Source organism: Vibrio jasicida 090810c (assembly GCF_002887615.1).
Classification (GTDB): domain Bacteria; phylum Pseudomonadota; class Gammaproteobacteria; order Enterobacterales; family Vibrionaceae; genus Vibrio; species Vibrio jasicida.
Genome location: NZ_CP025792.1, coordinates 2,708,185 through 2,765,855, shown reverse-complemented (window position 1 = coordinate 2,765,855; position 57,671 = coordinate 2,708,185). Strand labels below are relative to the sequence as shown.

At 45.5% G+C, this 57,671-nt stretch carries 52 protein-coding genes, 17 tRNA genes and 4 rRNA genes (2 of these 73 only partly in view); 38 read left to right on the top strand and 35 right to left on the bottom strand.

Going from position 1 to position 57,671, the window contains the following annotated elements:
* A protein-coding gene (locus C1S73_RS13255) for a PilT/PilU family type 4a pilus ATPase (protein WP_038873178.1) crosses the window boundary here: on the bottom strand, positions 1-861 show its 5' portion. Its footprint begins 246 nt before the window's first position; the window shows 861 of its 1,107 coding nt (coding positions 1-861); it begins with the start codon at positions 859-861; the stop codon falls past the left edge of the window.
* Between the two features lie 30 nt (positions 862-891).
* Entirely contained in the window at positions 892-1,932 is a 1,041-nt protein-coding gene (locus tag C1S73_RS13250) for a type IV pilus twitching motility protein PilT (protein WP_038873181.1), read from the bottom strand.
* Positions 1,933-1,960: 28 nt separating this feature from the next.
* Here C1S73_RS13250 and C1S73_RS13245 point away from each other — a divergent pair, with 28 nt between their 5' ends.
* The 7 genes from C1S73_RS13245 to hemW all read left to right on the top strand — a co-directional run bounded on the left by C1S73_RS13245 (position 1,961) and on the right by hemW (position 7,182).
* Positions 1,961-2,671, top strand: a complete 711-nt coding sequence (locus C1S73_RS13245; RefSeq protein ID WP_038873183.1) for a YggS family pyridoxal phosphate-dependent enzyme — start codon at positions 1,961-1,963, stop codon at positions 2,669-2,671.
* Between the two features lie 130 nt (positions 2,672-2,801).
* Positions 2,802-3,620 (top strand): pyrroline-5-carboxylate reductase, encoded by an 819-nt coding sequence (gene proC / locus C1S73_RS13240; RefSeq protein WP_038873186.1) that lies wholly within the window; start codon positions 2,802-2,804, stop codon positions 3,618-3,620.
* A 54-nt stretch (positions 3,621-3,674) separates the two neighbouring features.
* A complete protein-coding gene (locus C1S73_RS13235) occupies positions 3,675-4,232 on the top strand; it encodes a YggT family protein (protein WP_038873187.1) in 558 nt (185 codons plus the stop codon).
* Positions 4,232-4,522 (top strand): DUF167 family protein YggU, encoded by a 291-nt coding sequence (gene yggU, locus C1S73_RS13230; protein WP_038873189.1) that lies wholly within the window; start codon positions 4,232-4,234, stop codon positions 4,520-4,522. The genes C1S73_RS13235 and yggU overlap by 1 nt, the downstream gene beginning before the upstream one ends.
* Before the next feature lie 63 nt (positions 4,523-4,585).
* On the top strand, positions 4,586-5,017 hold the full coding sequence (locus C1S73_RS13225) for a DUF4426 domain-containing protein (RefSeq protein WP_038873192.1): 432 nt from the start codon (positions 4,586-4,588) through the stop codon (positions 5,015-5,017).
* 371 nt (positions 5,018-5,388) lie between these two features.
* Positions 5,389-5,991 carry an XTP/dITP diphosphatase gene (locus C1S73_RS13215; RefSeq protein ID WP_038873193.1) on the top strand — a complete coding sequence of 201 codons (603 nt, stop codon included), beginning with the start codon at positions 5,389-5,391 and terminating at the stop codon, positions 5,989-5,991.
* Between the two features lie 18 nt (positions 5,992-6,009).
* Positions 6,010-7,182, top strand: a complete 1,173-nt coding sequence (gene hemW, locus C1S73_RS13210) for a radical SAM family heme chaperone HemW (RefSeq protein WP_038873196.1) — start codon at positions 6,010-6,012, stop codon at positions 7,180-7,182.
* Positions 7,183-7,428: 246 nt separating this feature from the next.
* Here the strand turns inward: hemW and glsB are convergent, their stop codons facing one another.
* From glsB to trmB, 3 genes are all read right to left on the bottom strand, one after another.
* Entirely contained in the window at positions 7,429-8,349 is a 921-nt protein-coding gene (gene glsB, locus C1S73_RS13205; RefSeq protein ID WP_038873199.1) for a glutaminase B, read from the bottom strand.
* Between the two features lie 102 nt (positions 8,350-8,451).
* Positions 8,452-9,480, bottom strand: coding sequence for a TRM11 family SAM-dependent methyltransferase (locus C1S73_RS13200; RefSeq protein WP_038873202.1), 1,029 nt, complete (start codon positions 9,478-9,480; stop codon positions 8,452-8,454).
* A 15-nt stretch (positions 9,481-9,495) separates the two neighbouring features.
* Positions 9,496-10,215 (bottom strand): tRNA (guanosine(46)-N7)-methyltransferase TrmB, encoded by a 720-nt coding sequence (gene trmB, locus C1S73_RS13195; RefSeq protein WP_038873204.1) that lies wholly within the window; start codon positions 10,213-10,215, stop codon positions 9,496-9,498.
* Between the two features lie 203 nt (positions 10,216-10,418).
* On the opposite strand from trmB, the gene mutY reads away from it, so the two are divergent.
* The 16 genes from mutY (at position 10,419) to C1S73_RS13115 (ending at position 16,527) form a co-directional block, all read left to right on the top strand.
* Positions 10,419-11,495 (top strand): A/G-specific adenine glycosylase, encoded by a 1,077-nt coding sequence (mutY, locus tag C1S73_RS13190; RefSeq protein ID WP_038873209.1) that lies wholly within the window; start codon positions 10,419-10,421, stop codon positions 11,493-11,495.
* Positions 11,496-11,514: 19 nt separating this feature from the next.
* On the top strand, positions 11,515-11,787 hold the full coding sequence (locus C1S73_RS13185) for an oxidative damage protection protein (protein ID WP_038873212.1): 273 nt from the start codon (positions 11,515-11,517) through the stop codon (positions 11,785-11,787).
* A gap of 86 nt (positions 11,788-11,873) precedes the next feature.
* On the top strand, positions 11,874-13,004 hold the full coding sequence (gene mltC / locus C1S73_RS13180) for a membrane-bound lytic murein transglycosylase MltC (RefSeq protein ID WP_038873214.1): 1,131 nt from the start codon (positions 11,874-11,876) through the stop codon (positions 13,002-13,004).
* A gap of 109 nt (positions 13,005-13,113) precedes the next feature.
* Positions 13,114-13,189 (top strand) — tRNA-Phe (locus tag C1S73_RS13175).
* 54 nt (positions 13,190-13,243) lie between these two features.
* Positions 13,244-13,319, top strand: a tRNA-Thr gene (locus C1S73_RS13170).
* A 7-nt stretch (positions 13,320-13,326) separates the two neighbouring features.
* Positions 13,327-13,402 (top strand) — tRNA-Phe (locus tag C1S73_RS13165).
* Positions 13,403-13,444: 42 nt separating this feature from the next.
* Positions 13,445-13,520: transfer RNA gene (locus C1S73_RS13160), tRNA-Asn, on the top strand.
* 70 nt (positions 13,521-13,590) lie between these two features.
* Positions 13,591-13,666 (top strand) — tRNA-Thr (locus C1S73_RS13155).
* A gap of 7 nt (positions 13,667-13,673) precedes the next feature.
* Positions 13,674-13,749: transfer RNA gene (locus C1S73_RS13150), tRNA-Phe, on the top strand.
* Between the two features lie 42 nt (positions 13,750-13,791).
* Positions 13,792-13,867 (top strand) — tRNA-Asn (locus C1S73_RS13145).
* A 294-nt stretch (positions 13,868-14,161) separates the two neighbouring features.
* Complete coding sequence (locus C1S73_RS13140; RefSeq protein WP_038870628.1) at positions 14,162-15,787, top strand: methyl-accepting chemotaxis protein; 1,626 nt, start codon at positions 14,162-14,164, stop codon at positions 15,785-15,787.
* A 233-nt stretch (positions 15,788-16,020) separates the two neighbouring features.
* Positions 16,021-16,096: transfer RNA gene (locus tag C1S73_RS13135), tRNA-Phe, on the top strand.
* A 51-nt stretch (positions 16,097-16,147) separates the two neighbouring features.
* A tRNA-Thr gene (locus tag C1S73_RS13130) sits at positions 16,148-16,223 on the top strand.
* Between the two features lie 21 nt (positions 16,224-16,244).
* Positions 16,245-16,320, top strand: a tRNA-Asn gene (locus C1S73_RS13125).
* Between the two features lie 40 nt (positions 16,321-16,360).
* Positions 16,361-16,436 (top strand) — tRNA-Thr (locus C1S73_RS13120).
* A gap of 15 nt (positions 16,437-16,451) precedes the next feature.
* A tRNA-Asn gene (locus tag C1S73_RS13115) sits at positions 16,452-16,527 on the top strand.
* 138 nt (positions 16,528-16,665) lie between these two features.
* Here C1S73_RS13115 and C1S73_RS13110 read toward each other — a convergent pair.
* The 16 genes from C1S73_RS13110 to C1S73_RS13030 form a co-directional block, all read right to left on the bottom strand.
* On the bottom strand, positions 16,666-18,102 hold the full coding sequence (locus C1S73_RS13110; RefSeq protein WP_081634782.1) for an NAD-dependent succinate-semialdehyde dehydrogenase: 1,437 nt from the start codon (positions 18,100-18,102) through the stop codon (positions 16,666-16,668).
* 670 nt (positions 18,103-18,772) lie between these two features.
* Positions 18,773-18,849 (bottom strand) — tRNA-Asp (locus C1S73_RS13105).
* 31 nt (positions 18,850-18,880) lie between these two features.
* A 5S ribosomal RNA gene (gene rrf, locus C1S73_RS13100) occupies positions 18,881-18,996 on the bottom strand.
* Positions 18,997-19,053: 57 nt separating this feature from the next.
* A tRNA-Thr gene (locus C1S73_RS13095) sits at positions 19,054-19,129 on the bottom strand.
* 101 nt (positions 19,130-19,230) lie between these two features.
* Positions 19,231-19,347: ribosomal RNA gene (gene rrf, locus C1S73_RS13090) — 5S ribosomal RNA — on the bottom strand.
* A 93-nt stretch (positions 19,348-19,440) separates the two neighbouring features.
* A 23S ribosomal RNA gene (locus tag C1S73_RS13085) occupies positions 19,441-22,331 on the bottom strand.
* A gap of 291 nt (positions 22,332-22,622) precedes the next feature.
* A tRNA-Ala gene (locus tag C1S73_RS13080) sits at positions 22,623-22,698 on the bottom strand.
* A 39-nt stretch (positions 22,699-22,737) separates the two neighbouring features.
* Positions 22,738-22,814 (bottom strand) — tRNA-Ile (locus C1S73_RS13075).
* Between the two features lie 65 nt (positions 22,815-22,879).
* A 16S ribosomal RNA gene (locus tag C1S73_RS13070) occupies positions 22,880-24,432 on the bottom strand.
* The 16S, 23S and 5S rRNA genes sit together here with 4 tRNA genes alongside, the layout of an rRNA operon.
* A gap of 537 nt (positions 24,433-24,969) precedes the next feature.
* Positions 24,970-26,220, bottom strand: a complete 1,251-nt coding sequence (locus C1S73_RS13060; RefSeq protein ID WP_038864451.1) for a cyclic di-GMP phosphodiesterase — start codon at positions 26,218-26,220, stop codon at positions 24,970-24,972.
* Between the two features lie 153 nt (positions 26,221-26,373).
* On the bottom strand, positions 26,374-27,372 hold the full coding sequence (locus tag C1S73_RS13055) for a LacI family DNA-binding transcriptional regulator (RefSeq protein ID WP_038864453.1): 999 nt from the start codon (positions 27,370-27,372) through the stop codon (positions 26,374-26,376).
* A 106-nt stretch (positions 27,373-27,478) separates the two neighbouring features.
* Positions 27,479-28,234: a chitin disaccharide deacetylase gene (chbG, locus tag C1S73_RS13050; protein WP_038864458.1), complete on the bottom strand. Its 756-nt coding sequence runs from the start codon at positions 28,232-28,234 to the stop codon at positions 27,479-27,481.
* Between the two features lie 15 nt (positions 28,235-28,249).
* Positions 28,250-29,572 (bottom strand): 6-phospho-beta-glucosidase, encoded by a 1,323-nt coding sequence (locus C1S73_RS13045; RefSeq protein WP_038864460.1) that lies wholly within the window; start codon positions 29,570-29,572, stop codon positions 28,250-28,252.
* Positions 29,573-29,582: 10 nt separating this feature from the next.
* Positions 29,583-29,894: a PTS lactose/cellobiose transporter subunit IIA gene (locus tag C1S73_RS13040; RefSeq protein ID WP_038864462.1), complete on the bottom strand. Its 312-nt coding sequence runs from the start codon at positions 29,892-29,894 to the stop codon at positions 29,583-29,585.
* A gap of 47 nt (positions 29,895-29,941) precedes the next feature.
* Positions 29,942-31,276, bottom strand: a complete 1,335-nt coding sequence (locus C1S73_RS13035) for a PTS sugar transporter subunit IIC (RefSeq protein WP_038864463.1) — start codon at positions 31,274-31,276, stop codon at positions 29,942-29,944.
* An 85-nt stretch (positions 31,277-31,361) separates the two neighbouring features.
* Entirely contained in the window at positions 31,362-31,667 is a 306-nt protein-coding gene (locus tag C1S73_RS13030) for a PTS sugar transporter subunit IIB (protein ID WP_063345294.1), read from the bottom strand.
* Between the two features lie 247 nt (positions 31,668-31,914).
* Here C1S73_RS13030 and cod point away from each other — a divergent pair, with 247 nt between their 5' ends.
* A complete protein-coding gene (gene cod, locus C1S73_RS13025; RefSeq protein ID WP_038864465.1) occupies positions 31,915-33,198 on the top strand; it encodes a chitin oligosaccharide deacetylase in 1,284 nt (427 codons plus the stop codon).
* Positions 33,199-33,565: 367 nt separating this feature from the next.
* Here cod and C1S73_RS13020 read toward each other — a convergent pair.
* A tRNA-Leu gene (locus C1S73_RS13020) sits at positions 33,566-33,650 on the bottom strand.
* A gap of 177 nt (positions 33,651-33,827) precedes the next feature.
* The gene (locus tag C1S73_RS13015; RefSeq protein ID WP_038864466.1) at positions 33,828-34,493 is read right to left on the bottom strand and encodes an SDR family NAD(P)-dependent oxidoreductase; all 666 of its coding nucleotides are present in this window, start codon (positions 34,491-34,493) and stop codon (positions 33,828-33,830) included.
* A gap of 245 nt (positions 34,494-34,738) precedes the next feature.
* On the opposite strand from C1S73_RS13015, the gene C1S73_RS13010 reads away from it, so the two are divergent.
* Positions 34,739-35,218 (top strand): RDD family protein, encoded by a 480-nt coding sequence (locus C1S73_RS13010; RefSeq protein WP_038864467.1) that lies wholly within the window; start codon positions 34,739-34,741, stop codon positions 35,216-35,218.
* A gap of 73 nt (positions 35,219-35,291) precedes the next feature.
* Here C1S73_RS13010 and lptG read toward each other — a convergent pair whose 3' ends face one another.
* Both lptG and lptF read right to left on the bottom strand, forming a co-directional pair.
* A complete protein-coding gene (gene lptG / locus C1S73_RS13005) occupies positions 35,292-36,362 on the bottom strand; it encodes an LPS export ABC transporter permease LptG (RefSeq protein ID WP_038864469.1) in 1,071 nt (356 codons plus the stop codon).
* A 3-nt stretch (positions 36,363-36,365) separates the two neighbouring features.
* Positions 36,366-37,466 carry an LPS export ABC transporter permease LptF gene (gene lptF, locus C1S73_RS13000; RefSeq protein WP_038864471.1) on the bottom strand — a complete coding sequence of 367 codons (1,101 nt, stop codon included), beginning with the start codon at positions 37,464-37,466 and terminating at the stop codon, positions 36,366-36,368.
* 200 nt (positions 37,467-37,666) lie between these two features.
* Here lptF and pepA point away from each other — a divergent pair, with 200 nt between their 5' ends.
* From pepA to C1S73_RS12975, 5 genes are all read left to right on the top strand, one after another.
* A complete protein-coding gene (pepA, locus tag C1S73_RS12995; RefSeq protein ID WP_010450385.1) occupies positions 37,667-39,175 on the top strand; it encodes a leucyl aminopeptidase in 1,509 nt (502 codons plus the stop codon).
* A 116-nt stretch (positions 39,176-39,291) separates the two neighbouring features.
* A complete protein-coding gene (locus tag C1S73_RS12990) occupies positions 39,292-39,741 on the top strand; it encodes a DNA polymerase III subunit chi (RefSeq protein ID WP_038864600.1) in 450 nt (149 codons plus the stop codon).
* A 96-nt stretch (positions 39,742-39,837) separates the two neighbouring features.
* On the top strand, positions 39,838-42,696 hold the full coding sequence (locus C1S73_RS12985; protein WP_038864474.1) for a valine--tRNA ligase: 2,859 nt from the start codon (positions 39,838-39,840) through the stop codon (positions 42,694-42,696).
* A 226-nt stretch (positions 42,697-42,922) separates the two neighbouring features.
* On the top strand, positions 42,923-43,321 hold the full coding sequence (locus tag C1S73_RS12980; RefSeq protein ID WP_038864477.1) for a DUF2061 domain-containing protein: 399 nt from the start codon (positions 42,923-42,925) through the stop codon (positions 43,319-43,321).
* A gap of 115 nt (positions 43,322-43,436) precedes the next feature.
* Complete coding sequence (locus C1S73_RS12975; RefSeq protein ID WP_081634729.1) at positions 43,437-44,342, top strand: bifunctional helix-turn-helix transcriptional regulator/GNAT family N-acetyltransferase; 906 nt, start codon at positions 43,437-43,439, stop codon at positions 44,340-44,342.
* Between the two features lie 16 nt (positions 44,343-44,358).
* Here C1S73_RS12975 and C1S73_RS12970 read toward each other — a convergent pair whose 3' ends face one another.
* Both C1S73_RS12970 and rraB read right to left on the bottom strand, forming a co-directional pair.
* Positions 44,359-45,159 (bottom strand): glycosyl hydrolase 2 galactose-binding domain-containing protein, encoded by an 801-nt coding sequence (locus tag C1S73_RS12970; protein WP_038864479.1) that lies wholly within the window; start codon positions 45,157-45,159, stop codon positions 44,359-44,361.
* Positions 45,160-45,330: 171 nt separating this feature from the next.
* Positions 45,331-45,747 (bottom strand): ribonuclease E inhibitor RraB, encoded by a 417-nt coding sequence (gene rraB / locus C1S73_RS12965; protein WP_038864481.1) that lies wholly within the window; start codon positions 45,745-45,747, stop codon positions 45,331-45,333.
* Positions 45,748-45,994: 247 nt separating this feature from the next.
* Here rraB and C1S73_RS27770 point away from each other — a divergent pair, with 247 nt between their 5' ends.
* From C1S73_RS27770 to C1S73_RS12935, 7 genes are all read left to right on the top strand, one after another.
* Positions 45,995-46,195 carry a hypothetical protein gene (locus tag C1S73_RS27770; protein ID WP_133152161.1) on the top strand — a complete coding sequence of 67 codons (201 nt, stop codon included), beginning with the start codon at positions 45,995-45,997 and terminating at the stop codon, positions 46,193-46,195.
* Positions 46,196-46,330: 135 nt separating this feature from the next.
* On the top strand, positions 46,331-47,551 hold the full coding sequence (arcA, locus tag C1S73_RS12960) for an arginine deiminase (RefSeq protein WP_038864483.1): 1,221 nt from the start codon (positions 46,331-46,333) through the stop codon (positions 47,549-47,551).
* A 157-nt stretch (positions 47,552-47,708) separates the two neighbouring features.
* Complete coding sequence (locus C1S73_RS12955; protein WP_038864486.1) at positions 47,709-48,713, top strand: ornithine carbamoyltransferase; 1,005 nt, start codon at positions 47,709-47,711, stop codon at positions 48,711-48,713.
* Positions 48,714-48,782: 69 nt separating this feature from the next.
* Entirely contained in the window at positions 48,783-48,908 is a 126-nt protein-coding gene (locus tag C1S73_RS28255) for an aspartate carbamoyltransferase (protein ID WP_081634730.1), read from the top strand.
* An 89-nt stretch (positions 48,909-48,997) separates the two neighbouring features.
* A complete protein-coding gene (pyrB, locus tag C1S73_RS12945) occupies positions 48,998-49,927 on the top strand; it encodes an aspartate carbamoyltransferase (protein WP_005441998.1) in 930 nt (309 codons plus the stop codon).
* 17 nt (positions 49,928-49,944) lie between these two features.
* On the top strand, positions 49,945-50,406 hold the full coding sequence (pyrI, locus tag C1S73_RS12940) for an aspartate carbamoyltransferase regulatory subunit (RefSeq protein WP_038864489.1): 462 nt from the start codon (positions 49,945-49,947) through the stop codon (positions 50,404-50,406).
* A gap of 165 nt (positions 50,407-50,571) precedes the next feature.
* Positions 50,572-50,961 (top strand): RidA family protein, encoded by a 390-nt coding sequence (locus C1S73_RS12935; protein ID WP_005432832.1) that lies wholly within the window; start codon positions 50,572-50,574, stop codon positions 50,959-50,961.
* An 85-nt stretch (positions 50,962-51,046) separates the two neighbouring features.
* Here C1S73_RS12935 and C1S73_RS12930 read toward each other — a convergent pair whose 3' ends face one another.
* The 8 genes from C1S73_RS12930 to mlaF form a co-directional block, all read right to left on the bottom strand.
* Positions 51,047-51,772 carry a 1-acylglycerol-3-phosphate O-acyltransferase gene (locus C1S73_RS12930; protein ID WP_038864490.1) on the bottom strand — a complete coding sequence of 242 codons (726 nt, stop codon included), beginning with the start codon at positions 51,770-51,772 and terminating at the stop codon, positions 51,047-51,049.
* Positions 51,773-51,919: 147 nt separating this feature from the next.
* Positions 51,920-53,185: a UDP-N-acetylglucosamine 1-carboxyvinyltransferase gene (gene murA, locus C1S73_RS12925; protein WP_038864493.1), complete on the bottom strand. Its 1,266-nt coding sequence runs from the start codon at positions 53,183-53,185 to the stop codon at positions 51,920-51,922.
* A gap of 9 nt (positions 53,186-53,194) precedes the next feature.
* Positions 53,195-53,449, bottom strand: a complete 255-nt coding sequence (gene ibaG, locus C1S73_RS12920; protein WP_005432865.1) for a BolA family iron metabolism protein IbaG — start codon at positions 53,447-53,449, stop codon at positions 53,195-53,197.
* Positions 53,450-53,452: 3 nt separating this feature from the next.
* Positions 53,453-53,773 carry an STAS domain-containing protein gene (locus tag C1S73_RS12915; RefSeq protein WP_038864494.1) on the bottom strand — a complete coding sequence of 107 codons (321 nt, stop codon included), beginning with the start codon at positions 53,771-53,773 and terminating at the stop codon, positions 53,453-53,455.
* Positions 53,773-54,411 (bottom strand): phospholipid-binding protein MlaC, encoded by a 639-nt coding sequence (gene mlaC / locus C1S73_RS12910; RefSeq protein WP_038864496.1) that lies wholly within the window; start codon positions 54,409-54,411, stop codon positions 53,773-53,775. The genes C1S73_RS12915 and mlaC overlap by 1 nt, the downstream gene beginning before the upstream one ends.
* Positions 54,412-54,414: 3 nt before the next feature.
* A complete protein-coding gene (gene mlaD / locus C1S73_RS12905; protein ID WP_038864498.1) occupies positions 54,415-54,912 on the bottom strand; it encodes an outer membrane lipid asymmetry maintenance protein MlaD in 498 nt (165 codons plus the stop codon).
* Positions 54,913-54,914: 2 nt separating this feature from the next.
* A complete protein-coding gene (mlaE, locus tag C1S73_RS12900) occupies positions 54,915-55,706 on the bottom strand; it encodes a lipid asymmetry maintenance ABC transporter permease subunit MlaE (RefSeq protein WP_038864499.1) in 792 nt (263 codons plus the stop codon).
* Positions 55,696-56,499, bottom strand: coding sequence for a phospholipid ABC transporter ATP-binding protein MlaF (gene mlaF, locus C1S73_RS12895; RefSeq protein WP_038864501.1), 804 nt, complete (start codon positions 56,497-56,499; stop codon positions 55,696-55,698). The genes mlaE and mlaF overlap by 11 nt, the downstream gene beginning before the upstream one ends.
* A gap of 400 nt (positions 56,500-56,899) precedes the next feature.
* Here mlaF and C1S73_RS12890 point away from each other — a divergent pair, with 400 nt between their 5' ends.
* Positions 56,900-57,671, top strand: partial view of a calcium/sodium antiporter gene (locus C1S73_RS12890; protein WP_038864502.1) — the 5' portion only. 194 nt of this gene lie beyond the right edge of the window; the window shows 772 of its 966 coding nt (coding positions 1-772); the start codon lies at positions 56,900-56,902; its stop codon lies beyond the right edge, outside the window.

Below are 57,671 nucleotides of genomic sequence, written 5' to 3'. Positions count from 1 at the left end.
TCGTGGACTATTTAGCAGAATCTCAAACACGCCATGACGTCCTTGACCGTTTTTATCACGGATCAGCTGTTGACCTACTACGCCTTTTAAGTTCATCGACAGATCAAACAGGAACTGATCTTTCTGATCTTTTGGCACTAGGTGCAAAATACGCTCAAGTGCTTGGTTTGCGTTATTCGCGTGCAATGTAGCCATACACAAGTGACCAGTCTCGGCAAAGGTCATCGCGTATTCCATCGTTTCGCGGCTACGGATCTCACCAATCAAAATCATGTCAGGCGCTTGGCGTAATGAGTTCTTTAACGCTACTTCATAGCTATCGGTATCCAATCCCACTTCACGCTGAGTCACGATACAACGCTTGTGCTCGTGCACAAATTCGATTGGGTCTTCAACTGTCAGAATGTGACCTGTTTTATTGCTGTTACGGTAACCCGTCATCGCCGCCATAGTGGTCGACTTACCGGAACCTGTAGCACCAACCACCAGCACTAAGCCACGTTTCGCTATCGCAAGATCTTGCAACACTAAAGGCAGCTTAAGCTGTTCAAACGTAGGAATGTTGGTTTCGATACGACGAATCACCGCACCAGGTAATTCTCGCTGAAAGAAAGCACTAACACGGAAGCGGCCACAATCTCGGACAATCGCAAAGTTTGATTCTCGACTTTTACGAAACTCCTGACGTCGCTCTGGATCCATTGCACTATCGAGCAGCATGGCTACGTCATTTTCACTCAACTTATCCCCTTGCGGACGCAGTTCGCCATCCACACGAAATAAGATCGGCGCACCAACCGTGATATAAAGATCCGACGCTTTTAACGCCAGCATGCCTTCGAGAAATTTATTCAGATCCATCTTCCGGGTTCGCTATTACCTATGTGATCGTTACGAGAATTGCTGCGCTTCGATTTCGACTTTCTTGTCGACTTCTTCACGCGATACCATACCTTGAGCCATCAACTGACGGGCATTTTGTTCCATGGTTTGCATGCCATGTGCCGCTCCGGTTTGAATGATCGAGTACATCTGCGCCACTTTATCTTCGCGGATCAAGTTACGGATTGCTGGCGTTGCCATCATGATCTCATGACAAGCAATACGGCCTCCACCATTTCGCTTAAGCAGCTTTTGCGCAATAACCGAACGCAACGACTCCGACAGCATCGAACGCACCATGTCTTTGTCACTACCTGGGAATACGTCGATAATACGGTCGATGGTTTTCGCTGCTGAGCTAGTATGCAGCGTACCGAAAACAAGGTGACCCGTTTCAGCAGCCGTCAGCGCCAAACTGATAGTTTCTTTGTCACGCATCTCACCAACTAGAATGACATCCGGGTCTTCACGTAGCGCGCTGCGAAGCGCATTTTGGAAGCTATGCGTATCACGGTGTACTTCACGCTGGTTGATCAAACACTTATTGTTGTTGTGAACAAATTCAATAGGATCTTCAATTGTAAGAATATGCTTGTTGTGATTACGGTTAATGTAGTCAACAATGGCAGCCAAGGTTGTCGATTTACCCGAACCTGTTGGACCGGTAACCAGTACTAAACCTTTTTCTGCGTTAGCAATCTTTTTGAAGATCTCTGGCGCTTCTAGCTCTTCCAGTGTTGGAATGCTACTTGGGATGGTACGGAACACCGCCGCACAGCCACGAGATTGGTTGAAGGCGTTGACACGAAAACGGCCAACATTGTGCAATTCAAATGAGAAATCGACTTCGAGTTTTTCTTCGAATTCACTGCGCTGCGCATCGTTCATGATTTCAAAAACCAAACGGTGCACTTCTTGGTGTGTAAACGCTGGAATGCCCAGTTTTCTCACATCACCATCAATACGAACCATTGGTGGTACACCTGCAGAAAGATGTAGATCCGAAGCATTATGTTTTACACTAAAATCCAGTAACTCAGTGATATCCATTTAAAATCCTTAAGTCTAAAGTACAGCTATGAGTAGTATTCAACAAAACATTGAACATATCACCTCTCAAATTCGACACGACGAACAAAAATGTGGCCGTTCTCCAGAGTCAGTGCAACTTTTAGCAGTAAGCAAAACTAAACCTGTCGAGGCGGTTCTCGAAGCCTACCAATCAGGCCAAGTGGCGTTTGGTGAAAACTACGTCCAAGAGGGCGTCAGTAAAGTTCAGCACTTTGCCGAGCATTATCCAGATTATCGAATCGAATGGCACTTCATTGGGCCAATTCAGTCCAATAAATCACGTCCTGTCGCTGAACATTTCGATTGGGTTCACACCATTGATCGCGCTAAGATCGCTCAACGTTTAAATGACCAGCGCCCAAGTGAGCTAAAACCGTTACAAGTGCTGATTCAAGTAAACACCAGTGGTGAAGATTCTAAATCTGGCGTCAACGATGCAGAAATATTCGAGCTGGCTGAGTTGATTTCTCGCCTTCCAAACCTCACGTTAAGAGGGTTGATGTCGATTCCTGCTAACGTGCCAGATTACGAATCACAACTGCGAGCGTTCAAACAATTATCTGAACTTAAGCACAAGCTAGCTCAGCAGTACCCAGATGTCGACACGCTCTCTATGGGCATGAGCGGTGACATGGATGCTGCTATAGAAGCGGGCAGTACTATGGTTCGCATCGGCACCGCTATTTTTGGCGCACGAGACTACGGCAAACAGCAATAAAAGCGCATTGTTGCCAGACACTGTGAACTTGAGTCTGACGGCCTTTCTTTGGACAGTCAGAGCAAAGTGGTGCGATTATACACCCGTGCGCACAACAAATTGTAAGAATTTATATTTGGAAATCAGACATATGGAACATAAAAAGATTGCCTTCATCGGCGCAGGGAACATGGTGAGAGCCATTGTCTCGGGTCTCGTCGCTAATGGCTACCCTGCTCAAAACATTGTCGCAACCGCGCCATCTGAGACGCGCCGCCAGCCTCTTGAGCAAGACTTTGGTATCCGTACCACCAGCGATAACATCGCAGCTGCAACGGAAGCGGACGTGGTGGTATTGTCTGTGAAGCCACAAATGATGGAGGAAGTGTGTACACCACTGCAATCTATCGACTTCAGCAACAAACTGGTTATCTCTATCGCAGCAGGTATCAACTGTTCACGTTTGGATGGCATGTTAGCGAATAAGCTCAACTTGGTTCGCGTGATGCCAAACACACCATCCCAACTTGGTCTGGGTATGAGTGGTCTATATGCGCCTGAATCTGTATCAGAACAAGACAAAGCCTTCGCAACAGAACTAATGCAAGCATGCGGTAAGGTGTGTTGGGTTGGGCAAGAATCGGGCATCAACAACGTTATTGCAGCAGCAGGCAGTGCACCGGCGTACTTCTTCCTATTTATAGAAGCGATGCAAGCTGAAGCGATTGCTCAAGGCTTCGATAAAGACACCGCACGCATGTTAGTTCAGCAAGCAGCACTTGGCGCTGCAAGCATGGTAGTGGAAAATCCAGAAACTGAACTTTCAACGCTACGCGAGAACGTGACATCAAAAGGTGGCACAACGGCAGAAGCGCTACGTACGTTCAACGAACATCAACTGTCTGATATTGTGGCGAAAGCAATGCAAGCTGCGGTTGCTCGTGCTGAAGAAATGGAAAAACTGTTTTAATTATCTGAACGGCACAACTAGGGCGTGTCGTTCTTTACTTGTTAAGGGTACCTTATGAATTCAATGAGTTTTCTCATCTCAACCCTATTTGACCTGTACATCATGGTCGTCATTTTGCGTATTTGGTTGCAAGCTGCCCGTGCAGATTTCTACAACCCATTCTCGCAGTTTATCGTTAAAGCAACACAGCCAGTTGTGGGGCCATTACGTCGAGTCATCCCTTCTGTCGGTGGTATCGATCTAGCGACAGTGCTTTTTGCTTACGTACTGTGCGTACTTAAGTTCGTTGCATTGATCCTGATTGCATCAAGTGGTTCGGTTTCTTTCAGTGCCGATTTCCTATTCCTAGGTTTGTTATCATTAGTTAAAGCCGCTGGAGGCTTGCTGTTCTGGGTTCTATTGATCCGTGCCATTCTAAGCTGGGTAAGCCAAGGTCGCAGCCCAATCGAGTACGTATTCCATCAATTAACAGAACCAATGCTCGCACCAATTCGCCGTATCCTACCTGCGATGGGTGGTTTTGATTTAAGCGTACTCGTATTGTTTATCGGTCTGCAATTCGCGAACTTCCTAATGGGTGACGTGATTGGTCCAATCTGGTACCAACTATAATGTCAGCCGCCGTTTGGCTCGATGGCGAGGATGTCATTCTCAAACTCTATATTCAACCAAAAGCGAGCCGCGACAAGGTCGTCGGCTTGCATGGTGAAGAGCTTAAAATTGCCATCACCGCACCGCCTGTCGATGGTAAAGCGAATGCACACCTCACTAAGTTTTTGGCGAAACAATTCAAAGTTGCTAAGGGCTTGGTTCACATAGAAAAAGGTGAACTGGGACGTCATAAGCAAATTCGGATAGAATCTCCAATACAAATACCAAGCGAAATTAAAGCCATCATTTGATGGCTTTTTATTTACGATTTTCGTATCAAATTAAATAACGAATATCGATTCGAGGAAGTAATAATGAGCAAATGGATTACCGCCCTATTGATCAGCCTTTTATCTTTACCAAGCATGGCAGGTCAGTTCAAAACCATGAAAGACATCGAAGTTCACTATGTTGCGTTTAACTCTACCTTTCTGACGTCAAAGATCGCTCGTAGCTACGACATCAAGCGTAATGGCTATAATGCAGTAGTGAACATCAGCGTATTAGACAGCGCCTCACTAGGTAAACCAGCAGTTGACGCAAAAATCACTGGCCAAGCGAAGAACTTGATTGGCCAAACGCAGAAACTCACCTTCCGAGAAGTAAAAGAAGGTAATGCGATTTACTACTTAGCTGAACTTGGCATTACCAACGAAGAAACTTTTACCTTCGATATTGACGTTAAAGCTGGAAACAAAGGCTCAGGTAAGCTTAAATTCACCCAGAAATTTTATGTCGAAGAGTAATTAGGTTGTGATGATCTAAAAGCTTTTAGAACACCATAACCTTAGGGTTTGTTTACCTTTCGAGCTGATTTTTGCAGCGAATTGTTGGGTATTTATACAAGGCAGAGACTTTGCTATGTAGCTAGCCTACATGAGAAGTCGATAACGCAGTAGAAATGACCAACAAACGCTGCCCAAAGGGTTCGGCTAAAATCGTTTTATGCTTTGTTAAGGAGTATTTGCTTAGAGTGACTAGGCGACACACTCCTTGCCTCACCTAAAACGATTTTATCTCGAACAAAATTTAACCGCGAAAGGTCAACAGACCCTAGCACCAATTTAATCGGGGAGAACACTGCGTTCTCCCTTTATCGCTACAGAAAGAGACGACCATGAAAAAGATAGTGCTAGCAACAGGCAACCAAGGCAAAGTTCGTGAGATGGCAGATCTGCTGTCTGACTTCGGTTTTGAAGTATTAGCGCAAAGTGAATTCAACGTATCTGAAGTAGCAGAAACTGGCACTACTTTCATCGAAAACGCGATCATCAAAGCTCGCCATGCAGCACAAGAAACGGGTCTTCCTGCGATTGCGGACGACTCAGGCTTAGAAGTCGATTTCTTGAAAGGCGCGCCTGGCATTTACTCTGCACGTTATGCAGGTGAAAAAGCCTCTGACCAAGAGAACCTAGAAAAGCTACTTAAAGCAATGGAAGGCGTACCAGAAGCAGAGCGCACCGCTCGTTTCCACTGCGTATTGGTTTTGATGCGTCATGAGAACGATCCAACCCCTATCGTTTGTCACGGTAAGTGGGAAGGTCGCATTCTAACTGAAGCACACGGTGAAAATGGCTTTGGCTACGACCCAATCTTCTTAGTACCTGAAGACAACTGCGCGTCTGCCGAACTTGATCCAGCACGTAAAAAACAACTGTCTCACCGCGGTAAAGCACTCAAATCGTTGTTTGCTCAACTGTCTGAGCAAGTGTCTCAGTAATCACGAGCGAATTAGACCATGTTAACGCCCCCAGCACTGAGCTTGTATGTACACATCCCATGGTGTGTACAAAAGTGCCCATATTGCGACTTTAACTCTCACGCGCTCAAAGCCGAGATCCCAGAAGAAGAGTACATCAATGCCCTTCTTGAAGACTTGGATACCGACATTGAGAAATACCGCCTCAACGAAGCGCCACGTCCACTGCATTCAATCTTCATTGGTGGTGGTACGCCGAGTTTGATTTCGGCAGAAGGCATCGAGCGTCTACTTAAGGGCATTGAAGCGCGTATTCCGTTCAAGCCTGAAATAGAAATCACCATGGAAGCCAACCCAGGCACTATCGAAGCAGAACGTTTTGCTGGCTACCGCAAGGCTGGTGTAACGCGCATCTCTATCGGCGTGCAAAGCTTTGAGCAACAGAAGCTTGAGCGTTTGGGGCGTATTCACGGTCAAGACGAAGCCGTCAATGCAGCTAAGCTGGCACACCAAATCGGTTTGAATAGCTTTAACCTCGATCTCATGCACGGCTTACCAGATCAAAGCATCGAACAAGCCTTAGCTGATTTGGACAAAGCGATTGAGTTAGCGCCACCGCACCTGTCTTGGTATCAGCTGACCATCGAACCAAACACCATGTTCTACTACAAGCCACCGACTTTGCCAGATGACGATGACTTGTGGGATATCTTCGAACAAGGACATGAGAAGCTGGCAGCGGCAGGTTACGTTCAGTACGAGATTTCTGGTTACAGCAAGCCTAGCTATCAGTGTCAGCACAACCTGAACTACTGGCGCTTTGGTGACTACCTTGGCATTGGCTGTGGCTCACACGGCAAGCTGAGCTTTGCTGATGGCCGCATCGTTCGTACCACTAAGCTCAAACACCCACGTGGCTATTTGATGGCATACCAAAACATGGTGAAGCCATACCTAGATAGTGAACAGCTTGTGGCTGATGAAGATCGTCCGTTTGAGTTCTTTATGAACCGTTTCCGCTTAATGGAAGCGTGCCCGAAACAAGACTACATCGATACGACAGGTCTTCCGTTGAGCTCAATTCAAGAGACTATCGATTGGGCGCTTGAGATGAGTTATCTGAGTGAAACAGAGACTCACTGGCAAATTACCGAGAAAGGTAAGCTGTTCCTGAATGACTTGCTTGAAGCCTTTATGGTGGAAGAGGAATAAGAGCAGATTCGAGATTTGGGAACGGACTGTGTCCTAAAGAACGCTTCACTCCGAGAGATTCGCTGAAACGGCTATGGATATATTCGACCAAGCCAATACAGCCTTTGTCTCTGCTAAAAATAACAAAGGGTTGGCGCACAAACGCCAACCCTTTCTTTTATTCGTTGTAACACTTCTTTCTCTAAAGCCTCTAAAACGAAGCGATTCCAAAGGACGCGATCCGTTCTCGCTTCTCGTCTCTTTTCCTTAGAAAATCGAACGACCAATACGCTCTGAAAGTAACTCAAGCGCTTTAGTACCTGCCAACGAGTTACCCGAAGCATCAAGCTCCGGAGACCATACTGCAATCGTCATCTCACCTGGGACAATAGCGATGATGCCACCACCGACACCAGATTTACCCGGCATGCCAACGCGGTATGCAAATTCACCAGCACCATCGTACAAACCACACGTGGCCAATAGCGCATTCAACTGTTTTGTCTGCACCGCCGAGACCACTGATTTACCCGTTTGTACCGATGTGCCTTTATTCGCTAAGTAGCTAAAGGTCTTTGCCAAATCCACACAACTCATCTTTAAAGCGCAGGCATGGAAGTAGTTTTGCAATACCGGAATAACCTCGTTTTCAAAGTTACCAAATGAGCGCATCAGGTAAGCAATCGCAGCGTTGCGGTCGCCATGCATCATTTCTGAAGCCGCGACGACTTTGTCATACACGATATGAGTATCACCAGATAACTGACGAGCAAATTCCAATAGACGCTGACGCGGCGCTGAGAGACGACTTTGCAGCAAATCAGCAACTACAATAGCACCGGCGTTAATGAATGGGTTACGTGGGATGCCCAGCTCCATCTCTAACTGGATCATCGAGTTAAACGCCTGACCAGAAGGCTCTTTACCTACACGAGACCAGATCTCTTCTTGCTTGTATAAGCACATAGCCAGAGTCAGGCTCAACGCTTTTGAGATCGACTGAATCGAAAACGACTCTTCTGCATCGCCCGCTTTAATCACTTCACCTTCATTGGTGTATACCGCAATACCCAGTTTGGTATTGGGTACTTTTGCCAATGCGGGAATGTAATCGGCGACTTTTCCTTGACCAATTAAAGGGCGAACTTCCGCTAGAATGTCTGTCAAAATTTGCGCTGTAGGTTTCATCTTCTACCTTCTTGTCACAAGAACCCAAATGGCTGAGTTCAGAGGTAAAAAAAGCCAACGCGGACGTTGGCTTTTCCATGGAATTTATTCGACTCAAGTCGATTATGGTTTTATTGCCACAATGATGTTGCGGTTGATGGACTGATCAACACGGTGAAGATAACCGATGTAAGGCTCTTCTGAAAGTACCTTCCACCCTTGCTCTTCAAATAATGCCGCCACGTCCTTCCATTTCAGAGTGAACTCATTGAAAGACAGCACGACCGAACCTTGCTTTTTCAGCACCACTTTCCATGCAGGCAGAGCTTCTTGTAGCAGCTCCAGAGGGCTACGATTCAATTTGCTGTCTTTTGCGTTTTTGCTACCGTGTTGCACACCGTAAGGCAAATCAGACACCATCACATCAACAGAGTTCTTCTTAACCACTTGTTCGGCAATTCGCGTGTCTGCTGAATACAGCTTCATCGTCTGAAGATTACCTTTGTTGTACTCTTCTTTCTCTGACGCGGCTTCAACCACGAAACCATCGGCCACCTTCTTACCACCAGAAGTGCGCTTTTCTTTGCTCACTTTGTGCTTGAAGCGACCGTTCTTCATAAACTTAACGATGAAGGTTTGGATCTCTTGTACCCATTTCTGGTTGATCTCCACACCCACTACATTCAGGCCGTGGATCAAACCTTCAAACAGAGTTGTACCCTTACCACACATTGGATCCATTAGCGTTAATTGAGCACTATCCGTATTGGACGCACTCACGCCTAAGTTCACCATCAAACGCGTAAACTGTTCATTCGTTTTACCGGTGTAACGAAGGATCTGGCTCATGCTCTCAGGGAAAGTATTGAATGCAGGCGCCTGAATCGGACGTAATAAGCCATCTTCACGCACTTCAAATAGCGCATAGTAGATAGATGACGCGGCAATTTTACCGGATTGCTGATCGCTTAACGCGTCTTCACAAGAGAACACGAGCGCAGCAGGTAAGCCGACGTCTTTGTTACCAATTTCAGTCACTTCAACACCTTCAGAAGCCAAAATTGCTTTTAGCTCGGAACATGCAATGGTCATTGCGCTATCAAAGTAAATTCGGTTGTGACCCGGATTCGCTAATATCGCGTAGTGGTACATCTACTGGCTCCTTAGTTATGCAGTGCGCTTGAATTTAATATCCCATACACCGTGACCTAGACGGTGACCACGAGCCTCGAACTTAGTCAGTGGACGCTCTTCAGGGCGAGGGATGAAATCACCGTCTTCTGCAATGTTTTCGAAACCAGGTGCTTGGTTCATGATTTCAATCATGTGTTCAGCGTAGTTTTCCCAGTCAGTCGCCATATGGAAGATACCTTCGTTAGGGATAAGCTTCTGGCGAACCATTTCAGCGAACTCAAGTTGTACGATACGACGCTTGTGGTGACGCTTTTTGTGCCATGGGTCTGGGAAGAACAATTGCAGCGTTGCTAGGCTACCATTTGGGATCATGTGTTCGAATACTTCTACCGCATCGTGACACATTACGCGTAGGTTCGTGATACCCGCTTCGCGTGCGTCAGCAAGACAAGCACCAACGCCTGGACTATGAACTTCGATACCGATAAAGTTTTTCTCTGGCGCGTTCTTTGCCATTTCAACCAATGAAGCGCCCATACCAAAACCGATCTCAAGCACTACTGGGTTATCGTTACCAAATACTTCTTTCCAATCAAGAAGTTCTGCTTTGTAATCGATACCCATTGTTGGCCAGCATTCGTTCATCGCATTTTCTTGGCCCTTGGTTAGACGACCTTCGCGACGCACGAAACTGCGGATTTTACGGATCATTTTTCCGTCTTCGTTGTATTCGTTAGTGGTTACTTCACTCATTGATTTTGCCTGCACATTGATTAATCAAAGCGGGGATTATCCAAAGAATTCACTTAGGTGCAAGTATTTGTTGAGCTATCGGACTATGGTAGCCCAAAAGCAAACAAACCAGACACAATATCCCCACAGTTTATCTGTTGTACTTACACCACAATCTGTGATGCAATTTTGCTCCTAACCAATAATAGAATACAGAGCAAGTCGTGACACCTTTCGCAAACGCCATCTTAGAATGGTATGACGCATATGGAAGAAAAGAGCTTCCATGGCAACAAAACAAGACCGCGTATAGTGTCTGGTTGTCTGAAATCATGCTTCAGCAAACTCAGGTCACTACGGTTATTCCTTATTACCAGCGTTTTTTAGAACGCTTTCCGACTGTCGTCGATCTCGCGAATGCTGAGCAAGATGAAGTACTGCACCTTTGGACCGGCTTAGGTTATTACGCACGTGCTCGCAATCTTCATAAAGCGGCTAAAGAAGTCGCCCATAAATATAATGGCGAGTTTCCATTAGATATTGAGCAAATGAACGCACTGCCGGGTATTGGTCGTTCAACCGCAGCCGCAGTACTCTCCTCTGTCTATAAACAGCCACATGCGATATTGGACGGCAACGTAAAGCGCACGCTTTCACGCTGCTTTGCTGTTGATGGATGGCCGGGACAAAAGAAAGTTGAAAATCAATTGTGGGAAATCGCAGAAACGCACACGCCACAAACAGACGTCGACAAGTACAATCAAGCCATGATGGATATGGGTGCCATGATGTGTACTCGCAGCAAGCCTAAGTGCACCTTGTGTCCAGTCAGCGATCTTTGTGTCGCAAAGAAACAAGGTAATGTGCTTGATTATCCGGGTAAGAAGCCGAAAAAAGACAAACCGGTTAAGCAAACACGTTTCGTTATGCTGCATCACAAAAATGGTGATAGTCACGAAGTGTGGTTAGAGCAAAGACCGCAGACGGGAATTTGGGGCGGACTCTTTTGTTTCCCACAAACTGAGCATATTGATGTAGAGAGCGATATTGAATTACTACTGGAACAACGTGGTATTCAAACTGACGATATTAGACATCAAGAAACTCTGATTACGTTTCGTCATACATTCAGCCATTATCACCTCGATATCACGCCGATTTTGATTGACCTGTCAAAGCAACCCAATGTGGTGATGGAAGGTAACAAAGGTCTTTGGTATAACTTATCTAAACCTGAAGAAGTCGGTTTGGCTGCGCCAGTAAAACTGCTACTGGAAGCGCTACCCCACGAACTTCGTTAATTAATTGCAAGGAGTCATTATGAGCCGCACTGTTTTTTGTGCTCGACTAAAGAAAGAAGGCGAAGGTCTAGACTTTCAACTTTACCCAGGTGAACTAGGTAAACGCATTTTCGATAACATCTCGAAAGAAGCTTGGGCTCAATGGCAACAGAAACAAACGATGTTGATCAACGAGAAGAAGCTCAACATGATGGATCCAGAGAACCGTAAACAGCTTGAAACAGAAATGGTGAACTTCCTTTTCGAAGGCAAAGAGGTTCACATTGAAGGCTACACGCCACCAAGCGAATAAATCAAACTTGTTTTAAAACAATGACATCACAACCAAACTTGTGATGTCATTTTTATATTCGAGCCGAAAAAGCTACCTAAATAATTATGAAAAAAATTGCCTTTATCGTTACTGCCCTTTTAATGGCAGGTTGCAGCCGTGAGTTTGTCGAAAAAATTTATGACGTTGATTACGAGCCGACGAACCGCTTTGCGAACAACCTAGCTGAGCTGCCAGGACAATTCGAAAAAGACACCGATGCTTTAGATGCGTTGATCAGCAGCTTCTCAGGAAACATCAAAAAGCGCTGGGGCCAACGCGAGGTAAAGGTTGCAGGTAAAAGCAATTACGTAAAATACATCGATAACTACTTAAGTCGTGCCGAGGTCGATTTCCAAAAAGGTGTGATAACCATCGAAACGGTTTCTCCGACGGAGCCACAAAAGCACCTAAAAAACGCCATCATCACGACACTTTTAACCCCAGATGATCCAGCCAATGTCGATCTATTCTCTTCTAAAGAGATCAAATTAGAAGGACAGCCATTTCTTTACAATCAGGTCGTTGATCAAGACAAAAAGCCCATTCAATGGTCATGGCGCGCGAATCGCTTTGCCGATTACTTGATTGCTAACCAAGTAAAAACCAAAGACGTTGACTTTAAAAAAGCCTACTACGTTGAAATTCCAATGGTGGAAGACCATTTCTCACAACGCAGTTACCAATATGCAGATATCGTGCGTCGTGCGTCGAAAAAATACGACATCCCTGAAGATCTAATTTACGCCATCATCAAAACCGAAAGTAGCTTTAACCCGTATGCAGTAAGCTGGGCCAACGCCTATGGTTTGATGCAAGTAGTTCCAAAAACAGCCGGCCGTGATGTTTTTAAATTGGTGAAGAACCGGTCAGGTCAGCCTAGTCCTGAATATTTGTTTAACCCAGAAAACAATATTGATACCGGAACGGCTTACTTTTACATTCTAAAAAATCGTTATTTGAAAGATGTCCAGCATCCAACATCTTTGGAGTACAGCATGATTTCCGCTTACAACGGCGGAACTGGTGGTGTTTTGAACACTTTCCATCGCACCGATCGCAAACGTGCAATGAAAGATTTAAATTCTTTACAGCCAAATCAAGTTTATTGGGCGTTAACAAAGAAACACCCGAACGCTGAAGCACGCCGATACCTAGAAAAAGTTACAAATTTCAAAAAGGAATTTAACGCAGGGTAAACTTTTTCTCGACAGTTGAATAAAAAGCGTTCGAACAACCACTTTTTTGAAATTATTTAAAAAAAGTGGTTGACGCAAAGCGGGAAAATCCGTTTAATAGCGCTCCGTTGCCCGGATAGCTCAGTCGGTAGAGCAGAGGATTGAAAATCCTCGTGTCGGTGGTTCGATTCCGCCTCCGGGCACCACAATTTCTAAATTGTTGGTGCCTAGCACGAACAGTTAGTAAAAGAATACGGTACGCCGACTTAGCTCAGTAGGTAGAGCAACTGACTTGTAATCAGTAGGTCACCAGTTCGATTCCGGTAGTCGGCACCATTCTTTTGCCTCGATAGCTCAGTCGGTAGAGCAGAGGATTGAAAATCCTCGTGTCGGTGGTTCGATTCCGCCTCGAGGCACCATATTTGGTGCGCTTGCTTAAAGTAAGACACAAACAGAATAGTTCCTCCTTAGCTCAGTTGGTAGAGCGACGGACTGTTAATCCGCAGGTCACTGGTTCAAGTCCAGTAGGAGGAGCCAACTTCTAGGATTTCATGTAAATGAGATTCTAAAAATGAAGAGTCTAACTCTTCTAAAAAGAATAAAGTGTGCCGACTTAGCTCAGTAGGTAGAGCAACTGACTTGTAATCAGTAGGTCACCAGTTCGACTCCGGTAGTCGGCACCATTCTTTTGCCTCGATAGCTCAGTCGGTAGAGCAGAGGATTGAAAATCCTCGTGTCGGTGGTTCGATTCCGCCTCGAGGCACCATATTTGGTGCACTTGCTTACAGTAAGACACAAACAGAATAGTTCCTCCTTAGCTCAGTTGGTAGAGCGACGGACTGTTAATCCGCAGGTCGCTGGTTCGAGCCCAGCAGGAGGAGCCAATTTAGAAAGCCAAGTCTTCGGACTTGGCTTTTTTCTTATCTGCAATATCCAAAACTCTCCCCCTATTTTCTAGTTCCGTCGAAACTTCTCCCTCAACGCCTTCAAGAAACAACCCTATTAACGTCTAGTTCATTTGATATAAAACACTTATTTCACGCTAAAAATTTAATCCAAATCATAGTTTCATCACTCGCAGATAGGCGCGTGTATACAAGTTCAATAATATGAATTTATTATTACGCCCCTTTATAAGCTATGCATTGCATAGTACGAACACGCTTTGTGAGCTAACTATGAAATTAAAAACTCAAGCCTATTTATTATCGGCCATCATACTAATTGCCCTGCTTGCATTAACTGCAACGGGTCTTTGGACACTTCGCGTCGCAAGTAACCTTGATAACAAAGCTCGAGTGACAGAGCTATTCAAGAGTGCTTATAGCATTCTAACTGAAGTAGAGAAAATGGCGGTAGAAGGCAAAATGCCTGAAGATGAGGCTAAAGCACTCGCGACTCGCCTACTTCGCAACAATATCTACAAAGACAACGAATACGTTTATGTTGCTGATGAGAACATGTTATTTGTGGCAGCCCCTTTAGACCCTCAATTGCATGGCACTAGCTTCCATGACTTTCGAGACGGTGATGGCAATAGTGTCGGTCAGCTGATCTTGGACGTGCTAGGTCGTAAGACAGGTCAAATCGTTGAATACACCTGGACACAAAAATTGCCTGACGGCACCATCGAAGAAAAACACTCGATTGCAGAAAAAACACCACATTGGAACTGGGTTGTAGGTACCGGCATTGGATTCAATGAAGTAAATGCACGTTTCTGGTCTACTGCACAATGGCAGCTAACCCTATGTCTTGTTATCGCTGGCGCAATCCTAGGTGGCTTGATCATCTCTATTCGCAAGATGCTTAACCTTCTTGGTGGTGAGCCGAATGACGTTCGTGAGGCGGTTCAGGCCGTCGCTCAGGGTAATATCCAAACCAGCTTTGAATACACAGCCCCTAAAGACAGTATCTATGGTGCGGTGCAAGAGATGAGTCAATCGTTAGCTAAGATGGTCACCAATCTAGACGCGTCAATGCACGCATTACGTTCAGAGCTATCAGCGGTAGAATCGCGCTCTAACTCTATTGCTGATTTGACCATGTCTCAGCAGCAATCGACGGCGATGATCGCAACAGCGATGACAGAAATGGCTTCTTCAGCCAACCATGTTGCAAGTTCGGCAAGTGACACGGCACATAACACCGATGAAGCCGACAAGCAGAGCCAACACACGCAATCATTGATCCACAGTACGGTAGATAATATTCAAGGCTTGGCGACCCAGCTCAATACAGCCAGTAAAGCCGTTGCGGATCTTGACCAAGATGTTAACAGTATTGTGAAAGTTCTCGACGTAATCGGCGACATTGCTGAGCAAACTAACCTACTGGCGTTGAATGCCGCCATTGAAGCAGCTCGTGCGGGTGAACAAGGTCGAGGCTTTGCGGTAGTAGCAGACGAGGTTCGCAACCTAGCAGGACGCACACAAGACAGCACAAAAGAGATTCAACAGATGATTTCTAACCTTCAGGAAGGTTCGCGTAACGCTATCCATACGATGGAGATTTGTGCCGAAACTAGCGAAAGCACAGTAACCGAGTCTATGAACGCCTCAGAAGCGCTACAACAGATAGTAACTGCACTAGAGTCCATCACGGCCATGAGCCAGCAAATCGCAACAGCAGCCGCTGAGCAGACTCAGGTAAGTGATGATATTGCGCATCGCATTAACCTTATCGAAGAAAGCGGTAGCCAGCTCAACACGGTAGTCACAGAAAGCCAATCAAGCACACAGACATTGGCGTCTTTAGCGAATGAGCTTGAAGGTTGGGTGAACAAGTTCTCAGTAAAGCACTAGTTTAAAGTCAATTGTTCAATAAAAAGCACGTTTTCGGACGTGCTTTTTTGTTTTTATGGTATTTATTTAGCAAGCGAACTCATGCTCCTATCATAATCAAGGCTTAAAATATGGTGCATTCCTGTTAAAAACGCATAAAAACAGCCCACTCCGAGCACAAATTCATCAAACGATATTTTATTTTAATTTTATTGTTGACGTGAAAGCGGAAAAGCCTTTTAATACACCTCGTCGCCCGGATAGCTCAGTCGGTAGAGCAGAGGATTGAAAATCCTCGTGTCGGTGGTTCGATTCCGCCTCCGGGCACCACAATTTAAAATTGTTGGTGTCTTACACGAACAATAAAAAGAATAACGGTACGCCGACTTAGCTCAGTAGGTAGAGCAACTGACTTGTAATCAGTAGGTCACCAGTTCGATTCCGGTAGTCGGCACCATTTATTCTTAAACAAGATAATTCCTCCTTAGCTCAGTTGGTAGAGCGACGGACTGTTAATCCGCAGGTCACTGGTTCAAGTCCAGTAGGAGGAGCCATCTTTCAGTTAGTAAGTCGATTACTTATTAACGAAAATGTGCCGACTTAGCTCAGTAGGTAGAGCAACTGACTTGTAATCAGTAGGTCACCAGTTCGATTCCGGTAGTCGGCACCACTTAATAAAATCTGTTCCTCCTTAGCTCAGTTGGTAGAGCGACGGACTGTTAATCCGCAGGTCACTGGTTCAAGTCCAGTAGGAGGAGCCATATTATAAAAAGCCGCATCACTTGATGCGGCTTTTTTGCATCTGAAGAAAACTCACAGCCCCCTCTTCATCTACCTTTATCTCAATAAACAAAAAGCCAGGTGATATACCCAGCTTCCGTCTTTGTCTCGTGAGAAGGTTAGCTCAAACCTCCAAGGCAGATATACTTCGTCTCTAGGTACTCATCGATACCTTGTTTAGCACCCTCACGACCAATGCCAGATTCTTTGATACCACCAAACGGCGCAACTTCCGTAGAGATAATCCCTTCGTTTATCCCTACCATGCCGTATTCCAAACCTTCACTAAATCGGATAATGCGTTTCAAGCTATCGGTATAGAAGTAGCAAGCTAAACCATACTCGGTGTCATTCGCCATCGAGAGCACTTGTTCATCGTCATCAAAACTAATGACTGGCAAAACCGGACCAAACAACTCTTGTCGCACGATCGCCATACCTTGTTCGACATCATCTAAGATAACAGGCTCCATAAAGCGCCCAGTGAGTTTTTGAGGCTGGTTAAGTATTGTTGCTCCTTCTTGTACTGCCTGATCGACTACCGCCTCTAGACGATGCTTAGAAGCCATAGTGATAACAGGGCCAAGAGTTGTATTTTCCTCAAGACCATTACCGACCGCCAGGCTTGCCACTTTATCAAGAAGCTTAGTTAAGAACGCCTCTTTCACACTCTGATGTACATACAAGCGGTTGGTACACACACAGGTTTGTCCAGCATTACGAAACTTGGAAGCAATTAAGCCATTCGCTGCAGCTTCTAAATCTGCATCCTCAAAAACAATAAAAGGTGCGTTACCACCCAATTCCATAGAAGCGGCTTTAACCGTATCACTTGCTTGTTTCATTAAGATCTTACCGACACGTGTCGAACCAGTGAAAGAGATCTTCTTAATACGAGGATCGGTACTTAATACCAAACCGAACTCTGCCGCCTGTTCAGAAACAACGGTAGACAATAGAGCTTTGGGGATACCAGCCCGATGAGCAAGCTCCACCACAGCCAGAGCAGTCAAAGGCGTTAATTCAGAAGGTTTAATGATCATCCCACATCCCGCAGCCAGAGCAGGAGCCGCTTTTCGAGTGATCATTGCAATAGGGAAGTTCCATGGTGTAATCGCTGTACACACGCCGACAGGTTGTTTGATGGTAGAGAGGCGTCTATCTACCGCTGGGGCTGGAATAACCTCACCATAAGTGCGTTTAGCCTCTTCTGCGAACCATTCAACAAAAGATGCGCCGTATGCGACTTCTCCACGACTTTCAGTAAGGGATTTACCTTGTTCTAAGGTAATGATGTTCGCGATGTCTTCCGTATGCTCTACAAGCAATTGGAACCACTTTTTTAGGGAAGCTGAACGTGCTTTAGCGCTGAGTTTTGCCCACTCAACTTGAGCCGATTTGCACGCTTCTATTTGCACATCTAACTCATCCAAAGAGCTAGGCTTTAAGCGAATCAGTTCTTGCTCAGTCGCAGGGTTAATAACGGCAATCCCATCTTGAGAAGACAGGCTTTCGAATAAGACTCTTAGCGTTTCACTTTTTATCTGCTGCATCATTAGGTTGTACTCCTATAAGAACCTTTACTAGGTTAATCCTTCTGACAAATAAGAGTAAAGCAAACAAAGTTTTCTTCAGCGTAAATATGAGAAGTGATGACCCAGTAGGATTAATCGGTGATACCGATAAGAGAACACCATCAGAGAAAGCGATTAATGAAGAAGCTAACCATTTGGTAGCTCATAAGCTCGGTGTTATTGAATGCCCCTATTCTTTAATAGACAAAGCATTAGAGGGCATCTCTAACGTAACCAAATGACAGAGTAGATTTTCAATAAGGGTGGATAGACTAGGGGCGTATATCTGAATAAATAGTTGGGCTTGTAGGCTACAGACAAAACCTTGCGAGCCTTACTTTCCTATAAACGAAAATCATATTCCCTAAAACGGTGAAAGCTAGCACGAAGGCTGAATTTCTAGATAAGTGTTGAAGCGGCTGAGCTTGCGCTCAATTGGACTCGCACACGAGCGGGACTCGTTGGTCGCAGACCAAAATAATATCGTAAATACAAAAAGACCCCAGCATTTCTGCTGAGGCCTGGAATAAGTGGCTAGTCGGCGGGGACGCCTAGTTCGGGGTTGCGGGCAACCGGGACTCATTCCCTGAAAGGGAAATTATTATGCTCAAAAACGACAAAACCCAGTCCGAAGACTGGGTTTCTAAATAAGTGGCGGAGCGGACGGGACTCGAACCCGCGACCCCCGGCGTGACAGGCCGGTATTCTAACCAACTGAACTACCGCTCCGCACTGGTTAGACTCTTGAGTCTAAATAAGAACCTGGCGATGTCCTACTCTCACATGGGGAAACCCCACACTACCATCGGCGCTACTTTGTTTCACTTCTGAGTTCGGAATGGAATCAGGTGGGTCCAAAGCGCTATGGTCGCCAAGCAAAATTCTTTACGTTTTGTTTTAAGCTTTGATTTAAAGCGTAAAACAAACAGTAAATGGTGCTGATACCCAGAATCGAACTGGGGACCTCATCCTTACCAAGGATGCGCTCTACCGACTGAGCCATATCAGCACATTATCTGTGTCCATGAGGACTAAAAAAGCCCGCTTTTTCAAACGGGCTCTCTTAACTTTTGTCTTCACCTTCTTAAAAAGGCAAAAACTAAATTTAAAGCCTGGCGATGTCCTACTCTCACATGGGGAAACCCCACACTACCATCGGCGCTAATTCGTTTCACTTCTGAGTTCGGAATGGAAGTCAGGTGGGTCCAAATCGCTATGGTCGCCAAGCAAATTCTTTAATCTGGAAAACTGATTTTAAGTTCTATTTATACACATTCAATCGTTCTTGCATTGAGTCCATCAAAACCCCTTGGGTGTTGTATGGTTAAGCCTCACGGGCAATTAGTACAGGTTAGCTCAACGCCTCACAACGCTTACACACCCTGCCTATCAACGTTCTAGTCTCGAACAACCCTTTAGGATACTTAAAGTATCAGGGAAGACTCATCTCAGGGCTCGCTTCCCGCTTAGATGCTTTCAGCGGTTATCGATTCCGAACTTAGCTACCGGGCAATGCGTCTGGCGACACAACCCGAACACCAGAGGTTCGTCCACTCCGGTCCTCTCGTACTAGGAGCAGCCCCCTTCAATCTTCCAACGCCCACGGCAGATAGGGACCGAACTGTCTCACGACGTTCTAAACCCAGCTCGCGTACCACTTTAAATGGCGAACAGCCATACCCTTGGGACCGACTTCAGCCCCAGGATGTGATGAGCCGACATCGAGGTGCCAAACACCGCCGTCGATATGAACTCTTGGGCGGTATCAGCCTGTTATCCCCGGAGTACCTTTTATCCGTTGAGCGATGGCCCTTCCATACAGAACCACCGGATCACTATGACCTGCTTTCGCACCTGCTCGAATTGTCATTCTCGCAGTCAAGCGGGCTTATGCCATTGCACTAACCTCACGATGTCCAACCGTGATTAGCCCACCTTCGTGCTCCTCCGTTACTCTTTGGGAGGAGACCGCCCCAGTCAAACTACCCACCAGGCACTGTCCGCAACCCCGATAAGGGGTCGACGTTAGAACATCAACACTACAAGGGTGGTATTTCAAGGACGGCTCCACACAATCTAGCGACTGTGCTTCAAAGCCTCCCACCTATCCTACACATGTAGGGTCAATGTTCAGTGCCAAGCTGTAGTAAAGGTTCACGGGGTCTTTCCGTCTAGCCGCGGGTACACTGCATCTTCACAGCGATTTCAATTTCACTGAGTCTCGGGTGGAGACAGCGTGGCCATCATTACGCCATTCGTGCAGGTCGGAACTTACCCGACAAGGAATTTCGCTACCTTAGGACCGTTATAGTTACGGCCGCCGTTTACCGGGGCTTCGATCAAGAGCTTCGACCGAAGTCTAACCCCATCAATTAACCTTCCGGCACCGGGCAGGCGTCACACCGTATACGTCATCTTACGATTTTGCACAGTGCTGTGTTTTTAATAAACAGTTGCAGCCACCTGGTATCTGCGACTCTCGTCAGCTCCATCCGCAAGGGACTTCACCATCAAGAGCGTACCTTCTCCCGAAGTTACGGTACCATTTTGCCTAGTTCCTTCACCCGAGTTCTCTCAAGCGCCTTGGTATTCTCTACCCGACCACCTGTGTCGGTTTGGGGTACGATTCCTTACAATCTGAAGCTTAGAGGCTTTTCCTGGAAGCATGGCATCAATGACTTCACTACCGTAGTAGCTCGACGTCGTGTCTCAGCCTTAAGAAGAGCCGGATTTACCTAACTCTTCAGCCTACGCACTTGAACCTGGACAACCGTCGCCAGGCCCACCTAGCCTTCTCCGTCCCCCCATCGCAATTGTAAGAAGTACGGGAATATTAACCCGTTTCCCATCGACTACGCCTTTCGGCCTCGCCTTAGGGGTCGACTTACCCTGCCCCGATTAACGTTGGACAGGAACCCTTGGTCTTCCGGCGAGGAGGTTTTTCACCCCCTTTATCGTTACTCATGTCAGCATTCGCACTTCTGATACCTCCAGCATGCTTTACAACACACCTTCAACGGCTTACAGAACGCTCCCCTACCCAATGAAGTAAACTTCATTGCCGCAGCTTCGGTTTATTACTTAGCCCCGTTACATCTTCCGCGCAGGCCGACTCGACCAGTGAGCTATTACGCTTTCTTTAAATGATGGCTGCTTCTAAGCCAACATCCTGGCTGTCTGAGCCTTCCCACATCGTTTCCCACTTAGTAATAATTTGGGACCTTAGCTGGCGGTCTGGGTTGTTTCCCTCTCCACGACGGACGTTAGCACCCGCCGTGTGTCTCCCGGATAGTACTTACTGGTATTCGGAGTTTGCAAAGGGTTGGTAAGTCGGGATGACCCCCTAGCCTTAACAGTGCTCTACCCCCAGTAGTATTCGTCCGAGGCGCTACCTAAATAGCTTTCGGGGAGAACCAGCTATCTCCAGGTTTGATTGGCCTTTCACCCCTAGCCACAAGTCATCCGCTAATTTTTCAACATTAGTCGGTTCGGTCCTCCAATTGATGTTACTCAATCTTCAACCTGCCCATGGCTAGATCACCTGGTTTCGGGTCTATATCCAGCGACTAAGTCGCGCAGTTAACACTCGCTTTCGCTACGGCTCCCCTAGATGGTTAACCTTGCCACTGAATATAAGTCGCTGACCCATTATACAAAAGGTACGCAGTCACACCACGAAGGTGCTCCTACTGCTTGTACGTACACGGTTTCAGGTTCTATTTCACTCCCCTCACAGGGGTTCTTTTCGCCTTTCCCTCACGGTACTGGTTCACTATCGGTCAGTCAGTAGTATTTAGCCTTGGAGGATGGTCCCCCCATATTCAGACAGGATATCACGTGTCCCGCCCTACTCGATTTCACTGAATGTGCGTTGTCAACTACGGGGCTATCACCCTTTATTGCCGGACTTTCCAGACCGTTCGTCTAACGCATATAAAGCTTAAGGGCTAGTCCAATTTCGCTCGCCGCTACTTTCGGAATCTCGGTTGATTTCTTTTCCTCGGGGTACTTAGATGTTTCAGTTCCCCCGGTTCGCCTCGCTGCGCTATGTATTCACGCAGCGATACTAGCTTATGCTAGTGGGTTTCCCCATTCGGAAATCCCAGACTCAAGTGGTTTTTACTACCTAATCTGGGCTTATCGCAAGTTAATACGTCCTTCATCGCCTCTGACTGCCAAGGCATCCACCGTGTACGCTTAGTCACTTAACCATACAACCCGAAGGAGTTTCGAGTTGATAATCAAATCACCAAAGTTGTCTCTCATTATTTGAATGAGCGAGAGACATTTCGATTTTGCCGGACTCAATTTCGAATAATCACTTTAAAAGTGATATTCCCAAGAACACTTGAATGTGTTTTTTGGTGTTTGTCATAAAGACAAACATTGAGAACTTTACAAACAATCTTAAAGATTGTTTTGTCAGCTTTCCAAATTGTTAAAGAGCTAGATTTTCTGATGAAAACCATTTTTAAAGATTCTTTTTCAAGAACACTTAAAGATGGTGGAGCTATGCGGGATCGAACCGCAGACCTCCTGCGTGCAAGGCAGGCGCTCTCCCAGCTGAGCTATAGCCCCATCAAGGTGTCGATACTGCATACCAATTTCAAAAGAAATTGGTGGGTCTGAGTGGACTCGAACCACCGACCTCTCGCTTATCAGGCGAACGCTCTAACCACCTGAGCTACAGACCCAGTATCGTCTCTTACTTATAAACCGTATCAATCTGTGTGGACACTCATCGTGAGTAATCATCGTATAAGGAGGTGATCCAGCGCCAGGTTCCCCTAGCGCTACCTTGTTACGACTTCACCCCAGTCATGAACCACAAAGTGGTAAGCGTCCTCCCGAAGGTTAAACTACCTACTTCTTTTGCAGCCCACTCCCATGGTGTGACGGGCGGTGTGTACAAGGCCCGGGAACGTATTCACCGTGGCATTCTGATCCACGATTACTAGCGATTCCGACTTCATGGAGTCGAGTTGCAGACTCCAATCCGGACTACGACGCACTTTTTGGGATTCGCTCACTATCGCTAGCTTGCTGCCCTCTGTATGCGCCATTGTAGCACGTGTGTAGCCCTACTCGTAAGGGCCATGATGACTTGACGTCGTCCCCACCTTCCTCCGGTTTATCACCGGCAGTCTCCCTGGAGTTCCCGACATTACTCGCTGGCAAACAAGGATAAGGGTTGCGCTCGTTGCGGGACTTAACCCAACATTTCACAACACGAGCTGACGACAGCCATGCAGCACCTGTCTCAGAGTTCCCGAAGGCACCAATCCATCTCTGGAAAGTTCTCTGGATGTCAAGAGTAGGTAAGGTTCTTCGCGTTGCATCGAATTAAACCACATGCTCCACCGCTTGTGCGGGCCCCCGTCAATTCATTTGAGTTTTAATCTTGCGACCGTACTCCCCAGGCGGTCTACTTAACGCGTTAGCTCCGAAAGCCACGGCTCAAGGCCACAACCTCCAAGTAGACATCGTTTACGGCGTGGACTACCAGGGTATCTAATCCTGTTTGCTCCCCACGCTTTCGCATCTGAGTGTCAGTATCTGTCCAGGGGGCCGCCTTCGCCACCGGTATTCCTTCAGATCTCTACGCATTTCACCGCTACACCTGAAATTCTACCCCCCTCTACAGTACTCTAGTCTGCCAGTTTCAAATGCTATTCCGAGGTTGAGCCCCGGGCTTTCACATCTGACTTAACAAACCACCTGCATGCGCTTTACGCCCAGTAATTCCGATTAACGCTCGCACCCTCCGTATTACCGCGGCTGCTGGCACGGAGTTAGCCGGTGCTTCTTCTGTCGCTAACGTCAAATGATAGTGCTATTAACACTACCACCTTCCTCACGACTGAAAGTGCTTTACAACCCGAAGGCCTTCTTCACACACGCGGCATGGCTGCATCAGGCTTGCGCCCATTGTGCAATATTCCCCACTGCTGCCTCCCGTAGGAGTCTGGACCGTGTCTCAGTTCCAGTGTGGCTGATCATCCTCTCAGACCAGCTAGGGATCGTCGCCTTGGTGAGCCATTACCTCACCAACTAGCTAATCCCACCTAGGCATATCCTGACGCGAGAGGCCCGAAGGTCCCCCTCTTTGGCCCGTAGGCATTATGCGGTATTAGCCATCGTTTCCAATGGTTATCCCCCACATCAGGGCAATTTCCTAGGCATTACTCACCCGTCCGCCGCTCGACGCCCTTAACGTTCCCCGAAGGTTCAGTTAAGTCGTTTCCGCTCGACTTGCATGTGTTAGGCCTGCCGCCAGCGTTCAATCTGAGCCATGATCAAACTCTTCAATTTAAGATTTTGTTCGGCTCAACGAATACTGACTTCAAAACTCATCCTTACTCGAAAGTAAGAAGTAATTTTAAAGCTATTACCATTCCAACAGAATGATAATGAATTGACTGTGCCAAGTCCGAAGACTTGATTGGTCACTCAGTTCATTGAAACCTAATTTGAAACCGAAGTTTCTAATTGGATTATCATCAACGAGTGCCCACACAGATTGATAGGTCTATATTGTTAAAGAGCTTGCTTTGCGAGAAGTTTTTCTCTCAAAGCGGAGGTGAATTCTAGCGAGATAATTGAGAGTGTCAAACACTTTTTTCAATTTATTTCCTCAGAAGTTTTTTACCTCCTCGACTCTGCTGAAGCCTTGTGGCGTCTGCCGTGTCGATGGATGCGCATTATAAGGAGAAGATTTTCTTTGGCAAGACTAAAAATGCATTTTTTCTAAAAAAAACATGCCAAGTGGATACTTTCCATCCAACCAGGAAAATACCCATAAATAACACCCAAGATTTCTACAGATTACCCACAAAAACCTGTGGATAACTACTCATCACTGTCAAAGAAATAGGAAATCCGAGATCTTGGATTTAGGTACTCCCTAATTTTTTCGGGCAGTTTGGATGGATGAATCGCGTTTACGATTTTTAAGTCTTTTGATGCAAGATCAATAATCGGCGCTTGTGTACGCGGAACTGAAGGGTCATAAACTAAGACATTAGGAAACAACAAGTGTGACGCATTTACTGAGATCACCAACCCCACCATATTATTGGAAAGTTGTACTACCGTTCCCGGTGGAAAAACGCCCATAAACTTGATCAAGATATTAAGGTTTTCTTCTTTATATAGATGTTTGCAATTCTTATATAAATGAGAGAGCGCGGTGTAAGGTATCTTTTGTTCGGAAGGGACTGGCGTATGGCACAAATTATCAAAAGCATTCGCCACAATGATCACTTGAGCCAACTCATCGATATCATCCCCTTTTAACCCTTTAGGATAACCCGAGCCATCTCTCATCTCATGATGTTGGGCTATGACTCTTTTCGCGCTTTCAGGAAAGTCATCAATTTGATTCGCCATATCCAAGCCGTACTTGGTGTGCAACTTAAGATAGTTACTTTCTGGTTCAGTGAGCGGCACCTGTTTACGTAAAATAGCCGTTGGGATTTTAATTTTGCCCATATCATGAAAGAGCGCTGCAAAAGAGAGCGCTTTAAGCTGCTCTGCGGAGTATCCTTTTGCACGTCCAATCATCATAGCAATGACAGCAACGTTCAACGAATGGAAGTAGATATCTTCAAATTCATTTTTGCCATTCATTAAATGTAATGTGACATTATCATCGCACATCAACTTCTCAACGATATCGTCAATCAATTGTTTGGCTTCATCAACAGCAGCGGCGGGACGATTACGTATTTTCGTCATCACAGAGCGCATACGGGCGAGGGAACGCTCGAACTCTTTCTCACATTGAATGACTCGACGGCGATAAGCGCTAAGCTTTTCGATGCGCTTTTGCTTCTCTTGCCATAGCTTCTGAGCTTCCAGCTCTAAAGTGTCGTCCTTCTTTACTTCTACTTGCGGCTGATTCGCTGCCAGAGGCGATACTTCGCTCTGTTCTGAGTTAAAATAAACAAACTTAACTCCAAGGTGTCGGATCATCTCAACTTGTTCTTGGTCTTTGATTTTGAAGCTATTTAATAGGAAGGGGTGCTCGTTCCACTTGAGTGGGAGACGGATATGTAAGCCGGGCTGAATACGATCCACTGTAAGTTTAATTGTTGCCACTTTTCCACTACTGACTTAGTTCTTCTTGATAAGCCTTTAATAGTAGTGGATTTTGTAAATGAATTCATCAATAAGGCCGATGTATAAAGCGTCGATGTGCTCACCATCAATAGACAATAACGAGTAGGTTATAGGCCACTCAACCTTTAGCGCTTACCATAAAGACCTATCGGCCTTACGTATTTTCAGTTGAGCTTCAAAGATAGGCTTGCTTTCTATTTGTTGATCTTTGACTAGCCCTATAAGAGTTTGCACTGCCACTCTCGCCATGTCACTAATTGGGAAATGAACCGCAGATACCGTAGGGTAGAGGCTTTCACATAGGTCAACACTATCAAAGCTTACTAACGAAATTTGTTCTGGGACAGATATCTTATGTTCATGCAGAAATTGCATTGCCCCAACCGTCATTTCCTCACTACAAGAAAAAAGCGCGGTTATTTCAGGATGCCGTCTATATAGAGAAGCCATTGCATCATAACCACTTTGACGGCCGTAGTTACCTTCTTCACACCAGCTTTCATCAATTTCGATGCCCGCACTCTTCATTGCATCTACATAACCTAACTTTCTAAGTAAGCTATTATGACGCTGTGAAGGGCCGGTAATACAAGCAATGTGCCTGTGCCCCCCCGAGATAAGGTGCTCTACCGCTATTCGACTCGCATCATGATGATTGAACGTGACGCACCGCTCTTCAATACCTTCTACATAACGATCAAGTAATACAAACGGCGTTGGTAACTTTGCTAGTTCACGCAAATCATCATCAGACAAATAACGGCTGTGAAGCACATAACCATCGCAGCGAAGATCATTAAAACGCTCAATAGCCTCTCGCTCTCCTTCTGCGGAATGGTGACCTTGTGCGGTAATCAAAAACTTCTTATGGATGTCTAGTTCCGTTTGAACTTGCTCCATCATCTCCCCGAAAAATCCACCGGTGTAGTACGTCACCAATAAACCAACCATGTTACTTGATGAAGTCGCTAGGGAGCGGGCAATCGCACTTGGGCGATAATTTAATTGCGCCATGGCCGCTTCGACTTTTTTTCTTGTCTCTTCACGGAACTTGCCTTCGCCATTAATAATGCGAGAAACGGTGGAACGGTTTACTCCAGCGAGTTCTGCGACATCTTTTATCCTTGCCATATTGCTATTTAATCCAACTGCATGTTTTATTCGAAGAGATAACCTAGATAAAGCGGCCACCAGCAAGTCGTAAGGTGATTATAGGGTTCGACGCCGGCGGCCTAAATCATACACTGGCAACTTTGTGAGAAGAAATAAGCTCAGAGTAATCCGTGACTGCGATACCATGTTGAACAAGTTCTTGCTTAAGTATCGGGGAGGTCAGAACCTGCAGCTCTAATTCTCGTTGCAGCGCGTAACCGCTGCTAAGTATTAGAGGTTGATCGGCCTCTGCGGGATGACACATCACTTCGACAATATCGTACTGAGACTTTAATCTGAGCAAGCCCCTTAGCAACCCATCGAGACTTACACCTTGATCATAAAATTCATCAGTAAAGAAATATCGAACAGGATTCCTGACATGGCATAACCCACTTCCGCGTAAAGGTACACGATATTTTGTAGCAAGTTCTCTTATAACAGGGAGCAATTGAGGGTGAGTGTGCGCATGGTGATGGCTATCTAGATGACTCAATGATAAGCCTAAAGCAAGAAAGTGCTCTATTTGGCTTTGCGCTTCTTCATACACAGCCTTTAAATCGAAATCTTGTTTTTTCCATAACTCGGCATAACTAACAAAGTGCTCCTTACCATTGGTAAGATTAGGGTGCCCCGTAATTGGAGCACCAGCGGTAAAACGAAGGTGTATACCAATTTTCAAGTTAGAATTTTGTTTCGCCAATTCGACGGCATGCTTCTCGGCCCCCATCCCTACCATCATGGTGGTCGACCGAACCACACCTTGCTGGTGTGCTTTGATGATTCCGTTATTCACTCCGGGCGTTAAGCCAAAGTCATCAGCGTTAAAAATCACTTTCATTGGTGATATCCCTTTTTACAGCATTGTCAGTTTAAATTGAGGAAGGTAGGGTGCATTCACTTTCAATATGTCGTCCAAAATGGATTTCGCTCGCCCAATATCAGGCACTAACGGATTATTGGTCAACGCCATAAGTGCTTTGTCATAACTCCCTTCAACCGCAGCTTCAATCGCTAATTGCTCGTAAGCCTTAACTTGGTAAAGTAGTCCTTTTATGTTGGTCGAGAGCTCCCCTACTGCGAGCGGTTTTGCCCCCCAACTACCAATAACTGCACTACATTCAATCACAGCATTGTCAGGTAAACCGTTAATTGCGCCATTGTTTAGTACGTTCACCACATGAATACTATTGCGATTGTTATAAATCGAGTCCACTAGGTTCAATGATGCATCGGAATAGTAAGCTCCTCCCCGCTCTTCTAACTCTTTTGGCTTATGAGCCAAGTTAGGATCTTGATACAGCTTAAATAGTGCCGATTCGGTCTCCATAACTTGTTCAGCACGCGTGCCTTGTTCACCCGCGCTCTGTTTTTCTTCTGCTAGCATGGCATCTGTTTGATAGAAATAACGATGATAAGGACAAGGGATCGCCCCTAACGCTTTAAGAAATGCAGGATCCCATGGTTCCTCCCAAATATTCTTCATACTGAAGTTGGCACCATCCCCAACCTTCTCTAGTACTGTTTGAGTAATATCCTCTCCTCTAAGCCATGCTTTATGTACCCACACCAAGTGATTCAAACCTGCGAACTCAAGTTGCAGCTCTTTTGGTTCACAATCCATCATCTCGGCAATCATCATTTCCATCGAAACAGGCACATTACAAAGTCCAATACTCTTCACTTTGGTATATTTACTCACCGCTTCAGAGACTAAACCTGCTGGGTTAGTAAAATTTAACATCCAAGCATTTGGGGCTAATTCTTCAATATCTTTGCAAATATCGAGGATTACAGGAATGGTTCTCAATGCTTTGGCGAAACCACCCGGTCCTGTAGTTTCCTGACCGATAACATCATATTTAATAGGAATACGCTCGTCGTTCGCTCGCGCAGCTAAACCACCAACACGGAATTGCGTCATAACAAAGTCCGCACCTTTGATTGCTTCACGACGATCAAAACCCGCTTTAATTTCAATGTCAGCACCAGCTTTATCGACCATACGTTGCGCTAAACCTGTGATGATCTCTAACTTCTCCGCCCCAGACTCAATATCAACAAAGTGCATCTGTTTAACAGGTAAGAACTCCAAACGTTTAATAACACCCTCAACAAGTTCCGGAGTGTAACTACTGCCGCCACCTATAATGGCGAGCTTGATTGCATTTCTCGGCATCGTGGCTTCCTTACCTTTCAGAAATTTGCTTGTTCAATGCGACGATTTCTACCGCCATTTCCTGCGCTAAGATGGTCGTCATTAAATGATCTTGAGCATGCACCATAACCAAGGTCATTGGCACTTTGCCCTCTCCTTGGTCCTCTTCAATCAATTGCGTTTGAATCAGGTGCGCTTTGTTAATGCACTCTTTCGCTTGAAAAAGCTTTTCTTCCGCTGCTGCAAAGTTTCTCTCTCTCGATAGGCGCAATGCCTCATAACTCAAACTTCTGGCTTCACCCGCGTTGCAGATAATTTCCATCACGACTAATTCTTGTTCCATGTCTTCTCTCCGAAAGGGAGGGCTATCGAATGACAGCCCAATCATCTTTATGCTGTTACGCCTTCACCGGATGGTTGTTCCGCGTCTTTTGTTTCTTTGCTTGTTGGAAGCTCTTGCTCTAATACTTGCTTTTCAAACATCTTGAAGAACGGCAAGTAGATAAACAGGTCAAGAATCAGTAGCCCTATCACGAGCAACACAGGTGAGAATGTCCAACCGCTACCCCATGATGCACCGATAATAGCTGGTGTAGTCCAAGGTGTTGTTGCTACCCCCATACCAACAAAACCAAGGTGCACAGCAAAATACGCAATGGTGGCATTCAAGATAGGTGCGAATACGAATGGAATAAATAGAATAGGGTTCATCACCACAGGGCTACCAAAAATAACCGGTTCGTTAATTTGGAAGAAACCAGGCACTGCACTCATACGTCCAATACTTTTGAGGTGAGCTGAACGACTGAAGGACATAAGCATTACCAGCGCTAATGTTGCACCCGAACCACCAATAAAGATGTAGAAGTCCCAGAATGGCTGAGTGAATACATTTGGAATAGGTTGGCCAGCAACAAACGCGTCGATGTTAGCACTGATATTAGTAAGGAAGATGGGAGACAGAAGACCAACGACAATCGCCGCTCCATGGATGCCCGCAAACCACAATAACTGACAAACAAGCAAGGCGCCAATGATCGCTGGTAACGTATTTGAAGCACTGATCAATGGTTTGAACATTGCCATCACCGCATCAGGAATCAACATATCGTATTGCATTTGAACAAAAATACTCAGAGGGTAAAGCGTAACGAAAATCGCTAAGACGGGTAGCAATACCTCAAAGGATCGTGCAATAGCCGGAGGCACCTGCTCTGGCATGCGAATCGTAATGTTATGCTTTTTCATAAAGCGGTACAGCTCGACAGAAAAGAAAGCACTCATTACCGCAGTAAAAATCCCCGTTCCTCCCATATGATTCATTGCCAAAGCGCCGTCTTTAGCAGGAGCTGCAATTAATAAGAAACTCATAAGCGACAAAACAGCACTGGTTATCCCATCCATTTTGTACGCTTTCGCCAAGCTATAGGCGACCCCTAGCGAGACGAATATCGTCATGATTCCCATCGACATATTGAACGGCATCATAATGGTATCGAAATGCGTCGTCGCAAAGTCCAACCATATTTGACCTAGAGTAAACGAAGTCCCTTCTTCAAATGGTGGAAAAGCAAATATTAAGATAAAGCTACCTACAATAATAAACGGCATTGCCACGATAAATCCGTCTCTCATTGCTCTAACATGAGGTTGATTACCCACTTTTGCTGCAATTGGGGCTATATGCTTTTCGACTATTCCTATAATCGCATCATAAAGCTTCATAGAGTCCATCCTTATTTTTAGACAAAAGAACCCCACATCAAATATCAATATTTGATGATTGTTCTTTTTATTTTAAACTATTGAATTAGTTAATAAGTTCTAATGCTTGCTTTAATACTTCTTCCCCTTTCATCATTCCATAAGCCTGTGGGGAAATTGCTTCTATATTTTTACCGTGCTCTTGAGCTGTTTTTCGCAACTCTTCTAATTGGAATCGAACTTGAGGTCCAAGCAAGCAAACATCGTACTCTTTGATTGCTTCATCAAACGCGTTCACAGACAACGCATCAATCTTACATACAATACCTTGCTTTTCAGCAGCTTGCTCCATCTTTCTAACCAACATACTGGTCGACATCCCAGCGCTACAGCATAAAAGGATCTTTTTCATAGCCTTACTCCCGTTGTGTAATTTTCAACCTACAAAAACTGTAGCAAAAATAACCAACGCAAAAAAGCGCAACCGGTTGCATTGTTCGTGAACTAAATCTCACTTTAGAAAATACGCTCTATTTTTTATTAATTATTTAGGTCTAGGATAAAAGCCAACAGAATAATAAAACACAAAATTTATATTTATAACTATCAATATATTACTACTGACAACGTCATAATTAATTTCTTAAAAGGAATAAAGAATGAAATTAAATAAACTGGCTATGGTTACACTCTTAGGCACTGCTCTATCTCAATATTCGCTTGCCCAAGCAGACCCAAAAGGCACGATATATTTAACTTTTGATGACGGCCCTATTAACGCGTCAATCGATGTGATTAATGTGCTTAATGAACAAGGGGTTAAAGGCACTTTTTACTTTAATGCTTGGCACCTAGATGGGATTGGTGATGAAAATGAGGACCGCGCTTTAGAAGCTTTGAAACTGGCTCTCGATACAGGGCATATCGTAGCGAACCACAGTTATGCCCATATGATCCATAACTGCGTGGAAGAATTTGGCCCTAACAGTGGTGCAGAATGTAATGCGACGGGCGATCATCAAATTAACTCTTACCAAGATCCTGTCTACGACGCTCTAACATTTGACGAAAACTTAGCAGTACTCGAGCGATACCTACCAAATATTTCCAGTTACCCAAACTATCGCGGTGAAGAGTTTGCTCGATTGCCATATACCAACGGCTGGCGTGTAACAAAAAACTTTAAAGCAGATGGCTTATGTGCAACCTCTGATGACTTAAAACCTTGGGAACCTGGCTACGTCTGTGACACTGACAACCCGTCAAACAGCGTTAAGGCCTCGATTGAAGTTCAAAATATCTTAGCGAATAAGGGATATCAAACCCATGGTTGGGATCTCGACTGGGCACCGGAGAACTGGGGCATTGCAATGCCAGCAAATAGTTTGACGGAAGCAGAACCGTTTCTAGGTTATGTTGATGCGGCCCTAAACAGTTGTGCGCCAACGACGATCAACCCTATCAACTCCAAAACACAAGAATTCCCTTGTGGTACTCCGCTACACGCAGACAAAGTTATCGTGTTAACACATGAGTTCTTATTCGAAGATGGCAAACGCGGCATGGGAGCAACCAAAAACTTACCTAAGCTGGCTAAGTTTATCCAAATCGCAAAAGAAGCAGGATACGTTTTCGATACCATGGATAACTACACACCTGTTTGGCAAGTTGGTCAGGCATACGTTGCTGGTGATTACGTAACACATTCAGGTACTGTTTATAAAGCGGTTACAACGCACGTCGCACAACAGGATTGGGCACCGTCTTCAACGTCTAGCCTTTGGACAAATGCCGATCCTGCAACTGACTGGACACTAAACGTTGCTTATGAAGCAGATGATGTCGTGACTTACCAAGGTCTTCGCTACCTCGTAAACATTCCGCATGTATCACAGTCGGATTGGACTCCTAATACACAGAACACCTTGTTCACAGCTCTATAGGCTGTTCCTACTATCACCATGTAGTAGTTTGCGCGAGGCATACCCCTCGCGCTTTTTTATTTTGGATAACCAGAAACAACAAAGCCCCCCCACAACTTTCGTCGAGGCTCTGTCTTAAAATATGCTACCAGTAGGGGGAGTTAACTGGACGGGTATTCCTGCTGCCACCGCGAAGGCAACGCTAACTTTCTTCCACCATTTTCAAACACCCAAAACGACGAAAGGCGGCTATACAAGCGACCTTTCTATGTATGGTACTGGTGGGTGGCTTGACTGGGCAGGCACTCCTGACGCCACGCTGGATTTGAATTTACAAACCCCAGATACAACAAAGCCCCGACTTTCGTCGAGGCTCTGTCTTAGAATATGGTACCGGTGGGCGGACTTGAACCGCCACGCCCGAAGGCAACGGATTTTGAATCCGTCGTGTATACCAATTTCACCACACCGGCATCTCGGGGCTATTGCCCTTTGATGGTTGGCATTATACGTAAGCTTTTGACCTGCGCAAGCAGAAAAACCTTAAATAACTATCGTTTGCTGATAATTTCGCCACAAAGTGTGACAAAGAAGATCTCATCACAGTTCAGTCTGCCATATCACCTGATAACAAGACCTCCCTCTCATCCCTATAAACGGTTAACTGTAATATCCGACACGTAGCCATTACCAATGTTAGCCAACGCGCCATAAATCATTTTCGCAGCATCGTTTGCACTCATAAAGCTACTGGTGTCTAAAGACTTACCGCTCGTCTCCCAAAATTCCGTCGCCATACCTCCGGGATACACAGCGATAATTTTCATTGGTTTGCCTTTTAACTCCATACGAACGGATTCAATCAAACCTTTGACAGCCCACTTCACCGCACAATAGGTCGATTCTTGTGCCTTAGCTTGCTGTGCTGCTGTCGACATCACCATCACAACATTTACTGGCTGCTCTTGATAACGTTTGACCAACTCTCGAAGAATATTAATCGCCGAAGTGAGGTTATTTTCAATCAGCTTTTGAATCTCTTGCGGGTCTTGCTCAGCTAATAAACCAAAATACCCACTTCCAGCACAGTGAATTAGAGTAGAAGGCGCTTTAGGCAGCTCATTAAACAAATTCTCGACTTGGGATGTATCCACCAAATCACAACTACGCACTTGAGCTTTATTAGATAGGTGTTGAGAAAGAGTCGCCAACTTCTCTTCACTGCGTCCAGTTAACAGTGTTTCTTCGCCTTGAGCATCATACAACTTAGCTAGTTGCGCACCTAGTCCACTGCTCGCGCCGGTAATCACGATCATCTTGTACCTCTATCACGTCATTCGTAATCTCATGTTCTAAGCAAGGTACCGTATGTTTGACGATTTCACAGGTTAGGTGACGCGAAGTTTGAACTGGATAGCTTTGTTAAGTTAGACGATGGATATAAAGTGTCTTCTGCTATGGTGATTTCTTCGTAATTAGAGACTCTGTGCGTTAGCTCTCTTTTCACCGACAAGCGGAATCTATATCCTGACGCACAATTTTAAAGGTAAGTGATGGAACTATGACGACTTCTACAACTCTTCCACCAGCGGGCTTATTTCGCCGATTAGCGGCGTTGTTCTACGATATGCTGATTATCTTAGCAATTGAAATGATGGCCGCCGGCGTAGTGATGGCAATCGTCTTTGCGTTAAATGCAGCAGGATTATTGAGCTATGGAGAATATACAGATGCAGCGGATATGCTAGGAAAGCACCCTGTATTAAGCCCGCTATTTACCCTTTACTTGGCGACAGTCTGGGTATATTTCTTTGTCTTCTTCTGGACACGAGCAGGTCAAACACTAGGCATGCGAGCTTGGAAGATGCAGATCCGAAACAGCAAAGATGGCTCAGCTATTTCTGTAACTCAGGCACTGATTCGCCTAGCAACCTCTGGTTTCGGCTTAGCTAACCTCACTGTACCCATTGACCCACAGAAACGTGGTTTCCATGATATTTGGGCAAAAACTGAAGTCGTGGTATTACCGAAAGCTAAATAGTTAAATGGCAGAAGCAAAATAGAAAAAGGAAGGCATGGCGCCTTCCTTTTTTATGTTTACTGTCTTTGGGAATCTATAGCTTTCTTCTGAGCAGAGATACCGCAATAGCTAAGAATACGAGACTTGGAGCCAGTGCACCGAATACTGGCGAGATGCCATATACCAAGGTTAGAGGTCCAAAGAATTCACTGGATATGTAGAAAGTAAAGCCAGCAACCACCCCCGAAAGCACCCTTGCCCCCATGGTCACACTACGTAATGGACCGAATACAAATGACAGTGCCATCAACATCATTACCGCGATAGAAAGCGGTTGAGATAGCTTGCGCCAAAATGCCAGTTCATAACGTGAAGCATCTTGCTCTGATGCTTTCAGGTATGTCACATAGTCATACAAGCCACTTAGTGACAGCTCTTCTGGTTTTACCGTCACGACTGCCAGTTTGTCTGGTGCTAATGAGGTGTGCCACTCCATTTGTTCCAAATCACGCTTGGTAATGACGTTTTCATTCTCCATGTCAGTAACTTGCACGTAGCGCATCAGCCAATTGTTGTCTTGTTGGTAATCAACCTCTTCAGCAAAAATGACTTTCTGTAGGTTTTTATCATCATCAAAACGCCACATGTTCAAACCATAGAGTTTGTCGTCTTCAACTTTGCCGATAAAGATAAAATCATTGGCATCACGAGCCCAAACACCAGCCCGAACAGAAACGATACTACCGCCAGACAGAGCAAACGCTCGTAGGTCACGTGCCATTTTTTGTGCTTCAGGTGCGCCCCATTGGCCAAGCGTCATGACGATTAGCATTAATGGAACCGCGGTTTTAAGCACTGATAAACCGATATCCAACTTAGAAAAGCCGGCTGCTTGCATTACTACGAGCTCGGAGCTGGATGCCAACATACCAAGGCCAATTAATGCCCCCAACAACGCAGCCATCGGGAAAAACATTTCTACATCGCGAGGGATACTTAGTAACACAAAGTAGAGGGCATGCATTAAGTCGTATGCACCACGGCCGACTTTACGCAGCTGCTCTACGTATTTGATGATGCCAGACAAACCAACAAAGGTCGCTAACACCAAAGCCGTGGTAGAGATTATCGTTCTACCGATGTAAAGGTCTAAGAGTTTGAACACAGCTTACGCGAGCCTCTTCTTACGGAATTTTTCTTTCATTCGACGAGCAGGAACACTGTCCATCATGTTCGCCAGGATAGCGACCAAAAGCAGCATCGCATTAATAGGCCACATGCCAATAGCAGCAGGTATAGCACCATCCTCTAACGCAGATTTCGTTGCACTAATTGCAAGGAAGTACGCCAAGTAAATCAAGATGGCAGGGCCCATTTTGGCGAAACGTCCCTGACGTGGGTTGACCGCGGAAAGCGGAATAACCAACATCGTCAACAGCGGAATACACACAAATAATGAAATTCGCCATTGCAGTTCTGCTTGCGCTTCTGGATCGGGGTGGCCGATCAAATCTGCGGTTGGGTAAGCTTCCCAATCACGACCTTTTTGCTTCACTTCGCGCTGGCCAATCAAGCCTTCATATTCGTCAAACTTGGTGATCATGTATTCCACGCGAGTCGGCACACCTTCATAGCGCGTGCCCTCATGCATCGTAATGATCTGACGGCCATCCGACAGTTCTTTTACATCGCCTGAAGAAGAGAACATCACGCTTGGTAGAATGGAATCGCGAGGGCGCATCTGTGCAACAAACACGTTGCTTAACGTGCTGTTTTTGATGTCGTCAATAAACACGACTGACGAACCATCTGGCGTTCCTTGGAATTGGCCTTTTTTTAGCAGGTCAACGCTGTTTTCTGCCGCGACTTGCTCGTACAGCTGCTCGACACGGTCCTGAGACCAAGGTGATAACCACAACGCATTAAACGCAGCAACACCTGATGTAATCAGAGCTAAGTACAATGCCGCCTGTACCAAGAATTTATTCCCGATACCGGTGGCATTCATTACCACGATCTCACTTTCCGCATACAAGCGACCAAAGGTGATCAATATGCCGATGTACAAACTTAATGGCAGCATCAATAAACCCATGGCTGGCATGTTTAAACCAACCACTGAGAAAATTAATCCAGCAGGAATATCCCCGTCCGAAGCATCAGCAAGAACACTGATAAACTTCTGGCTCACAAACACCAAAAAAAGTACGAAGAAAATCGCAAATTGGCTCTTGAGTGTTTCGCGGATCAAATATCTAACAATAATCACGCTGAAATTACCTATACAAAACTTGTTTTTTTGGTCGAATCACTATAGTTTCCCGTTGAACCATTTATTTTTTTAAAAATTATAAACTAGATGTTAGCGCTTAAATCAGCTCTGTTGGTAAGACCTGAGCTTAAATTCAACAAGTAAGCGATCATTATCTAACATTTAGAGCAATTTGTCTTCAGGATGTAGGAGTACGCATGGAGTTCAGTGTTAAAAGTGGCAGTCCAGAGAAACAACGTAGCGCATGTATCGTTGTTGGTGTGTTTGAACCACGTCGCCTTTCTCCAGTAGCCGAACAACTTGATAAAATCAGTGACGGTTACATCAGTTCACTACTTCGCCGTGGTGATCTAGAGGGTAAACCTGGTCAGATGCTACTACTGCATCAAGTACCAGGTGTTTTGTCAGAGCGCGTTCTACTTGTAGGTTGTGGTAAAGAACGTGAACTCGGCGAGCGCCAGTACAAGGAAATCATTCAAAAGACGATCAGCACACTTAACGAAACCGGTTCAATGGAAGCAGTATGTTTCCTAACTGAACTGCACGTTAAAGGTCGCGATACGTACTGGAAAGTACGTCAAGCAGTTGAAGCGACTAAAGATGGTCTTTACACATTTAACCAGTTCAAGAGCGTTAAGCCAGAAACTCGTCGTCCACTGCGTAAGCTAGTGTTCAACGTACCAACGCGTCGTGAACTGAACCTAGGTGAAAAAGCAATCACCCATGGTCTAGCTATTTCTTCTGGTGTGAAAGCATCAAAAGATCTTGGCAACATGCCACCAAACGTAGCAAACCCAGCTTACTTAGCCTCTCAAGCTCGTCGCCTTGCTGACGATTACGAAACCGTAACCACCAAGATCATTGGTGAGCAAGAGATGGAAAAACTGGGCATGACATCTTACCTAGCAGTAGGTCGTGGTTCGAAGAACGAATCTATGATGTCGATTATCGAATACAAAGGTAACCCAGAGTCAGAAGCAAAACCTATCGTTCTCGTCGGTAAAGGTCTGACGTTCGATTCAGGCGGTATCTCTCTAAAACCTGGTGAAGGTATGGATGAGATGAAGTACGACATGTGTGGTGCAGCATCTGTATTCGGTACAATGAAAGCGCTAGCGAAGCTAAACCTACCAATCAACGTTATTGGTGTTCTAGCAGGCTGTGAAAACATGCCAGGCAGCAACGCTTACCGTCCAGGTGACATCCTAACAACCATGTCTGGTCAAACTGTAGAAGTTCTGAACACGGATGCGGAAGGTCGTCTTGTTCTTTGTGACGCACTGACTTACGTAGAGCGTTTCGAACCAGACTGCGTAGTTGACGTTGCAACGCTAACGGGAGCTTGTGTTATCGCACTAGGCCACCACATCAGCGGCGTAATCTCTAACCACAACCCACTTTCTCATGAGCTAGTAAACGCTTCTGAACAAGCAAGTGACCGTGCATGGCGTCTACCAATGGCAGACGAGTACCATGAGCAGCTGAAGAGTCCATTTGCTGATATGGCAAACATTGGTGGTCGTCCTGCTGGCACTATCACTGCAGGTTGCTTCCTGTCTAAGTTTGCTAAGAAGTACAACTGGGCACACGTCGATATCGCGGGTACAGCTTGGAAGTCAGGCGCAGCGAAAGGCTCAACGGGCCGTCCTGTCTCAATGCTTGTCCAATTCCTTTTGAACCGCAGCGGCCAAGAGACAGAAGAGTAATTTCTGAACACTATCTAAAAGGGCCGCAAGGCCCTTTTTTATTACCCCGATTTTCTTGAGAGAGAATAGGAATGTAAAATGGTCTAAGGATGAGACCAATGGCAAGTGAGAGAATGATGCAAACTGCAACCTTCTACATCATTAAAGAAGAGAGCCCTCAAGCAACAAAGACGGGCTTTGAACAATACATCGTATTCTTGGCTCAGCACTTTGCTCGCCAAGGAGCTAAAGTGTATTTGAACTGCCAAGACAAGTCGCACGCCGAACAACTGGCCGAGGCTTTTTGGCAAATTGATGCAGATAAGTTCATGGCTCATAATCTCGTAGGTGAAGGACCGAAATACGCCACCAATATTGAGATCGGCCATGAAGGCGTAAAACCTAATTGGAATCGTCAATTGGTAATTAATTTGGCGGAAAATGAGACAACCTTTGCGAACAAGTTTGCTCAAGTGGTAGACTTCGTGCCTTGCGAAGAAAAAGCTAAACAGGTCGCAAGAGAAAGGTATAAAATTTACCGTCAAGCAGGTTATCAACTGCAAACGATCGAAATTCAATATCCTTAACGGTCAATCCTTATAGTTAAGGCGATCTTGTTAAGATCCCTCACTTATAAAGATTGACTTAGATTCAACCATCAACGTATCCATTAAAAGAGCGCTATGGAAAAGACATACAACCCAACTTCAATCGAACAAGCTCTGTATCAGACTTGGGAAGAGAAAGGCTACTTTAAGCCACACGGTGACACTACTAAAGAATCATACAGCATCATGATCCCGCCACCGAACGTCACTGGTAGCCTACACATGGGCCACGCGTTCCAAGATACGATCATGGATACGCTTATCCGTTGTGAGCGCATGAAGGGTAAAAACACTCTTTGGCAAGTAGGTACGGACCACGCAGGTATCGCAACTCAGATGGTTGTTGAGCGTAAGATCGCTGCAGAAGAAGGCAAAACAAAACACGATTACGGTCGTGAAGCTTTCATCGACAAAATCTGGGAATGGAAAGGCGAATCTGGCGGCACTATCACTAAGCAGCTTCGTCGTCTTGGCGCATCTGTAGACTGGGATCGTGAGCGTTTTACGATGGACGATGGTCTATCTAACGCTGTTCAAGAAGTGTTCGTACGTCTATACGAAGACGATCTAATCTACCGCGGTAAGCGTCTAGTTAACTGGGATCCAAAGCTACACACAGCGATTTCAGATCTAGAAGTAGAGAACAAAGACACTAAAGGCAACATGTGGCACTTCCGCTACCCACTAGCAGATGGCGTTAAAACAGCGGATGGCAAAGGCTACATCGTTGTGGCTACGACTCGTCCAGAGACCATGCTAGGCGATACTGGTGTTGCGGTTAACCCAGAAGATCCACGTTACAAAGATCTTATCGGTAAAGACATCATCCTTCCTATCGTTGAACGTCGCATTCCAATCGTGGGCGATGAGCACGCAGATATGGAAAAAGGTACAGGCTGTGTGAAAATCACACCTGCGCACGACTTCAACGACTACGAAGTTGGTAAGCGCCACCAGCTACCAATGATCAACATTCTGACTTTCGACGCGAATATCCGTACTGCATCTGAAGTCTTCAACACTAACGGTGAAGCAAGCGACGCCTACAGTACTGAGCTACCAGCTAAGTACCACGGTATGGAGCGTTTTGCCGCTCGTAAAGCTATCGTTGCTGAATTCGACGAGCTAGGTCTACTTGAAGAAGTGAAAGATCACGATCTACAAGTTCCTTACGGCGACCGTGGTGGCGTGGTTATCGAACCAATGCTAACTGACCAATGGTACGTACGTACTGCGCCTCTAGCGAAAACAGCGGTTGAAGCAGTTGAAAACGGCGACATCCAATTCGTTCCTAAGCAATACGAAAACATGTACTTCTCTTGGATGCGTGACGTTCAAGACTGGTGTATCTCTCGTCAGCTATGGTGGGGTCACCGCATCCCAGCTTGGTACGACAACCAAGGTAATGTTTACGTAGGTCGTGACGAAGAAGAAGTTCGTAAGAATAACAACCTAGAGTCAGTCATTGAACTTCACCAAGACGAAGACGTACTGGATACATGGTTCTCTTCTGCACTATGGACATTCGGTACTCAAGGTTGGCCAGAGCAAACTGACGATCTGAAAGTATTCCACCCTTCAGACGTGCTAGTAACTGGTTTCGACATCATCTTCTTCTGGGTTGCGCGCATGATCATGATGACCATGCACTTCGTGAAAGACGAAAACGGCAAACCACAAGTACCATTTAAGACAGTTTACGTTACTGGTCTAATCCGTGACGAAAACGGCGACAAGATGTCTAAGTCGAAAGGTAACGTGCTTGACCCAATCGACATGATCGATGGTATCGACCTAGAGTCTCTAGTAGAGAAGCGTTGCGGCAACATGATGCAGCCTCAGCTAGCGAAGAAGATCGAGAAGAACACTCGTAAGACGTTTGAAAACGGTATCGAAGCATACGGTACAGACGCACTACGTTTCACTCTTGCAGCAATGGCATCAACAGGTCGCGATATCAACTGGGATATGAAGCGTCTTGAGGGTTACCGTAACTTCTGTAACAAACTATGGAACGCAAGCCGTTACGTAATGATGAACACAGAAGAGCAAGATTGTGGCTTCAACGGTGGTGAGATTGAATACTCACTAGCGGACAAGTGGATCGAGTCTCAGTTTGAACTTGCAGCGAAAGCGTTCAACAACCATATCGACAACTTCCGTCTAGATATGGCGTCTAACACGCTTTACGAATTCATCTGGAACCAATTCTGTGACTGGTACCTTGAGCTTACTAAGCCAGTTCTATGGAAAGGTACTGAAGCGCAACAGCGTGGTACTCGCCGTACACTAATCACGGTTCTTGAGAAGACGCTACGTCTAGCTCACCCAGTGATTCCTTACATCACTGAAACTATCTGGCAAAGCATCAAGCCACTAGTTGAAGGTGTAGAAGGTGAGACAATCATGCTGCAAGCACTGCCTCAATTCGACGAAGCAAACTTCAACCAAGAAGCGCTAGACGATATTGAATGGGTGAAAGCGTTCATTACCAGCATCCGTAACCTACGTGCTGAATACGACATCAACCCAGGTAAGCCGCTTGACGTTATGTTGAAAGCAGCAAACGCAGAAGACGCAGCGCGTCTAGAAGCAAACAAACAAGTTCTGATGTCTCTAGCGAAACTAGAATCTGTACGCGTACTTGCTGCTGACGAAGAAACGCCAGCGTGTGCAACAGCACTGGTTGCTAAGTCTGAGCTTATGATCCCAATGGCGGGTCTGATCGACAAAGACGCTGAGCTTGCTCGTCTAGATGGCGAAATCAAGAAAACTCACGGCGAAATCAAGCGTATCGAAGGCAAACTAGGTAACGAAGGCTTCGTAGCGAAAGCTCCTGAAGCGGTTGTTGCTAAAGAGCGTGAGAAGCTTGAAGGTTACAAAGAGACACTAGCTAAGCTGGAAGAGCAGAAGACAACGATCGCTGCACTTTAATCGCTAAAAGCTAGAATAAAAGAATCAAAGGGTTGGTGTGAAAGCATCAACCCTTTTTGCATTTTATTGCTCGGAAAGCTTTCAAAGATATTCACTGCTCTCTCCTACTCTGCCTCATATTTAATAGTTTTTGCCTATCAAACTAATCTTAACTGCCCATTAGATTTAATGATAATAATTCTCAATAATAGACCTATCGAAACAACACAACAATTGAGTAATTATCATGAAAAAGACACTAACCTTTGCAGCACTCCATTTTACTATCGCGTTTAGTGTCGCTTACGTGCTTACTGGCGACATTCTAATTGGTAGTTTAATTGCCATGATTGAGCCTTCAGTGAACACCGTCGCTTTCTACTTTCATGAAAAAGCATGGGCAAAAGTCCCTGCGCTTAAAGCTCGTCAGTGGATGACCAAAATAAAAACCGCAAGCTTTGCCACTATCCACTTCAGTGTTGCCTTTACCGTAGTTTACTTACTAACAGGTGATGCGTTTGTCGGCGGTATCATGGCAATGCTAGAGCCAAGCTTGAATACAGTAGCGTACTACTTCCACGAGAAAGTATGGATGCGTAAATCAGATAGCCAAACACCACAGTTCTGTTTGCACCAACACGCTTAAACATGGAGGCTCAATAAGCCTCCTAACGAGAAAAATGACATTTACCATTGACAAAGTTGCGCACCGCAATTAATTTAATTGCGGTACGCAACTTTATTTTTAGAGGTAAGTGATAATGAATGCTCGTCAACTCCGACACTATTCCCGTCAAGCCGTCCGATTGCTTGGTATGCTCGATAAGCAATGTGGCGACGTCGCTCTCACTCCAGTGCAAGCGCACGCGTTAGGTGAGATCAAACTGCAGCCGTTGACCATCAATCAACTAGCACAACAGCTCAATGTCGACAAGTCCAATGCAAGCCGCACCGTTACCGGTTTGATTAAATTAGGTTTAGTTGAGAGCATCGAAAACCCGAAAGACAAACGCAGTCAACTTGTGGCGCTTACAGAGCAAGGTCAACAGGCGTTATCGCAACTAGACCAACAGCAAAACAGCTTCTTTGAACAACTGCTTACCCAACTCGATGACAGCGAGCAAGAGCAACTCAAACTTGGTCTAGAGACTTACCTAAAAGGGCTAACGAAAGTGTGCCAGGCTGAGGAATACGTTCTTCGACCTCTTACCAAAGCAGATAACTCGCAAGTTGCAAACGTGATTCGCGCAGTCTCCGCAGAATACGGTTTAACCGCAGACAAAGGTTATGGTGTGGCCGATCCAACGCTTGATGACATGTACTCGGTTTACGACCAACAAGGCGCAGCCTACTGGGTAGTAGAGTACCAAGGCGAGATTGTGGGTGGCGGCGGCTTTGCACCTTTAGCTGGTGAGCCAAATGTGTGTGAGCTGCAAAAGATGTACTTCTTACCTCAAACACGAGGGCACGGCTTAGCTAAACGCATCGTCGCATTGAGCTTACAGCTAGCGAAACAGTTTGGGTATCAGCAGTGCTATTTAGAAACGACAGAATGTCTAAGAGAAGCGGTAGGCTTGTATGAAAAGCTAGGCTTTGAGCATCTCGATGCCCCGCTAGGACAAACAGGGCATGATGCATGTGAAGTCGTGATGCTTAAAACGCTATAGTGCTTTATCCTCAAACTTAAAGTACAAGATGGGTAACACAAAGCTCTTGGCTAAGTGCCACAGTAAACGCTTGGCGTTGCCCATCCAACTCCACTACGAGTTCGTAGAGATCTTTTGGATCGGGATCGTTAAGATCGGCATACTTTGGCGCTTCGATCTGGAATAAAGCACTCGCATGATCCGCTCGGACATCAATAGGAATATGGTAAGTCATGCCATTAAACTTAACCGATGCCGATACTAGACCCGGCGCAAAAGTTTGATAGTACAAGTCGACTTTAAACTCACAACCACCACCGTGGTGCCAAATCTGCTCGGTAGCCACGCGGTCTAAACGAACATTGCGAATGAACTGTAGATACGGTTCTTGCCATACCCCCAAGCGCTCATCACTCTTTTGGTATTCATGATCCGCAAGTGAGCACAACTCCGGTTTATCCTCATCCAGCAGAAGATCTTCTTCTTCCTCGAGGAACAGGATCTCAAAACGGTTGCGCCCCATCTGCATAAATGGACGAATGTCTTTTTTGTATATGCTTTGCGAACCGTCACAGTCGAACAATGCGACTCCGTTCAAACGCACTTCTGCATGGTAATCCACACCACCCAACACCATTTCTACCGCTGGGAATGCCATCATGGATTCGTCCACTTCGATGTCGTGCATCAGGTGCCACTCTTGCTGACGGATCGCTTCTTCAGTCAGTTCAGCAGGCAATACCTGACTCAAAGGAGCAGGGAAAGTAATGTCATCCTGTGGGATAGAAAGGTCCGTCAGTGGAGAGACTTGCCATAAACCGGCGAGTGAGAGTTGCATATACACCTTGAGCTAGATCAATTTTCATGCATTATATACTCAAGTGGCTTAGGGTTATAGGCAGTAAGCCTACAAACTCAATGAGAATTATTTATGGTCACCCTCGGTTATCATTTTTAAGGCACAAAAAAACCAGCGATAAACGCTGGCTTCTTAGAATGAATGAGTCGATTACTCTTCGTCTTCATCATCTTCGTCTGGGTAAAGCGCATCTTCGCCTTCGTAGTAAGTACCCCAACCGTCGTAAATGATGTCGTATTTTTCTGCAAGGTGAATCAACTTCTCAACCTGTGCATCAATCGCTTCTGCGTTTAGTGCAGATTCCATTGTTGCATCACAACAAAGCAGTTTGTTACCGTCTTCATCTTCTGTTTCTTCAGCTTCAAGCACTTCAAAGCCCATTTTGAATGCTTCCACAACCGCTTTCTCTAGCGTGTCGAAGTCTTCTGCAAATAGGTGGTGCTCGATTTCGTATAGTGAATCTGGATCGCTGCCGTCTTCTAGCAATGCTGCAATGATATCGCGAGTCTCTTCCTTTTGAATCTCAATTAATTCTTCTACTGATAGATATTCATCTTCGTGAGACATGTTTTGGCTCCAGATTAGTTACTTGATGAAAACACTATACTCAAGACTGAGTATGTTAATGCGGTGAAATATGGCACGGATTGCGATGAAAAGCCACAAACAAACACCAAACGGCTTGGATTCTTAACGAATATTCTTTCTCAAAAATCGAAACCTCGCTCACAGAAACAAAAAATTAACAAAAACAAGAAATCTTTAATATTCAGAAGATCCTAATCAAGTAAATTCGTCGAGATAGGAGAGTGCATTGCGTGTTTATGGCTATGAAGTGAATACACCAACAAGGCAATTAAAAATGCAAGCGAATAAAGAAAGCTTTAAAAATGCATATTTGAGAATAGTTATGCGTGTTTTATGCACTAACAATGTGAGTCTATTGAAAGCGAGTAAAAAGAATAAAAACGCACTTTTTAAATACTATGAACAAAGCTCTAAATATAGAATTTAAAAATACAAAGCATTAATTTACAAAATATATCGCTAATAAAAGCCAAAATATCGACATATAGAGTAAGTTCTAGGACTTGCATCTTTGCGGCAAGCTTGTCATAACTAATGGCTGGAAAATTTGTAAGGATACAAAATGAGCAAGCTGTACGTTGGATCAGAAGTTGGTCAACTTAGACGAGTGTTATTGAATCGCCCAGAGCGTGCCCTCACCCACCTCACCCCATCAAACTGTCACGAACTGTTATTTGACGATGTGCTCGCGGTAGAAGCTGCAGGGGAAGAGCACGATGCATTTGCCCGTACACTACGAGAGCAAGATGTCGAGGTGCTACTGCTACACGATTTGCTCGTAGAGACACTTGCCGTTCCTGAAGCAAAACAATGGTTGTTGAATACTCAAATCTCCGATTTCCGCTACGGTCCCACATTTGCTCGTGATTTACGTCAATACTTTGCAGAAATGGATGACGAGCATCTTGCGACTATCTTTCTTGGTGGTTTGGCCTACTCTGAACTACCAATAAAATCCTCTTCGATGCTACCGAAAATGAAGCGTCCATTGGATTTCGTTATCGAACCTCTTCCGAACCACCTCTTTACCCGTGACACGTCATGCTGGGTATACGGCGGCGTTTCTCTTAACCCAATGATGATGCCTGCACGTCAACGCGAAACCAACCATCTGCGCGCCATTTACCGTTGGCACCCAACTTTCGCAGGTCAAGATTTCATTAATTACTTCGGTGATGAAGACCTTCACTATGACAACGCAAACGTAGAAGGCGGTGATGTACTGGTTATCGGTAAAGGTGCCGTTTTGATTGGTATGTCTGAGCGCACAACCCCACAAGGTGTAGAAAACTTAGCGGCGAGTTTATTTAAATCTGGTCAGGCGAAAGAAGTGATTGCTATCGACCTACCAAAACACCGCTCGTGCATGCATCTTGATACGGTCATGACGCACATGGATGTGGACACTTTCTCGGTATACCCAGAAATCATGCGTAAAGATTTAGACACCTGGCGCCTAACACCTAAAGGCAACGGTGAAATGCATGTCGAAGCATCACACAACTATCTGCATGCCATCGAATCGGCACTTGGCTTAGATCAATTGAAGATCATCACAACGGGTGGTGACAGCTACGAAGCTGAACGAGAGCAATGGAACGATGCCAACAACGTACTGACGGTGAAACCTGGTGTTGTGATTGGTTACGAACGTAACGTCTACACTAACGAGAAGTACGACAAAGCTGGCATTGAAGTCCTGACTATTCCGGGTAACGAGCTTGGTCGCGGTCGTGGTGGTGCACGCTGTATGAGCTGCCCAATCGAACGTGACGATATTTGAGAAACCTCTCCCACCAAATAAAACCAATTGAGACTAAGGTTGATGTGAATACATCAACCTTTTTTTGCTTTTAATTAAAATAATTATTCACAATAAAAGCATTTATATGTTTTAATGCTTTTATTCTTTATTAACCAAACGACCTAAGGGACGAGCTATGGCTTTCAATTTACGTAATCGCAACTTTTTGAAGCTATTGGACTTCTCAACCAAAGAGATCCAGTTTTTGCTCGAACTGTCCGCAGAGCTGAAAAAAGCTAAATATGCAGGAACAGAGCAGAAGAAACTTCAAGGTAAAAACATCGCGCTAATCTTTGAGAAATCTTCTACTCGTACCCGATGTGCGTTTGAAGTTGCTGCCTTTGACCAAGGCGCTCAGGTCTCTTACATCGGCCCTTCTGGTTCGCAGATTGGTCATAAGGAATCCATGAAAGACACCGCACGCGTTCTTGGTCGTATGTACGATGGCATCGAATACCGTGGCTTTGGTCAATCTATTGTTGAAGAGCTCGGTACTTACGCAAGCGTCCCTGTTTGGAATGGTTTGACTGATGAGTTCCACCCTACCCAAATTCTTGCTGACTTCCTGACCATGCAAGAGCACGGGCGCGGTAAACAACTGCATGAGATGACGTTTGCCTACCTTGGTGATGCTCGTAATAACATGGGTAACTCACTCATGGTTGGCGCAGCAAAAATGGGCATGGACGTCCGCCTTGTAGCGCCAAAAGCCTTCTGGCCAGAAGAAGCATTAGTCGCAACTTGCCAAGAGATAGCCCAACAAACTGGCGCGAAGATCACGCTGACTGAAAACGTTGAAGAAGGCGTTAAAGGCTGTGACTTCTTATACACCGACGTTTGGGTCTCCATGGGTGAGTCGGCTGAAGCTTGGGATGAGCGTGTTGCTCTGATGACACCTTACCAAATCAATATGGATGTGATTAAGCAAACAGGTAACCCTCATGTGAAGTTCATGCACTGCCTGCCAGCCTTCCACAACGATGAAACGACTGTGGGTAAAGAGGTAGCAGAGAAATACGGAATGAAAGGGCTTGAAGTCACCGAAGAGGTGTTTGAGTCTGAATACTCTATCGTATTCGACGAAGCCGAAAACCGCATGCACACGATTAAAGCCGTGATGGTGGCAACGTTAGGCAGCTAAACCAAAGCATTAAAAATGGTAACAAAAACCACGATGTAATCGCTTGCGCTCACGAAAGTTAAGCGTATAATGCTCTGCAATTTGTCTGAGGATTATGAAATGACCACGCCGATTGCTGACGTAAAAACGCGATTTGCTCTAGCTAAGCGACTACGCTTACGTGCTGTTATTTTCGTTAATTCTATTGAATTTTAAAACCTCCCCAATTGGGGAGGTTTTTTTATGTCCGAAATTCCATCAGGGTAATTTTGGGGATAGTCACCACTGTTATAGGGAAGAAGATCATGGCGAACTCGCTTTACCAGAAGCACATCATCTCTATTCCAGAGCTTTCACGTGAAGAACTGGAACTGATTGTAGAAACTGCAGGTCAGCTAAAAAAAGAACCTCGTCCAGAACTGATTAAAAACAAGGTTGTAGCGAGCTGTTTCTTTGAGCCATCCACACGTACTCGTCTGTCATTCGAAACAGCGATTCAACGTATTGGTGGCGATGTTATTGGTTTTGATAACGGTGGTAACACCTCTCTGGCGAAAAAAGGCGAGACACTGTCTGACTCAGTTCAAGTGATCTCTTCTTACGTCGATGCCTTCGTTATGCGCCACCCTCAAGAAGGTGCAGCGCGCTTGGCATCCGAGTTCTCTAACGGCGTTCCTGTGATTAACGCTGGTGACGGTGCCAACCAACACCCAACACAAACGCTACTCGACCTATACACGATTGCAGAAACACAAGGTCGTCTAGACAACCTGAACGTTGCGTTCGTTGGTGACCTAAAATACGGTCGCACCGTGCATTCTTTAACTCAAGCATTGGCGAAGTTCAATAACATTCGCTTCTTCTTTGTGGCACCCGAAGCGCTCGCGATGCCTGATTACCTATGTGAAGAACTCGATGAAGCAGGTATTCAATACAGCCTGCATACAGACATGGAAAGCGTGATTCCTGAACTAGACATTCTGTACATGACACGCGTACAGAAAGAGCGTTTCGATGAATCTGAATACGCGCACATCAAGTCAGCTTACATCCTAACAGCGGCACTACTAGAAGGTGCACGTGAGAACTTGAAAGTGCTACACCCACTGCCACGCGTGGATGAAATCACCACAGACGTCGACGTAACACCGCACGCTTACTACTTCCAACAAGCAGAAAATGGCGTGTACGCGCGCCAAGCATTGTTGGCATTGGTTCTAAACGAAACACTGTAATCGAGGGAGAAAAAGACATGACTAAAGAAACTCAATTGCAGGTAGAAGCAATCAAAAATGGCACAGTAATCGACCATATTCCAGCCCAAATTGGTATCAAAGTGTTGAAATTGTTCGATATGCACAACTCTTCTCAACGCGTGACGATTGGCCTTAATCTGCCATCATCCGCATTAGGTCATAAAGACTTGTTGAAGATCGAGAACGTGTTCATCAACGAAGAGCAAGCAAGCAAATTGGCACTATACGCACCACACGCTACGGTTAACCAAATCGAAAATTACGAAGTGGTAAAAAAGCTGGCACTAGAGCTTCCTGAACGTATCAACAACGTATTTGAGTGCCCAAACACGAACTGCATTACGCATAACGAGCCAGTTGCGAGCAGCTTCCAAGTATTCGAGAAGAAGGAAGAAATCCGTCTGAAGTGTAAATACTGTGAGAAAGTCTTCGCTCGTGAGATCGTCACTGAACGTTAATTTCCCGCTTCAATTCTTGCTAACGATAAATTGACTGATACCCCGCCCGTGCGGGGTATTTTGCTCTTTACGTGCTTCATGTTTAAAGGCACACTGATTCTTCTTAAGAACGCTCAAATTGTTTGAGTACACTCTTTATTCCCCTAAACAGATGGAACAATTCAAATGACGAAAGTACTTCACACTGAGTCTGCACCAGCAGCAATCGGTCCTTACGTTCAAGGCGTAGATCTAGGTAACATGGTTCTAACTTCTGGCCAAATCCCAGTAAACCCAGCAACAGGTGAAGTGTCTGCGGACATCGCAGAGCAAGCACGTCAATCTCTAGAAAACGTGAAAGCAGTGGTTGAAGCTTCAGGCCTTAAAGTCACTGACATCGTAAAAATGACGGTATTCGTTAAAGACCTAAACGACTTCGGTACTGTGAACGAAGTTTACGGCAAGTTCTTCGATGAGCACGAAGTAGCAAACTACCCAGCACGTTCTTGTGTCGAAGTAGCTCGCCTACCAAAAGATGTTGGCATCGAGATTGAAGCAATCGCCGTTCGTAAATAATCGTGCTTGCTAAGAAACATAAAAAAACGGGTAGCTTAGGCTACCCGTTTTTTATTGTCTTTTTGTTGCAGTGTTCTATTTCCATTTAAGCGGCATTACGCTGTTTTACTTCTTCATCCAGCGCTTCTAGCTTCGCTTTCATTTGATCGCGACAGGTGTTTGCAAGTTCACGAACGCCTTCTTTGCCATAGCCTTCAGAGCTGATTGGTGGCAGCATTTCAATGATAACATGACCGTTATTCCAACGGTTCAATTTAATGTGATCAGTTGAACTACACACAATCGGAATGATTGGCACCTCTGCGCCGATAGCAGCATGGAATGCGCCGGTTTTAAATGGCAGTAAGCCACGGCCACGTGAGCGCGTCCCTTCTGGGAACATCCATACTGAAACGTCACTCTGCTTAATGCTATCAACTACTTGATCAATAGTGCCCTTAGCTTTAGAACGGTTACCACGGTCAATTAAAATGTTACCCGTTAGCCAGTAAAGCTGACCAAATAGTGGCATCCACGCTAAGCTTTTTTTACCTACCGTCACGACTTTTGGTGTCACTGCTGAAGATACAGTAAACAAATCCCAGTTATTTTGGTGGTTCGCGATGTAAACATGCTGACCACGAGAGTAAGCATCTTCAGGAATTCGTAATTCTAATTTGATTCCGAACACACGAGACATCTTGCCGAACAAGCGGCCAAAAGTGAAAACGTGCTTAGGATTTCGAGGACTTAATAGGCAGTAACCACAACCACCAATAAACATCACAATTGCGAAAATTGCGACAGCAAATACACGTAATAGTGCAATCATTGTTGTTCTCCAGGAACCGGCTTTACGCCAGATACAGCTATTGTTGGTTCTTTGGACATAGTCATCAGCTATGAAAGAGAGCGCGACATAAAAAAGCCGAAACCTGAGTTTCGGCTCTCTTTATATCGAAGTCAACTGCGATGCAGTTTAACCCGCCTCACTCACGCGCTCAATATTTGCGCCAAGAGCAGACAGTTTATTTTCGATTTTGTCGTAACCACGATCGATGTGGTAAATACGATCAACGATGGTTTCGCCTTTCGCGATACAACCTGCAATCACCAAACTTGCCGAAGCTCGTAGGTCAGTGGCCATTACTTGCGCACCACTTAGAGAATCTACGTCACCACAGATGACTGTGTTACCTTCGATTTCCGCTTTTGCGCCCATGCGCATCAGTTCAGGTACGTGCATGAAACGGTTTTCAAAGATCGTTTCAGTAATTACGCCGCCGCCTTTCGCCATCATGTTTAATAGCGTGAATTGTGCTTGCATGTCAGTCGGGAAACCTGGGTGTGGGGCAGTACGAATGCTTACCGCTTTCAGTTCACGGTCCGTCATATCTACAGAAATCCAGTCTTCACCAGTCTCTACTAATGCGCCCGCTTCTTCTAGCTTCGCAAGTACCGCTTCTAACAAGTGACCGTTGGTGTTACGACACACAACTTTGCCGCCAGAAACAGCCGCAGCAACAAGGAACGTACCCGTTTCGATACGGTCAGCCACAACGTTGTGCTTACCGCCACCTAAACGCTCAACACCTTCAATAGTGATGGTGTCTGTGCCCGCGCCTGAAATTTTTGCGCCAAGCTTGTTTAGGAAGTCTGCTGTATCAACGATTTCAGGTTCACGCGCTGCATTATCTAGCGTTGTGGTACCTTCCGCTAACGCTGCCGCACACATGATAGTAATCGTTGCACCAACACTCACTTTGTCCATCACAATGTGAGCGCCTTTTAGACGACCGTCCACTTCTGCTTTTACGTAACCATCTTCTAGTGTAATCGTTGCGCCAAGCTGCTCTAGACCTGTGATATGTAAATCAACAGGACGAGCGCCAATCGCACAGCCACCAGGTAGAGAAACTTGACCTTTACCAAAACGAGCCACCAGCGGACCAAGTGCCCAGATTGATGCACGCATGGTTTTCACCAAGTCGTAAGGTGCGCAGTATTCGTTGATGCTGCTTGGATCGACATGAACAGAACCATTACGGCTTACTTTTGCGCCCAAACGCTTAAGCAGTTCCATAGTAGTATCGATATCACGAAGGTGTGGCACATTCGCCACCTCTACTGGCTCTTCAGCCAAGATAGACGCAAATAAAATCGGCAGTGCTGCGTTTTTTGCACCTGAAATGGTCACTTCACCAACCAGTGGTTTATCTGACCCAATAACTCGAAACTTTTCCATCAATAAACCTTAAAGCGACATTAGCTTTTTATCACGAGCCCACTCTTCTGGAGTGAACGCTTTAATCGATAGCGCGTGAATGTCGTTACGCTGGATGTAATCCATCAGAGGACCGTAAATTAACTGCTGCTTCTTAACGCGGCTCATTCCATCGAAACAAGCATCAACAGCAACCACCTCATAGTGGCTACCTTCACCTTTTACATGCACTTCTTGAAGGTTTAGTGCTTCTTCTAGTAACTGTTGTACTTTTGCGCTATCCACAATTTACCCCTGATAATTCTGTATATGTTTGGCCACTAAAGATTCAACGTTGCTCAGCTGAAACAAAGTGCGCAATTGCGCCGGCACGAAACTGAGCATTATATGACAGTTTTGTTTTTTTGCATGCTCTAATAAGTGGATTAACATCACCATTCCCGCAGAGTCGACGCGCTCAATCTCTTCTAACGAGCATTCTAACTCGGTTTGAGATGGCTGCCATCGCTGCGCAACGGCCCACAAAGAAGGCACGGTATCTCGATCCAACGCCCCTGTAAGCTTAAGAATATCTGATTGTAAATGCCACTGAGAATGAGACTGCGCCATTACTTTGCTGCCTCGAAACGAATTGGCTGTGCCGCCAATTTTTCAAGATCTTTTGCTACCGCAAGGATACCGTCTTGACGAATCTTTGTATTCCACTCCGATTGCTTGCTTGAAAGTAAGCTAATACCTTCTGCAACCATGTCGAATGCTAACCATTCACCGGTTTTCTTATCTTTACGCAATTTAAACTCAAGTTTGATGTTCGGACGCGGAGCGTCGATGATATCTACTTTAATGCTTGTAATGCGCTTAGATGGGTCTAACTTAGGTTCAGGGCCAAACTCGATTTGCTGGTCTGTGTATTGTGTTAAGACTTGTGCGTAAGACGTCACCAAGTAAGAACGAAATGCCTTAATAAACTCACCAACGTCTTCACGCTTCGCGCCTTTTAAGTTCGGACCAAGCAGTTTTAATGCCGCATAGCGATCGTTGACGTAAGGCATCAGCTCTTCTTCAACGATAGTCTTAAGCAAATTCGGATCTTGCTTAATTTGTGGCTGTTCAGCTTTCAAACGATCAAATGTCACTTCCGCAACTTGTCTCATCATTTGATAAGGCTGAGTTTTATCTACTTCTGCAGCCACTGCACCAAAAGCAGTAAATGCCGCTACGAAAGAAAGTAATAATCTAGAGAACATGGGTTATTCCTTACTCGTTTTGCCAGAATCGCCGGAGCCACCGATGCTGTATAGCACCTGTCCAATTAAGTCTTCTAAAACTAAGGCAGACTTGGTGTCTTCGATGGTATCACCATCAACTAACATTTCTTCATCATCAAAGATGAAACCCGGAACTAAGCCAATGTACTGCTCGCCAATCAATCCAGAAGTCAAAATTTGTAAACTAGAAGTTTCTGGGAATTGATTGTATTGACTGTTAATCGACAAGCTCACAATTGGAAGTAGGCTTTCAGGGTTAAGTGTAATATCACTCACACGACCAACCACAACGCCGCCAACTTTCACTGGTGAACGAACTTTTAAACTACCAATATTATCGAACTCAGCTTTCAGGGTATAAGTATTGCCAGAGCCAATGCTTTTTACGTCAGCAACCTGAAAAATCATCACAAGAATCGCGCAAATTCCTGCCAATACAAAGCTGCCAACCCATAATTCAGTTTTACGTGTTTGTTGCATGATTAATTCCCAAACATCAATGCGGTCAGTACAAAGTCTAGTCCCAGTACTGTTAAAGAAGAATGCACTACCGTGCGCGTCGTTGCTCGGCTGATCCCTTCCGAAGTCGGAATCGCGTCATAGCCATTAAAAAGAGCGATCCAAGTAACGGTAATCGCAAACACGATACATTTGATCATGCTGTTACCAATATCTTGGCCTAATTCTACTGACGACTGCATTGCCGCCCAGAAACTACCGTGGTCAACGCCTTTCCAATCAACGCCAACAATTTGAGCGCCCCAGATACCAATAGCCATGAAGATCATCGCCAACAGTGGCATGGAAATCACACCTGCCCAAAAACGAGGAGCGATAACGCGTTTAAGCGGGTCTACCGCCATCATTTCCATACTCGAAAGCTGCTCAGTGGCTTTCATCAAGCCGATTTCTGCGGTTAATGCAGACCCAGCTCGCCCAGCGAATAACAAGGCGGTTACCACAGGCCCTAGCTCACGCAATAGCGATAGAGAGACCATTTGCCCGAGACTGCCTTCCGCACCGTAGTCCACCAGCACGACATAGCCTTGTAAACTCAACACCATGCCGATAAACAAACCCGATACGACAATGATAGCCAGAGACTGCACACCAACGGAGTAAAGCTGCTTCACTAATAACGGGAAGTTTTTGACCGGTTGTGGTCGGGTTACCAAAGCACCAACCAACATTAGTGTCGCACGGCCAAAGGCTTCACAGATGGCCAACGTGCGTCTTCCTAATGAAGCGACAAATTGAATAAAACTATCGACCATCAAATAAATCCTTTTCGATACTTTGAGCGGGAAATCGGAACGGTACCGGACCATCCGCATCACCCAACAAGAATTGCTGCACGCGTGGATCTGGATTGTCTCTCAGATCTTGTGGCGTGCCAAAAGCAATGATTTTGCCATCGGCCATCAAATAAACCCAATCCGCAATACTCATCACTTCTGGTACATCGTGTGAAACGACAATCGAAGTCAGACCTAGCGCTCGATTCAAATTACTGATCAACTCAACTAATACGCCCATGGTGATCGGATCCTGACCAACAAACGGTTCATCATACATGATAAGGTCGGGATCGAGCGCAATCGCGCGTGCTAAAGCAGCTCGCCTAGCCATACCGCCAGAAAGTTCACTTGGCATCAACTTTGCAACACCACGTAGACCTACGGCTTCAAGCTTAAGCAGCACCATAGTACGGATAAATTCTTCAGAGAGTTCTGTATGTTCACGTAAAGGAAAGGCAACATTATCGAAAACGTTCAAATCCGTGAACAGAGCGCCTGATTGGAACAACATGCTCATCTTCTTTCGAGCATGGTAAAGCTTCTTACGTGAGAGTGCTGGAATGTTATCGCCATCAAACCAGATCTCACCTTGTTCGGGGTACAACTGACCGCCAATTAAGCGTAACAGTGTCGTTTTACCGATCCCCGATGGCCCCATAATGGCCGTCACTTTCCCTTCTGGCACGTGTAAATCAACGCCATCAAAGATCTTACGTTCGCCTCGTGAAAAAGTGAGATTGTTAACGGTAACTAAATCGTTGTTCGACATACTATCTCTTCTACTGTTTGTGAGTTTGACTCACAGAGTCATCAGCCAACTCAACCCCGATTGTTTTCAAGATATTACGTCGAGAATATCCTAAAGTGACTTCGGTACACTTATTAGGCTGCAATCATAAGCACATTGAACTTGAATTAAAAGCACTGTTCAATTAAATAAAGCCGACCAAATTCAAGCAATTCTTCATAAAATATGACGAAATCAAAGGAAGGTGTTTAAATTCAACTCCAGATAAGCGGTATCAAATACAACACGCGATCGAGCAACAATTAAACACAATTTCGTTACTAACCTTTAATTTATTTGTTGTTTATCTTCCATTTTTGGCTGTGAAAGGTCAAAATTAGCGGTTACTCATTTCACTTATTTTTATTACTTAGGAATCATCATGCTCGAAGCCGTAGCGTTGCTTATCGTCGGTCTTGTTATACTTGTATGGAGTGCAGATAAACTTGTTTTTGGCTCTGCAGCTCTGGCCCGCAACGTCGGTATTTCACCTTTAGTGATCGGCATGACCATTTTGGCGATGGGTTCTTCTGCGCCAGAAATGATGGTTTCTGCAACCGCAGCATGGGACGGTAAAACCGACACAGCTGTCGGTAACGTTCTTGGCTCGAACATCGCCAACATCGCTTTAATTCTTGGTATCACCGCCATCATCAAACCACTTTCCATCAGCTCTGCTGTGGTTCGTCGAGAATTGCCATTGATGATAGCAGTAACCGTGCTGGCTGGTATTTTACTTTGGGATAACCACCTAGGTTTCTACGAAGGCGTATTGCTGTTTGTACTCTTTGCTGCGTTCCTATTTGCCATGTTGCAAATCAGCCGCAAAGAACAAAAAGCGGGTGATGCTTTTGTCGATGAACAAGAATCAGAAGTCCCTGAAGGTGTAAGTAATCCAAAAGCCGTTATGTGGGTTGTGATCGGTCTGATACTTCTACCTTTGGCAGCAAGCATGTTAGTCGACAACGCCGTCATCATTGCAAAACACTTTGGTATGAGTGATCTCGTTATCGGCCTTACTATCATTGCTATCGGCACTAGCCTACCGGAGCTTGCTGCATCTCTAGCAGGCGTTCTAAAGGGCGAAGACGATATGGCTGTGGGTAACATCATCGGTTCAAACGTTTTCAACATTTTGGCGGTAATGGGCCTAC

Coding starts and splice junctions, on each gene's coding strand:
- C1S73_RS13250 (WP_038873181.1), bottom strand. CDS start 1,932: ATGGATATCACTGAGTTACTGGATTTTAGTGTAAAACATAATGCTTCG.
- C1S73_RS13245 (WP_038873183.1), top strand. CDS start 1,961: ATGAGTAGTATTCAACAAAACATTGAACATATCACCTCTCAAATTCGA.
- proC (WP_038873186.1), top strand. CDS start 2,802: ATGGAACATAAAAAGATTGCCTTCATCGGCGCAGGGAACATGGTGAGA.
- C1S73_RS13235 (WP_038873187.1), top strand. CDS start 3,675: ATGAATTCAATGAGTTTTCTCATCTCAACCCTATTTGACCTGTACATC.
- yggU (WP_038873189.1), top strand. CDS start 4,232: ATGTCAGCCGCCGTTTGGCTCGATGGCGAGGATGTCATTCTCAAACTC.
- C1S73_RS13225 (WP_038873192.1), top strand. CDS start 4,586: ATGAGCAAATGGATTACCGCCCTATTGATCAGCCTTTTATCTTTACCA.
- C1S73_RS13215 (WP_038873193.1), top strand. CDS start 5,389: ATGAAAAAGATAGTGCTAGCAACAGGCAACCAAGGCAAAGTTCGTGAG.
- hemW (WP_038873196.1), top strand. CDS start 6,010: ATGTTAACGCCCCCAGCACTGAGCTTGTATGTACACATCCCATGGTGT.
- glsB (WP_038873199.1), bottom strand. CDS start 8,349: ATGAAACCTACAGCGCAAATTTTGACAGACATTCTAGCGGAAGTTCGC.
- C1S73_RS13200 (WP_038873202.1), bottom strand. CDS start 9,480: ATGTACCACTACGCGATATTAGCGAATCCGGGTCACAACCGAATTTAC.
- trmB (WP_038873204.1), bottom strand. CDS start 10,215: ATGAGTGAAGTAACCACTAACGAATACAACGAAGACGGAAAAATGATC.
- C1S73_RS13185 (WP_038873212.1), top strand. CDS start 11,515: ATGAGCCGCACTGTTTTTTGTGCTCGACTAAAGAAAGAAGGCGAAGGT.
- mltC (WP_038873214.1), top strand. CDS start 11,874: ATGAAAAAAATTGCCTTTATCGTTACTGCCCTTTTAATGGCAGGTTGC.
- C1S73_RS13140 (WP_038870628.1), top strand. CDS start 14,162: ATGAAATTAAAAACTCAAGCCTATTTATTATCGGCCATCATACTAATT.
- C1S73_RS13110 (WP_081634782.1), bottom strand. CDS start 18,102: ATGATGCAGCAGATAAAAAGTGAAACGCTAAGAGTCTTATTCGAAAGC.
- C1S73_RS13055 (WP_038864453.1), bottom strand. CDS start 27,372: ATGGCAAGGATAAAAGATGTCGCAGAACTCGCTGGAGTAAACCGTTCC.
- chbG (WP_038864458.1), bottom strand. CDS start 28,234: ATGAAAGTGATTTTTAACGCTGATGACTTTGGCTTAACGCCCGGAGTG.
- C1S73_RS13045 (WP_038864460.1), bottom strand. CDS start 29,572: ATGCCGAGAAATGCAATCAAGCTCGCCATTATAGGTGGCGGCAGTAGT.
- C1S73_RS13040 (WP_038864462.1), bottom strand. CDS start 29,894: ATGGAACAAGAATTAGTCGTGATGGAAATTATCTGCAACGCGGGTGAA.
- C1S73_RS13035 (WP_038864463.1), bottom strand. CDS start 31,276: ATGAAGCTTTATGATGCGATTATAGGAATAGTCGAAAAGCATATAGCC.
- C1S73_RS13030 (WP_063345294.1), bottom strand. CDS start 31,667: ATGAAAAAGATCCTTTTATGCTGTAGCGCTGGGATGTCGACCAGTATG.
- cod (WP_038864465.1), top strand. CDS start 31,915: ATGAAATTAAATAAACTGGCTATGGTTACACTCTTAGGCACTGCTCTA.
- C1S73_RS13015 (WP_038864466.1), bottom strand. CDS start 34,493: ATGATCGTGATTACCGGCGCGAGCAGTGGACTAGGTGCGCAACTAGCT.
- C1S73_RS13010 (WP_038864467.1), top strand. CDS start 34,739: ATGACGACTTCTACAACTCTTCCACCAGCGGGCTTATTTCGCCGATTA.
- pepA (WP_010450385.1), top strand. CDS start 37,667: ATGGAGTTCAGTGTTAAAAGTGGCAGTCCAGAGAAACAACGTAGCGCA.
- C1S73_RS12990 (WP_038864600.1), top strand. CDS start 39,292: ATGCAAACTGCAACCTTCTACATCATTAAAGAAGAGAGCCCTCAAGCA.
- C1S73_RS12985 (WP_038864474.1), top strand. CDS start 39,838: ATGGAAAAGACATACAACCCAACTTCAATCGAACAAGCTCTGTATCAG.
- C1S73_RS12980 (WP_038864477.1), top strand. CDS start 42,923: ATGAAAAAGACACTAACCTTTGCAGCACTCCATTTTACTATCGCGTTT.
- C1S73_RS12975 (WP_081634729.1), top strand. CDS start 43,437: ATGAATGCTCGTCAACTCCGACACTATTCCCGTCAAGCCGTCCGATTG.
- C1S73_RS12970 (WP_038864479.1), bottom strand. CDS start 45,159: ATGCAACTCTCACTCGCCGGTTTATGGCAAGTCTCTCCACTGACGGAC.
- rraB (WP_038864481.1), bottom strand. CDS start 45,747: ATGTCTCACGAAGATGAATATCTATCAGTAGAAGAATTAATTGAGATT.
- arcA (WP_038864483.1), top strand. CDS start 46,331: ATGAGCAAGCTGTACGTTGGATCAGAAGTTGGTCAACTTAGACGAGTG.
- C1S73_RS12955 (WP_038864486.1), top strand. CDS start 47,709: ATGGCTTTCAATTTACGTAATCGCAACTTTTTGAAGCTATTGGACTTC.
- C1S73_RS28255 (WP_081634730.1), top strand. CDS start 48,783: ATGCTCTGCAATTTGTCTGAGGATTATGAAATGACCACGCCGATTGCT.
- pyrB (WP_005441998.1), top strand. CDS start 48,998: ATGGCGAACTCGCTTTACCAGAAGCACATCATCTCTATTCCAGAGCTT.
- pyrI (WP_038864489.1), top strand. CDS start 49,945: ATGACTAAAGAAACTCAATTGCAGGTAGAAGCAATCAAAAATGGCACA.
- C1S73_RS12935 (WP_005432832.1), top strand. CDS start 50,572: ATGACGAAAGTACTTCACACTGAGTCTGCACCAGCAGCAATCGGTCCT.
- C1S73_RS12930 (WP_038864490.1), bottom strand. CDS start 51,772: ATGATTGCACTATTACGTGTATTTGCTGTCGCAATTTTCGCAATTGTG.
- murA (WP_038864493.1), bottom strand. CDS start 53,185: ATGGAAAAGTTTCGAGTTATTGGGTCAGATAAACCACTGGTTGGTGAA.
- C1S73_RS12915 (WP_038864494.1), bottom strand. CDS start 53,773: ATGGCGCAGTCTCATTCTCAGTGGCATTTACAATCAGATATTCTTAAG.
- mlaC (WP_038864496.1), bottom strand. CDS start 54,411: ATGTTCTCTAGATTATTACTTTCTTTCGTAGCGGCATTTACTGCTTTT.
- mlaD (WP_038864498.1), bottom strand. CDS start 54,912: ATGCAACAAACACGTAAAACTGAATTATGGGTTGGCAGCTTTGTATTG.
- mlaE (WP_038864499.1), bottom strand. CDS start 55,706: ATGGTCGATAGTTTTATTCAATTTGTCGCTTCATTAGGAAGACGCACG.
- mlaF (WP_038864501.1), bottom strand. CDS start 56,499: ATGTCGAACAACGATTTAGTTACCGTTAACAATCTCACTTTTTCACGA.